Source organism: Arthrobacter sp. 'calajunan' (genome assembly GCF_046940185.1).
Taxonomy (GTDB): Bacteria; Actinomycetota; Actinomycetes; order Actinomycetales; family Micrococcaceae; genus Glutamicibacter; species Glutamicibacter soli.
Genome location: NZ_JBKZDY010000001.1, coordinates 400,177 through 457,847, shown reverse-complemented (window position 1 = coordinate 457,847; position 57,671 = coordinate 400,177). Strand labels below are relative to the sequence as shown.

Annotated in this window: 41 protein-coding genes and 3 pseudogenes (2 of these 44 only partly in view); 13 read left to right on the top strand and 31 right to left on the bottom strand. The window is 56.7% G+C overall.

Going from position 1 to position 57,671, the window contains the following annotated elements; all coding sequences use genetic code 11:
• Nucleotides 1–736, bottom strand: the 5' portion of a protein-coding gene (locus RF641_RS01995; RefSeq protein ID WP_424572361.1) for a VOC family protein. The gene continues 134 nt to the left of window position 1, outside the view; only the first 736 of its 870 coding nucleotides appear in the window; the start codon lies at nucleotides 734–736; its stop codon lies off the left edge, out of view.
• Nucleotides 737–966: 230 nt separating this feature from the next.
• On the opposite strand from RF641_RS01995, the gene RF641_RS01990 reads away from it, so the two are divergent.
• The 3 genes and pseudogenes from RF641_RS01990 to RF641_RS01980 all read left to right on the top strand — a co-directional run.
• Entirely contained in the window at nucleotides 967–2,676 is a 1,710-nt protein-coding gene (locus tag RF641_RS01990) for an AMP-binding protein (protein WP_424572360.1), read from the top strand.
• 180 nt (nucleotides 2,677–2,856) lie between these two features.
• Nucleotides 2,857–4,569 carry an AMP-binding protein gene (locus RF641_RS01985; RefSeq protein WP_424572359.1) on the top strand — a complete coding sequence of 571 codons (1,713 nt, stop codon included), beginning with the start codon at nucleotides 2,857–2,859 and terminating at the stop codon, nucleotides 4,567–4,569.
• A 761-nt stretch (nucleotides 4,570–5,330) separates the two neighbouring features.
• Nucleotides 5,331–5,492, top strand: a pseudogene (locus RF641_RS01980) (IS256 family transposase); the annotation flags it as partial.
• Between the two features lie 189 nt (nucleotides 5,493–5,681).
• Here RF641_RS01980 and RF641_RS01975 read toward each other — a convergent pair.
• The 9 genes from RF641_RS01975 to RF641_RS01935 form a co-directional block, all read right to left on the bottom strand.
• Nucleotides 5,682–8,741, bottom strand: a complete 3,060-nt coding sequence (locus RF641_RS01975; protein WP_424572358.1) for a DEAD/DEAH box helicase — start codon at nucleotides 8,739–8,741, stop codon at nucleotides 5,682–5,684.
• Nucleotides 8,731–9,549 (bottom strand): Hachiman antiphage defense system protein HamA, encoded by an 819-nt coding sequence (locus RF641_RS01970; RefSeq protein WP_424572357.1) that lies wholly within the window; start codon nucleotides 9,547–9,549, stop codon nucleotides 8,731–8,733. Before RF641_RS01970 ends, RF641_RS01975 begins: the two co-directional genes overlap by 11 nt.
• A gap of 392 nt (nucleotides 9,550–9,941) precedes the next feature.
• Nucleotides 9,942–11,132: a hypothetical protein gene (locus tag RF641_RS01965; RefSeq protein WP_424572356.1), complete on the bottom strand. Its 1,191-nt coding sequence runs from the start codon at nucleotides 11,130–11,132 to the stop codon at nucleotides 9,942–9,944.
• A gap of 97 nt (nucleotides 11,133–11,229) precedes the next feature.
• Complete coding sequence (locus tag RF641_RS01960; RefSeq protein WP_424572355.1) at nucleotides 11,230–12,456, bottom strand: hypothetical protein; 1,227 nt, start codon at nucleotides 12,454–12,456, stop codon at nucleotides 11,230–11,232.
• Complete coding sequence (ffh, locus tag RF641_RS01955) at nucleotides 12,443–14,005, bottom strand: signal recognition particle protein (protein WP_424572354.1); 1,563 nt, start codon at nucleotides 14,003–14,005, stop codon at nucleotides 12,443–12,445. Before ffh ends, RF641_RS01960 begins: the two co-directional genes overlap by 14 nt.
• A 167-nt stretch (nucleotides 14,006–14,172) precedes the next feature.
• A complete protein-coding gene (locus RF641_RS01950) occupies nucleotides 14,173–15,684 on the bottom strand; it encodes a peptidoglycan DD-metalloendopeptidase family protein (protein WP_424572353.1) in 1,512 nt (503 codons plus the stop codon).
• A 242-nt stretch (nucleotides 15,685–15,926) separates the two neighbouring features.
• Nucleotides 15,927–17,147, bottom strand: coding sequence for an ammonium transporter (locus tag RF641_RS01945; RefSeq protein WP_424572352.1), 1,221 nt, complete (start codon nucleotides 17,145–17,147; stop codon nucleotides 15,927–15,929).
• Between the two features lie 267 nt (nucleotides 17,148–17,414).
• Nucleotides 17,415–17,729 carry a hypothetical protein gene (locus tag RF641_RS01940; RefSeq protein WP_424572351.1) on the bottom strand — a complete coding sequence of 105 codons (315 nt, stop codon included), beginning with the start codon at nucleotides 17,727–17,729 and terminating at the stop codon, nucleotides 17,415–17,417.
• Between the two features lie 72 nt (nucleotides 17,730–17,801).
• Nucleotides 17,802–18,011, bottom strand: coding sequence for a hypothetical protein (locus RF641_RS01935; RefSeq protein WP_424572350.1), 210 nt, complete (start codon nucleotides 18,009–18,011; stop codon nucleotides 17,802–17,804).
• 108 nt (nucleotides 18,012–18,119) lie between these two features.
• Here RF641_RS01935 and RF641_RS01930 point away from each other — a divergent pair, with 108 nt between their 5' ends.
• A complete protein-coding gene (locus RF641_RS01930) occupies nucleotides 18,120–18,770 on the top strand; it encodes a DNA-3-methyladenine glycosylase (RefSeq protein ID WP_424572349.1) in 651 nt (216 codons plus the stop codon).
• 27 nt (nucleotides 18,771–18,797) lie between these two features.
• Here RF641_RS01930 and RF641_RS01925 read toward each other — a convergent pair whose 3' ends face one another.
• Both RF641_RS01925 and ftsY read right to left on the bottom strand, forming a co-directional pair.
• Nucleotides 18,798–20,930, bottom strand: a complete 2,133-nt coding sequence (locus RF641_RS01925) for an acyltransferase family protein (RefSeq protein WP_424572348.1) — start codon at nucleotides 20,928–20,930, stop codon at nucleotides 18,798–18,800.
• Nucleotides 20,931–21,062: 132 nt separating this feature from the next.
• A complete protein-coding gene (gene ftsY, locus RF641_RS01920; RefSeq protein WP_424572347.1) occupies nucleotides 21,063–22,253 on the bottom strand; it encodes a signal recognition particle-docking protein FtsY in 1,191 nt (396 codons plus the stop codon).
• Nucleotides 22,254–22,421: 168 nt separating this feature from the next.
• On the opposite strand from ftsY, the gene RF641_RS01915 reads away from it, so the two are divergent.
• Nucleotides 22,422–23,666, top strand: a complete 1,245-nt coding sequence (locus RF641_RS01915; RefSeq protein ID WP_424572346.1) for an MFS transporter — start codon at nucleotides 22,422–22,424, stop codon at nucleotides 23,664–23,666.
• A gap of 98 nt (nucleotides 23,667–23,764) precedes the next feature.
• On the opposite strand, the gene smc is transcribed toward RF641_RS01915, so the two are convergent.
• The gene (smc, locus tag RF641_RS01910) at nucleotides 23,765–27,340 is read right to left on the bottom strand and encodes a chromosome segregation protein SMC (protein ID WP_424572345.1); all 3,576 of its coding nucleotides are present in this window, start codon (nucleotides 27,338–27,340) and stop codon (nucleotides 23,765–23,767) included.
• Between the two features lie 44 nt (nucleotides 27,341–27,384).
• Here smc and RF641_RS01905 point away from each other — a divergent pair, with 44 nt between their 5' ends.
• The 4 genes and pseudogenes from RF641_RS01905 to RF641_RS01890 form a co-directional block, all read left to right on the top strand.
• Entirely contained in the window at nucleotides 27,385–28,323 is a 939-nt protein-coding gene (locus RF641_RS01905) for a serine hydrolase domain-containing protein (protein WP_424572344.1), read from the top strand.
• Nucleotides 28,324–28,515: 192 nt separating this feature from the next.
• Nucleotides 28,516–29,256, top strand: coding sequence for a DUF6270 domain-containing protein (locus RF641_RS01900; RefSeq protein ID WP_424572343.1), 741 nt, complete (start codon nucleotides 28,516–28,518; stop codon nucleotides 29,254–29,256).
• Nucleotides 29,256–31,865: a heparinase II/III domain-containing protein gene (locus RF641_RS01895; RefSeq protein WP_424572342.1), complete on the top strand. Its 2,610-nt coding sequence runs from the start codon at nucleotides 29,256–29,258 to the stop codon at nucleotides 31,863–31,865. Before RF641_RS01900 ends, RF641_RS01895 begins: the two co-directional genes overlap by 1 nt.
• A gap of 713 nt (nucleotides 31,866–32,578) precedes the next feature.
• Nucleotides 32,579–32,767, top strand: a pseudogene (locus RF641_RS01890) (IS481-like element ISAar27 family transposase); the annotation flags it as partial.
• Nucleotides 32,768–32,979: 212 nt separating this feature from the next.
• Here the strand turns inward: RF641_RS01890 and RF641_RS01885 are convergent.
• On the bottom strand, nucleotides 32,980–34,425 hold the full coding sequence (locus RF641_RS01885) for an integrase core domain-containing protein (protein WP_424572341.1): 1,446 nt from the start codon (nucleotides 34,423–34,425) through the stop codon (nucleotides 32,980–32,982).
• 225 nt (nucleotides 34,426–34,650) lie between these two features.
• Between RF641_RS01885 and istA (RF641_RS01880) the strand changes: the two genes are divergently transcribed.
• From istA (RF641_RS01880) to RF641_RS01870, 3 genes and pseudogenes are all read left to right on the top strand, one after another.
• Nucleotides 34,651–36,318: an IS21 family transposase gene (gene istA, locus RF641_RS01880; protein WP_424572340.1), complete on the top strand. Its 1,668-nt coding sequence runs from the start codon at nucleotides 34,651–34,653 to the stop codon at nucleotides 36,316–36,318.
• Nucleotides 36,311–38,167 (top strand): annotated as a pseudogene (gene istA / locus RF641_RS01875) (IS21 family transposase). Before istA (RF641_RS01880) ends, istA (RF641_RS01875) begins: the two are co-directional and overlap by 8 nt.
• Nucleotides 38,164–38,910, top strand: coding sequence for an ATP-binding protein (locus RF641_RS01870; protein ID WP_424572339.1), 747 nt, complete (start codon nucleotides 38,164–38,166; stop codon nucleotides 38,908–38,910). The pseudogene istA (RF641_RS01875) and the gene RF641_RS01870 overlap by 4 nt, the downstream one beginning before the upstream one ends.
• A gap of 413 nt (nucleotides 38,911–39,323) precedes the next feature.
• Here RF641_RS01870 and mutM read toward each other — a convergent pair whose 3' ends face one another.
• From mutM to coaD, 17 genes are all read right to left on the bottom strand, one after another.
• Nucleotides 39,324–40,244: a bifunctional DNA-formamidopyrimidine glycosylase/DNA-(apurinic or apyrimidinic site) lyase gene (gene mutM, locus RF641_RS01865; RefSeq protein WP_424572338.1), complete on the bottom strand. Its 921-nt coding sequence runs from the start codon at nucleotides 40,242–40,244 to the stop codon at nucleotides 39,324–39,326.
• An 11-nt stretch (nucleotides 40,245–40,255) separates the two neighbouring features.
• Nucleotides 40,256–40,954, bottom strand: coding sequence for a ribonuclease III (rnc, locus tag RF641_RS01860; RefSeq protein WP_047118939.1), 699 nt, complete (start codon nucleotides 40,952–40,954; stop codon nucleotides 40,256–40,258).
• A gap of 3 nt (nucleotides 40,955–40,957) precedes the next feature.
• Nucleotides 40,958–41,161 carry a 50S ribosomal protein L32 gene (gene rpmF, locus RF641_RS01855; RefSeq protein ID WP_013348816.1) on the bottom strand — a complete coding sequence of 68 codons (204 nt, stop codon included), beginning with the start codon at nucleotides 41,159–41,161 and terminating at the stop codon, nucleotides 40,958–40,960.
• A 2-nt stretch (nucleotides 41,162–41,163) separates the two neighbouring features.
• A complete protein-coding gene (locus tag RF641_RS01850; protein WP_424572337.1) occupies nucleotides 41,164–41,685 on the bottom strand; it encodes a YceD family protein in 522 nt (173 codons plus the stop codon).
• A gap of 134 nt (nucleotides 41,686–41,819) precedes the next feature.
• Entirely contained in the window at nucleotides 41,820–43,481 is a 1,662-nt protein-coding gene (locus RF641_RS01845) for a methyltransferase domain-containing protein (RefSeq protein ID WP_424572336.1), read from the bottom strand.
• A gap of 61 nt (nucleotides 43,482–43,542) precedes the next feature.
• Nucleotides 43,543–45,216 (bottom strand): stealth conserved region 3 domain-containing protein, encoded by a 1,674-nt coding sequence (locus RF641_RS01840; RefSeq protein WP_424572335.1) that lies wholly within the window; start codon nucleotides 45,214–45,216, stop codon nucleotides 43,543–43,545.
• Nucleotides 45,213–47,915, bottom strand: a complete 2,703-nt coding sequence (locus tag RF641_RS01835) for a CDP-glycerol:glycerophosphate glycerophosphotransferase (protein ID WP_424572334.1) — start codon at nucleotides 47,913–47,915, stop codon at nucleotides 45,213–45,215. The genes RF641_RS01840 and RF641_RS01835 overlap by 4 nt, the downstream gene beginning before the upstream one ends.
• 201 nt (nucleotides 47,916–48,116) lie before the next feature.
• On the bottom strand, nucleotides 48,117–49,481 hold the full coding sequence (locus tag RF641_RS01830) for a stealth family protein (RefSeq protein WP_424572333.1): 1,365 nt from the start codon (nucleotides 49,479–49,481) through the stop codon (nucleotides 48,117–48,119).
• A 51-nt stretch (nucleotides 49,482–49,532) separates the two neighbouring features.
• Nucleotides 49,533–49,994 (bottom strand): adenylyltransferase/cytidyltransferase family protein, encoded by a 462-nt coding sequence (locus RF641_RS01825; protein ID WP_320965184.1) that lies wholly within the window; start codon nucleotides 49,992–49,994, stop codon nucleotides 49,533–49,535.
• 63 nt (nucleotides 49,995–50,057) lie between these two features.
• On the bottom strand, nucleotides 50,058–50,987 hold the full coding sequence (locus RF641_RS01820) for a glycosyltransferase family 2 protein (protein ID WP_424572332.1): 930 nt from the start codon (nucleotides 50,985–50,987) through the stop codon (nucleotides 50,058–50,060).
• 2 nt (nucleotides 50,988–50,989) lie between these two features.
• Nucleotides 50,990–51,811 carry a CDP-alcohol phosphatidyltransferase family protein gene (locus RF641_RS01815; protein WP_424572331.1) on the bottom strand — a complete coding sequence of 274 codons (822 nt, stop codon included), beginning with the start codon at nucleotides 51,809–51,811 and terminating at the stop codon, nucleotides 50,990–50,992.
• Nucleotides 51,808–52,845: a glycosyltransferase family 2 protein gene (locus tag RF641_RS01810; RefSeq protein ID WP_424572330.1), complete on the bottom strand. Its 1,038-nt coding sequence runs from the start codon at nucleotides 52,843–52,845 to the stop codon at nucleotides 51,808–51,810. The genes RF641_RS01815 and RF641_RS01810 overlap by 4 nt, the downstream gene beginning before the upstream one ends.
• A gap of 6 nt (nucleotides 52,846–52,851) precedes the next feature.
• Entirely contained in the window at nucleotides 52,852–53,739 is an 888-nt protein-coding gene (locus RF641_RS01805) for an ABC transporter ATP-binding protein (protein WP_424572329.1), read from the bottom strand.
• Nucleotides 53,729–54,577, bottom strand: a complete 849-nt coding sequence (locus RF641_RS01800; protein ID WP_424572328.1) for an ABC transporter permease — start codon at nucleotides 54,575–54,577, stop codon at nucleotides 53,729–53,731. The genes RF641_RS01805 and RF641_RS01800 overlap by 11 nt, the downstream gene beginning before the upstream one ends.
• A 131-nt stretch (nucleotides 54,578–54,708) precedes the next feature.
• Nucleotides 54,709–55,776, bottom strand: a complete 1,068-nt coding sequence (locus tag RF641_RS01795; protein ID WP_424572327.1) for an LCP family protein — start codon at nucleotides 55,774–55,776, stop codon at nucleotides 54,709–54,711.
• Nucleotides 55,777–55,889: 113 nt separating this feature from the next.
• On the bottom strand, nucleotides 55,890–56,792 hold the full coding sequence (gene galU, locus RF641_RS01790) for a UTP--glucose-1-phosphate uridylyltransferase GalU (protein WP_424572326.1): 903 nt from the start codon (nucleotides 56,790–56,792) through the stop codon (nucleotides 55,890–55,892).
• A gap of 72 nt (nucleotides 56,793–56,864) precedes the next feature.
• Nucleotides 56,865–57,335 carry a pantetheine-phosphate adenylyltransferase gene (coaD, locus tag RF641_RS01785; RefSeq protein WP_424572325.1) on the bottom strand — a complete coding sequence of 157 codons (471 nt, stop codon included), beginning with the start codon at nucleotides 57,333–57,335 and terminating at the stop codon, nucleotides 56,865–56,867.
• Between the two features lie 112 nt (nucleotides 57,336–57,447).
• Between coaD and RF641_RS01780 the strand changes: the two genes are divergently transcribed.
• Nucleotides 57,448–57,671: the beginning of an aminotransferase class I/II-fold pyridoxal phosphate-dependent enzyme gene (locus RF641_RS01780; RefSeq protein WP_424572324.1), read on the top strand. 985 nt of this gene lie beyond the right edge of the window; the window shows 224 of its 1,209 coding nt (coding positions 1–224); the start codon lies at nucleotides 57,448–57,450; its stop codon lies off the right edge, out of view.

Here is a 57,671-nt window from a genome sequence, read left to right as displayed (position 1 = left end):
TGATCAGCACCTCGCCCAGGCCCAGGGTGTCCTTGCGGGGTCCTGCGCCGCGGGAATTCCAGACGTTCATGGCCATGTGGTGGTGGTAGCCGCCGGCGGAGACGAACAGCGCCTGGTTGCCCAGAGCCGCGGTCTGGTCGAACCCCAGGGTCTGGACGTAGAACTGGTGGGCCGTCGCGACGTCGCCGACCTGCAGGTGGACGTGGCCTACCTCGGCGCCAGCCCGCTTCTGCCCGGCGACAGCTTCCTCGGTCAGGTGGGTGTTCAGGAAGTTGTTCGGGTCCAGGTAGATGGTGTCCATGGAGACCTGGTCTCCGGTCCAGGTCCAGGTGTCCCGCGGGCGGTCGAAGTAGAGCTCGATGCCGTTGCCTTCCGGATCGGTGAAGTAGAAGGCTTCGGAGACCAGATGGTCCGAGCTGCCCACGAAGCTGCTCTGGTTGTACTGCGCGGCGGACAGCACGGTGGCGGCCAAATCAGCTTGGGTCTTGAAGAGCAGGGCGGTGTGGAACAGGCCCGCTTCGCCGCGAGCCGGCAGCTGCAGCCCGGGGGCGGGCGTAAGCTGGACCAGGGTTTCGGCGCCGCGTCCAAGGCTGGTGCCGGCGGCGCTTTCCTTGAGCACGTCCAGACCCAGGGCCTGCTGGTAGTAGGTGCTCATGGTGTCCAGGTCGCCGACCTTGAGCTGCACGGCATTCATCGACAGCTGCGCGGAGAGCTTGTCTTCCTTCAGGGGTGCCATGGTCGGCGTCCTTTCTGCGGGCGGGTTGTCTTGCTTGATTCCAGAGTACGCCTCTTTAGTTGAAGCTTCAATCTTTTAATGCAAATGTGCCCCACATCCCAATTTCACGGCCGCGGCACGACACCCCGGGAGCGGAAACCCTTCCCCTTTGATAGGACGTCAAAGTATATTGGCCAGTGACCGTCATCACAAAGGAAATGGGCGGCGAATCTGCGAGCTGGAGGATGCAAATGGGTGTGACTGAAGAATTCCGCACGGTACGGGATCAGCTGATCGCGTGGCGCGAGAACTACCAGCACGCCTGCGAGCATTTCTCCTGGCCGCGTTTCACCCATTTCAATTTCGGCTTCGACTGGTTCGACCAGGTTGCCGCCGACCCGCAGCGCGTCGACACCCCGGCACTGGTGATCACCGAGCTGGACGGCTCCTCGACCCGGCGCACCTGGCGCGAGCTGTCCGAGCGCTCGACCCAGCTGGCCCGCTGGCTCAGCGATTCCGGGGTGCGCCGTTCGGATTCCATCGCGGTGATGCTGGGCAACCAGGTCGAGCTGTGGGAAACCATGCTGGCAGGCATCAAGCTCGGCGCCATCCTGGTCCCCTGCACCACGCAGCTGACCCCCGCGGACCTCAGCGACCGCATCCAGCGCGGACACGTCACCTGGGTCATCACCAACGAAGCCGAGACCCCTAAGTTCGCCTCGCTGGAGGAGGACTTCACGCTGGTGCAGATCGGCGGCACCCCGGCCGAGGGAATCCTGTCCTACGCGGATTCATTCACCGCGCCAACGGAGTTCACCCTGGAATCCCCGACCCGCGCCGAAGAACCGCTGCTGCGCTACTTCACCTCGGGCACCACCTCGCGGGCGAAGCTCGTGGAGCACACCCACGTGTCCTACCCGGTGGGGCACCTGAGCACCATGTTCTGGATCGGCCTGGAGCCAGGCGACGTGCACCTGAACGTCGCCTCCCCCGGCTGGGCCAAACACGCGTGGTCCAACCTGTTCACCCCGTGGATCGCCGAGGCGACGGTCTTCGTCTACAACTACGAGCGCTTCGACGCCGGAGCGTTGATGGAGCAGATGGCCCGCGAGAAGGTCACCAGCTTCTGCGCCCCGCCCACCGTCTGGCGGCTGCTGATCCAGGCGGACCTGACCCAGCTGGCAACTCCCCCGGCCAAGCTCGTCTCGGCCGGCGAACCGCTGAACGCCGAGGTCATCGACCAGGTGCAGCGCGCCTGGGGCCAGGTCATCCGCGACGGTTTCGGGCAGACCGAAACCACCGTGCAAATCGCCAACCCGCCCGGAGAGCGGATCGTCATCGGCGCCATGGGCCGCCCGATGCCCGGCTACCAGGTGGTGCTGCGCGACCCGCTGACCGGGCAGGAATCGGACACCGGGGAGATCTGCCTGGTGACCGATCCGCGGCCGCTGGGGCTGATGAACGGCTACTTCGAGGACGAGGAGAAAACCGCGCAGGCTTTTCACGGCGGGGTCTACCACACCGGGGACATCGCCGAGCGGGACGAGCACGGGGTGCTCACCTATGTGGGGCGGGCGGATGACGTATTCAAGTCCAGCGACTACAAGCTCAGCCCCTTCGAGCTGGAGTCGGTGCTGATCGAGCATCCGGGGGTCGGCGAGGCGGCGGTGGTTCCCGCGCCGGACGACCTGCGGCTGTCCGTGCCCAAGGCCTATGTGGTGCCGGCCGCCGGCTACACCGCCGGGGCTCAGCTGGCAGAGAGCATCCTTGCCTACTGCCGCGAGCACCTGGCCGCCTACAAGCGGATCCGCCGCCTGGAATTCGCGGAGCTGCCCAAAACCATCTCGGGCAAGATCCGCCGGGTGGAGCTGCGCCGGGCGGAGGAGGAACGCCACCGCGGCGGCACCGCTCCGGGCACCGAATACCGGGACACCGACTTCCCGGGATTGTCCTCCAGCTAGCCCGCAGCGCCGGAGCGGCACACCCGCCGCAACCGTGTTTTGATCAATATTGCCGGTGTTGTGCAAGTCGACCGCACAACCTGACGCAACAATTCGTCCACAGTGAGCACCAGAGTATATTGAGCACAGAAACGTTCACCCTGTTCACCGTGCAGTCCAGCTGCCGCCGAAAGGACTCTGATGAGTAACACCGAGAAGTTCCGTGCGGCGCGCGACCTCCTCCTGGCCCACCGCGACGACTACGCCGGTGCGCGCAAGGCCTTCAGCTGGCCGCAGTTCGAGGACTTCAACTTCGCCTACGACTGGTTCGACGCGGTGGCCAAGGATCCGGCCCGCGCGGACGCCCCGGCGCTGATCCTCACCGAGCCGGACGGCAGCAGCGCCCGCTACAGCTGGGCCGAACTCTCACGGCGCTCCACCCAGGTGGCGCGCTGGCTTTCGGATAACGGGTTCAAGCGCCAGGACACCATGATCGTGATGCTCGGCAACGAGGTGGCGCTGTGGGAGATCATGCTCGCGGGCATGAAGCTGGGCGCCGTGATCATCCCCTCCACCACGCAGCTGACCAGCGTGGACCTGGCCGACCGCATCGAACGCGGCAAGGCCAATTGGATCGTCACCAGCTACGACCAGCTGCCCAAGCTTGAGCAGGTACCCGGGGACTACACCACCGTCCAGGTGCGCGGCGAGGCCGCCGCGGGCACCCTGCACTTCGATGACTCGCACCAGGCTCCGGCGCAGTTCGCCCTGGACACGCCCACGCGCGCGGATGAGACCCTGCTGCTCTACTTCACCTCCGGCACCACCTCGCTGGCCAAGCTTGTGCAGCACACCCACGTGTCCTACCCCGTGGGGCACCTGGCGACCATGTTCTGGATCGGGCTGGAACCGGGCGACGTGCACCTGAACGTCGCCTCCCCCGGCTGGGGCAAGCATGCGTGGTCCAACTTCTTCGGCCCGTGGATCGCCGAGGCGACGGTGTTCGTCTACAACTACGAGCGCTTCGATCCCAAGGCGCTGATGCACCAGATGGATGTCGAGAACGTCACCAGCTTCTGCGCCCCGCCCACCGTGTGGCGCTACCTGATCCAGGCCGACCTCTCGGTGCTGAGCACTCCCCCGCGCAAGCTGGTCTCCGCCGGCGAGCCGCTGAACCGCGAGGTCATCGAGCAGGTGCGCAACGCCTGGGGCCAGGTGATCCGCGACGGCTACGGGCAGACCGAAACCACCGTGCAGATCGCCAACCCCCCGGGAGAATCCGTCAAGGTGGGCGCCATGGGCCGCCCGATGCCAGGCTACGAGATCGAGCTGCGCAACCCGACCACCGGCCAGCTGGCGGAGGTGGGAGAGATCTGCCTGCGGCTGGATCCGCGGCCGGTGGGCCTGATGAAGGGCTACTTCGAGGACCAGGCGAGAACCGACACCGCGACCCGCAACGGGGTCTACCACACCGGGGACATCGCCGAACGCGATGCCGAGGGGGTGCTGACCTATGTGGGCCGCGCGGATGACGTGTTCAAGTCCAGCGACTACAAGCTCAGCCCCTTCGAGCTGGAATCGGTGGTGCTGGAGCACCCGGCCGTCGCCGAGGCCGCCGTGGTCCCCTCGCCGGATCCGATGAAGCTGTCGGTGCCGAAGGTGTTTGTGGTGCTGGCGCCCGGCCATGAACCGTCCGCCGAAACCGCCGAAAGCATCCTGGGCTACTGCCGTGTGAACCTGGCCCCGTTCAAGCGCATCCGCCGGCTGGAATTCTCCGAGCTGCCCAAAACCATCTCGGGCAAGATCCGCCGGGTGGAGCTGCGCCTGGCCGAAAGCGACCAGCACGCCCAGGGCAAGGTGCCGCCGAAGGAATACCGGGACACCGATTTCCCGTCGCTGAAGTCCCTGGGCTGATCCCGGGGACGGCGCAAGATCATTGAGGATTCGGACGGACTATCCGTAACAGCAATGGTCAAGAACCAAACACACCTAGGTCGGTTTGCCTTCTGAACTTTTGATATCTCCCATGAATCGATATCAAATTAAGGATAATGGAATATTTAGCCCAGAAACTAAAAAGAGCACACTACTCATAGTAGGTCAGAATATAGTTTCACCAACAATCAATTCACGATGCAGGATAAAGATTGATGGTACTTCAATTTTGACGATCCGATAGCACATTTCTGATCTCATAGAATGAAAATGAACCCACGGCTCCATATCTGACTTTCACCCGGTTGTAATCCTAATTAGGACGCGGGATACAGCCTGTTTCACCTTAAATATTACGTGAAAACAAGCATCATTCTCTAATTGTCTCAAGAAACCGCGGATAACTTATTTCACTACGATAAAAGTATCGCATTGATTTTCGTTAAAGGAACTACCTAAGCGCAACGTTGAGACCCCTCAAAAAAGGCACTGTTGTGCCAACCTGATATCGAATCCAACTATCCCAATAACGAAAACGAGATTCATCTCATCTTCGAAACAGTACCAAGTCGACTTTGTACAACAGACGCTTTTGGAAGCACCTGTGCGCGAATCGAATAGCACTGCTGTAAAGATCGGATGTGAAATCTCGGGACTTCGTAGACACTGAATCTCATGGCTTCATGGACAACCGATCTCATCACACCGGGTCGCCAGAATCCTGCTACCGAGAGACGCTATTTGGCAGGGAGCGGTTCAAAGACGCGCAGAAGAAGGGCCGCACACCACGGGCCGGCGCCGGGTCGCATTTGGTTGAAGGAGCCGGGACGAATGGCTGGAAGCAGGCATTGCAGCAGCTGGCCATGGCCTACCCGGAGCGTATCGAGCCGTATTTGAAGTGAGTGTTACGAAGCCCCGAATAACGGACGTGACTAGGGTCTTACACAAGCAATCTGACAGGCTCCTGCGCCACGCTTAAGCTTTAAGAGCCAGTTTAGGTTCATCGATCAAGAGATTTAGACCACCAATCGCTAAGAGCATGGCATGGAAAAAGCAGCCATAAAAAATGAATCATGCGATATCAACCACGGTCAAAAAAAATCCATATTGTCAAATGTACGTGAAAAATAGGTTGGCATATTTTCCAAGTAACTCGCCACTACGTTGATATACTCATCCGTCAACGTGAACAAGTCACTGCCCTCGAACCCGGAAATCCTCAACAGTTCCGCGATGTGCGCCGCAATTGCTCTATCTTCCAAACCGGCTTCGTAAAATGCCACCGACAATGGTTCCCGAAGACCGTACTTGAATGAACTTGCCAGTTCAGCAATTACGTTCCAACCTGGTTCGCCTAATAATTGGTCAATGGCAGAAACAAGCAAAGACAAATCATACGCAACAGTCTTGTGCAGGAAGTTGAGAATGTCGTTTTCAGAAACCTTTCTCCAACCTTGCCCATGCCGTTTCTTAATATCCAGATTAAGAGCGATCTGAAAAATATCTTCGTAAGACTCACCACGATACCATGCTGAGGCAAGAGACTTGGCATCTTCCAAAGTGCCAATAAGTGCCTTTTGATTATTTATTTCAACTTGAGTCAACACCGGCCAAACCAGTTCAAACAACTCTTCGATCGAAGATACACCCAATAGGTCATCTCGAGTCTCCTGAACCCAAGCATTCAAATATCGCGAATTTGACGCCCCTAGTAATGTCGACGAGAACACCTTCTGATCCTTCGAATCTGGAACAAGATTCCAAACATTCACAGCAACACGCGTAAATAAATAACGAAGACTGGTTTTCTCATCTTCGGTTGCAACAAAAAATGCGAAAGTTTGTTCAACCAATGACTCTGCATCCGAAATCAAGTCATCTGCACTTTCAGTGCTGTGATTAGCCATAAGATAGCTTTCTATCACACTGAGTAGGCTGCGAACTTCGGCCAGGCGATTCGCAACTTCCGGTTGCAAGTCATTGAGATCGTCAGATGATACTTCGTTGAGAAAAACCCGATCGAGGAGTGGCCAGAGTGGAATTTCTTGATCGCGAATCAATAAAAGCAAAGAGCTTGTCAACGGTTCAGAATTCTCCGGATCAAGTAATCGTTGCGCTCGATCAAATCTAAGGGGATTAGGGCCCCTCGTATCGTAGATACGCGGATCAGTGAAGATAACTAACCCCTCAGTATGCATCCCTGCCCTTCCAGCTCGTCCAAGTAAATTCTGGAAATCACGAACACGAATTTCTCGACGCCCTTGATAAATACTCGGAACCAACAAATATCGGATTGGAAGGTTTACACCCTGCGCTAGAGTCGAGGTACAAATTACCAAACGGAGTAAATTCTGTTGCATCGCATACTCTATCGCAAGCCTCAATCCACCTGGAGTATTACCGTGATGTGCGAAAATACCAAGTCGTCCAGCCTTCGCCTCTATGCTATTTTCACCAAAGTGAAGACTGATCAATCGAACTATCTTCGCAATTTCCCTTTCATCGGAATGATATGCAGGTACATCTTGCCCTATACCACGTTCGAACACTTCGACTGCGCGTTTCAACAGCTTGGACGCAGTCGCTTTAGTCCCTGCGAATATTGCGCACGCTCCACTTGAAACTAGCCTGATCGAAAGGTAGAGCGCGATATCTGTAGCTACGAAAGAATCTCGATTGTCAGGAAAACTTCTGACCGCTCGCTCTCTCCCCTGACGATCGAGAATCTCGGAATTAATTGTCCTCGGAACGAAGTAGTCTGGATTTTCCAGATTTCCATTCTCAAAAAACTGAAGTTGTCCTCTTTGCTCCTGCCACGTCGCAAATGCAGTAGCTCTCGATGTAGGATTCAGGCCACTTCCATCAACTACGATTCCGCGGCCACCCAACAGCCACTGACGTAACACCTCGGAATTCTTGACTACTGCAGAGATGGCAATTATTTGGGTACTTTCTCGTACCGAGGAGCCCAACTCAGCTAGCAGCAATTCATAAAGAACACCCCGTTGGCCAGTATCAAACTGATGTGCCTCATCATAAACTAGAATATCAATCCGCTCCATGATTACTGGATGTTGGCGCACAACATATTGTATTTTCTCAGGTGTCAGAATCAGAATATTATATTTCGTGGTATTTTCAAGGAAATTGGTAAACAACTCTTCAAAAAGAAGTATTACGTCGTCTTTGATCACGTCCGATAGAATATTTACCGTTACATCTTGATTACTTTCAAAAGCACGGCGCAACGAGTCGGTTATTTCTTTGCATAGGGCGCGAAATGGAGCAACAACTACTGCTAATTTTGCGCGTCCGCTCAAAAATCCAGCGTTAAAAATCATCTCAAGCGACCGAGTCTTTCCCGCGCTTGTTGGCATCTGTATTACTGCCGAAATTCCACGGAATACATTTTGTTCACCAATAGAATATTGTGACGGCCAAAGCTCTAATGGGAATCCGTTAGTTGAGAATACTCCTCGCCAAGATTCCACGCTTAAGTCACTCATTGCCGGAAGATTGTTCCAAGTCGAAAAACGAACTTTCCGCAGCACGACTGCCAGCACAACGTCGGCATGCAAGATATCCCTAGGCGAGCGAGCCTTGTACGACGCGTCACGCAGATTCCTCGCGCTTTGCACGGCAAGTTGAGAATCAATGCCTTCTCTATAATGCCTATATAGGAGATCAGCAAGCCTATTAACGTTTTCGGAGTGCAAGCCTTCAACGCGCATTAGAGGCCTACTTACGTCAGAAAGCACCCACTGAAGAAATTTCGCGAGTGGTGATGTCAGTAATTCTGGCGCAACTTCGTTTGCTACGACTAAACTACTACCAGGACGACCAGCCAGATAGTAGGCAGCGGCTGCCATAATTGAAACGTCTACCGATATATCTTCGGCGACTCGGGAGTTCAAGAGCGCATCGAAGTACGTCGCAGAAAATCCGATGTCATAATCGGACAAATCCGCGTTGGGATCGTCTGCCGCCGCAGAAACATCTCCGAGTATAGCTATAGCAATTAGTAAAAGTGACGTGGGATCATCAGACGACGGAATCGAGAGATGCTCGGATTCCGGAACGCCGAATTCGAACATTTTTGCTTTTGCTCTCGTTATGGCCAACAACCGAAGACTGGGATTTTCAGGCTTCATCAGCAGCTTTCTGATAGAGCGAATGAACCAAAGTCATCAGATCCTCTCCTCGAATGACAAAAAGTCGGAGTTTGTTTTTATCACTGTGAGAATCTGTTGTACTACAAGCGATTGCATCAGCGTCGAAACTTTCGTTGCTTAACACTGCTACAGCTCCGTAAATAATCGAAAAGGGGTTATCGACTATGCTCTGATAGCGTTCAATTCGTTTCATTGCATCAGCATCACCGCGATTTCGATGGAGCTGTTTCATGCTATTCAGAGTATATCCTGCACGGATCATATCATTTGATGAACCATCAATTGCCTTTTGAAGTTGGTCCCGATAAGCATTTCCACTAAGTCCTGCTTTGACTTCAATCATCAGCATTTGGTCCGTTGACTTTGGCGCGCCTATTCCGCTTTCTCGAAACCCCATTACATCGACGCCTTTGGCCGATTCGTTAGGTGAAGATTTATTCGCATATTTCAATCTAGAAACCCAGAAACCGAACTTATACTGGACCCAATCTGAAACTAAAAGTTCAGCAAAATCTCCAGATCGAATGCCCGGACCTGGGCTTATTGAATTAGAAGGAAAACAAAGTTCTAAAAGATATTGAGAACGAGTAAACCCAGTACCTCGTCGCAACTCGTCGATTTCATTGTCTCGACAATAGTTTTGACGAAATTTTCGAGCCCAGTCAGTCAAGATTGCTTCTTCGAACGGCACTTCTAGATGCCAAACTTCGATATTTTCGCCGTGCTCGCATGTTAGTGTTTCCGCGGCTTTAGTTAGTCCAGAAACATAATCTGGTTCATCATCCATTCCGTTTACATGCGTCAATTTGCACCCTAACTTACTAGATATCCAGCCTTTCCGGATCCCAAGTGAGATTAAAATAGTACCGCTTCTCGTCAACATCAATCTAACTGATCTGACTTAGATGAAGTTTTCCAGTCGGAGAAGCGGAAAACGAAAGAACAAGCTTAGAATTGAGATTATTTGGCTATCTACTCGTACGATCGCGAAACACGCTGCGGGTACGATCGCCCAATAGTCGATTGTTACGCTTTATTCTCCTGATTTGGTGACGATTTGAGTATAAAAAATCTGTTGTCGCCTGATGAATGGCTAGTAAATTTTGGCACTCTAGACAACGGCCGGACAGCCACGCTGTCCGGGCCCCTCGGGCGTTCCGCGCGATATTCGGTGTGCGGCTACTTGCCGCGCGCCTTCGCCGCTCCGAGCAGTCCCTTGCCCAGGTAGTACAGCCCGTCCGCGTACCAGGCGATCATCAGCAGGTTGCGCAGCGGCTTGGGAACCGAGGACAGCTTGGGGCACTTGGCCAGCGCCAGGTGGGTCAGCGTCCCGGAGCCAAGCACCGCCAGGCTGGAGGTGATCAGCGCCTTCGGGCCCCAGCTGCCGCGGTAGAGCAGCTTGGCCAGGCCGCTGGCTTCCCGTTCGTGCTCGGCCAGGGCGGCCTTGATGGTCTTGACCGGGCCGCCGGTGGCGACCACCCGGATGTTCTCCGGCAGCGGCTTGCCCGTCAGGTAGTCCACGCTGCGCACATCGAAGCCCAGCAGGGCCACGAAGCGCTTGAGGTTCTTCAGGCTGCCCGGCGCCTTGACCAGCGCGAGCGCCTCCTGGAGCTTGGACTGGTCGCTGATGAATTCGCCCAGGGTTTGGTCGTCTTCCGCCTCCCAGCCCAGCAGCGAGGCATCCAGCTCGGCCAACCGGTCCGCGGCCGGGCTGCCGGCCTCCGGCTCGATGATCACGGTGCGTTCCAGGTCCACGAAGTAGCGCACCGACTTCGGGAAGTAGCTGCGCCGGGAGCCGACGCCGGTGACCAGCGCGCTGAGCGTGTTGCCGTGGCGGGTCAGCGAGAGGAAGGGGCGGTTGGAGCGCGCGATGGTCGCGGTGAACACCGGTTCGGCGGACATGGCCATCAGCCCGGTGCCGTGGTTCCACAGGGTGAGCACGTTCTCCTCCAGCCCGGCGGCGGCCACCAGCTCGGAGCCCTTGAGCCTGCGGCCGTGCACCAGTTCGGTGGTGGACCCGTAATCGCCCAGCACGTCCTCATCCGGGGTCGGGCCGTCGATTTCCTCGCCGTCCAGCAGCACGTAGTCCGCTTGCGTGGAGTTCTTCAGCTCATGCACCAGCTTGGTGACCCGGGAGCCTTCGCGCAGCTTGCCCCTGGCGTCCACGCGGTAGAGCACCGCGTCGCGGGCGGGGCTGACCGTGGCGATCTGCGCCGCAACCTCGGTGGCGTGCTCGCGTTCCACGGTGCCGCCGACGAAACCCAGCAGGCGCCGGTCCGCCAGGGCGGTGCGCACCACCTCGGCCGCCTCGGGCTTGTCGCCCAGGAAAATGAACTCGATGTCGAGGTAGCTGAACTCGCTGGAATCCACGAAGGTAAACCCCTTTGGGATGGGTGGGACGGGTGCTTGTTTTAATCATAGGCGCGCGGCGGGCGCCCGCCGCGGATTAACCCGCGCACTGCCTTGGCTAGCGCCGGCGCCGGCCCCGGATCCAGCGCACCGCGCCGAACACCAGGTTCCCGGCGGCGTCCACGTAGCCGACCGCCAGGATGAGGACCACCAGCCAGGCCGGAGCCCAGGGGCGGTCCCATTCGGTGCCGGCGAGCATCAGCGAGAAGACCAGCGCCTCGATCACGCCCCAGGCCAGCTGCAGGCCGGGTTTCCAGGACATCGCATTGAACCAGCGCGGGGCGGCGCTGCTCTTGCGCGCTTCCATCGCCATGGCCCGGCCCATGGCCTTGCCCAGGCCCATCGGTTCAATCGGCGTCGAGCCGGCCGGCACGCCGGCCTCCTGCAGGTACCGCGCGGACTCGGGGTCGTGGCCGAAGGCCGCGAGCACCTGCTGCGCGGCCTGCGGGCCGCCGGTGCCGGTGAGCACGCGTCTCAGGATCTCGATGTCCTGCGCCGAGACCTTCATGGTGCTCAGCTCGTCCAGTTCCTCGGGGTCGGGGGCCAAGTAGTGGGTTTCAAGCACCTGCAGCTGCTCCCGGGCGTCGGTGCCGGCCGCGTGCTGCACCGCAGGGCTGGCGGCTACCGGCCAGATGTGCACCCAGGCAGGTTCCCCGCCCAGCTTGGAGCTCTGTTTCGGGAACCAGAAGCTGGCGGTGTAGCGCGGGCCGGTGCGGCTGAGCATGATGGCAGGATACTGGTCGCCGTCGAGATAGCCGCCGATCAGGAAGCCGTCGTGCACCGCGACGGCGGTGCGCTGCGGATCCTCGGGAAGCAGCAGGTGCCACGCGGTTTTGGAGGCGGCGGCCAGCAGCTGCAGGTCCGGCTCGGTCAGCGCCCCGGCCAGCAGCGTGCGCCCTGCGGGCATCTCTTCGAGGCGGGCATCCTGGATCGGTTCCCCGCTTTGGGCCTCGACGTCGTCCTGGTCCGCGTACAGGGCGCCGGTGCCGAACTTCAGCGCCAGCGCGAAGTCCTCCACCTGCTGCCCCAGCCGGATGCTCCCGTCGGCGGCGGCCAGCAGGATCAGCCCCTCCAGGTTGACCGCGATGCCAACCTCGATGAGCACCAGCCCGTTCCACGGCGCCGGCTCGGAGACCAGCGCCAGGACCTCGCGCTCCGCCAGGACGCGGCGCACCGCGCCTTCGGCATCCAGGCCTTCGGTGTCCTCGAAGATAAGAGTCAGGGCGGCGACCAGCGTTTCGGACTGGACGCCGCCCTGTGGCGACTCGTGGCTACTTCTTGCCAAGGTACTTCTCGAAGCCTGCCGGCAGGTTCAGGCTCGACGGGTCGAAGTCCTGGGCACCCTGGCCGAAGGCGGCGCCGGACGGCGCGGAGGCCTTCTTCTGCTGGGATTCCAGCTGGGCCTGCGCGGCCTTGGCAGGGTTGCCGTACTTGACCTGCTTCTTGCCCTTGCCCTTGGCCTTCGCCTTGCGGGCGGCGCCCTTGCCGGCACCCGGCATGCCCGGGATGCCGCCGCCGGCGGCCATCTTCTTCATCATCTTCTGGGCTTCGGCGAAGCGCTCAAGCATCTGGTTGACCTCGGAGACGGCGACACCCGAACCCTTGGCGATGCGTGCGCGGCGCGAGCCGTTGATGATCTTCGGGGCCACACGCTCGTGCGGGGTCATCGAGCGGACGATGGCCTCCACGCGGTCGATCTGGCGTTCGTCGAACTGCTCCAGCTGCTGGCGGGAGATCTGCGCGCCGGGCATCATGCCCAGCAGCTTCTTCATGGAGCCCATCTTCTTGATCTGGGCCATCTGGGCGAGGAAGTCGTCCAGGGTGAAGTCTTCCTGGTCGGCGAACTTCTTCGCCATCCGCTCGGCTTCGCCCTTGTCCCAGTTCTTCTCGGCCTGCTCGATCAGGGTGAGCACGTCGCCCATGTCCAGGATGCGGCTGGCCATGCGGTCCGGGTGGAAGACCTCGAAGTCGTCCAGGTTCTCGCCGGTGGAGGCGAACATGACCGGCTTGCCGGTCACCGAGGCCACCGACAAGGCGGCGCCGCCGCGGGCGTCGCCGTCCAGCTTGGAGAGCACCACGCCGGTGAAGTCCACGCCCTCGTGGAAGGCCTGGGCGGTGTTGACCGCGTCCTGGCCGATCATGGCGTCGATGACGAAGAGCACTTCATCCGGGTCGATGGCGGCGCGGATGTTCGCGGCCTGGGCCATCATCTCGGTGTCCACGCCCAGGCGGCCGGCGGTATCGACAATGACGATGTCGTGCAGCTTGGCCTTGGCCTCGGCCACGCCGTCGCGGGCCACCGCCACCGGATCGCCGGTCGGGGTGTCGAATTCTGAGGAGACGCCCGGGTGCGGTGCATAGACCGGCACGCCGGCGCGTTCGCCGTTGATCTGCAGCTGCTTGACCGCGTTCGGGCGCTGCAGGTCGCAGGCCACCAGCATCGGGGTGTGGCCCTCGGACTTCAGGTGCTTGGCCAGCTTGCCGGCCAGGGTGGTCTTGCCGGCGCCCTGCAGGCCGGCGAGCATGATGACCGTCGGAGGGTTCTTGGCCAGGTTCAGCCGGCGGGTTTCGCCGCCCAGGATCGCCACGAGCTCCTCGTTGACGATCTTGACGACCTGCTGGCCCGGGTTCAGCGACTCGGAAACCTCGATGCCGAGCGCGCGTTCCTTCACCTGGGCCACGAAGGCGCGGACCACCGGGACGGCAACGTCAGCGTCCAGCAGGGCGCGACGGATTTCGCGGACGGTACCGTCGATGTCTGCCTCGGACAGGCGGCCCTTGCCGCGCAGGTTCTTGAAGGTTGCTGTCAGGCGATCGGAAAGTGAATTAAACACGTGCCGGGCACTTCTTTCGATAGGTCTTGTGGTGCGCAAACAAAATCGCACAGGACTCGACTACCAAGAATATCAACAATCCGCCCCATGGCTAACCGGCGGCGCACCCAACATCGTGTGATCTCGGATTTCCGGCGCTCCGAACCGCCGTAGCCCGCGGGCCGGGCTTATTCCCCGTCCACGCGGCCGGCAGTGGCCGCGTCTAATTTCGGTTGCACCGCGGCGACGGGCTCCATGACCTTGGCCGTCGTGGCGGCGGGAGGTTCAGCCGCGGCGCTGCTGCCCGCGGCCTCGCTCGGCTCGCGGGCCGGCTTGGAGTCCGGCACCGGGGCCTTCGGCGTCCTCGGCGCCTTGGTGGAGCGCGTCGGGGTGCCCTCCTGCCCGGCCGGAGGCGTAGCAGGGACGGTCGGCGCAGCCGATTCGGTGGGCTTCACGCTGCCCGGCGGCGTGGCCGGCTGCGTCGGCTTCCCCGTCGCATCGGGTGTCGCCGTTTCGGTGGGCTTCGCCGGCTTGGTCGGCTTGGCCGGTTTGCTCGGCTTGGCGGACCTGGTGGGCTTCGGCGTGGGGCTGGCCGAAGGCTTGTCGCTGGCCTTCGGCGTGTCCTTGGACGGTTTGTCCGTGGAAGGTTTGTCCGTGGACGGGGCCTTGTGGGTCGACGAGGGGCTCGGCTTGGGAACCATCGGGGTGTCGTCCTCGGGCACCACGACATCCGGGTTGTCGTTGACGTCCTTGGCCGGGCGCTGTTCCTTCGCGGGCGCCGAGGGCTTGCTGTCCTTGGGTGCGCTGTTGGCGCTGACCGTCAGCCGGCGGGAGTCGACCATGGCCTGGGCCTGTCCGGGGTTCAGCGGCAGGTAGTTGCGCGGATCGTGCCAGCGGCCGTTGATAATGACCTCGAAGTGCACGTGGCAGCCGGTGGAGTTGCCGGTGGTGCCGGCGCGGGCAATCAGCTCCCCGCGCTTGACCCGCTGCCCCACCGCGGCGATGAGCACCGAATTGTGGCTGTAGCCGGTCTGCACGTTGTGCCCGTGGTCGATGGTGATGCGCTTGCCCGAGTGCCCGGCCCAGGAGGACACCGTGACGATGCCGTCCTCGCTGGCGTACACCGGGGATCCGCAGGCAATGGGATAGTCCTGGCCGATGTGGATCTGGTTGCCCGGGCCGGTGGGATTTGCGCGCCAGCCGTAGGGGCTGGAGATCCGCCGGGTCTTGACCGGTGGCATGAGTTCCAGCCCGCCGGGAAGCTGGCCGATCTGCCCTACCTCTCCGACCAGCAAGGTGGAGGCGTTTTCTGCGCTGATCCGCGCCGCGGAGCCTTGGGTGCCGCCGACCAGCTGTTCCTGCTGCCCGGCGATAGCGCCGGGACGCTGCGCGTTCTTCATCATGGAGGACGGGCGCCCGCCGATGTCCAGGAGCTGGCCGGCGCCGCCGAATACCGCCAGCGGGGCATACGGGTCGACGTAGACTGCATCGGAGCTGATGTCCCAATCCATCAGCGCCCCGGACGAGGCTTCCATGCCCACGGCACGCGAATGATCCGGGCCCGCAATCAGCGGTGTGGCAAGCGTGCTGGAGATTCCCAGTGCCAGCACTAGGCTGGCCGCCCCGTACAGGGCGCGCTTTCTCTCGCGCGGTCTGCCCGGAATGGCCGGCTCGTGGTTTACCTGATGACGCCTTTTCATAATTTGCCAGTCCCCAAACTGCAAATCCAAAGTGGCTCCCAGCGTATCGAGTCTGGGCCCGCATAGCCAGAGTTTTCCGGGCCTGATTGCCCCAACGACGCGGCGGGGCCTGATCTCCAGGGTTTTTCCAACAAACTGAACCGCCGGTGGCTGCTTGGCCCACCGGCGGTTCCGTCCGGGTTCCGGTGTCCCGGAGCCCTGCCCCTGTGCAGTTGTGCCGGTGAATCACCAGCCCACCGCGGCTACTTGGTCATCAGCTGGTACCCGCTTTCGTTGTGCTCGGTGGCGTCGATGCCGGCAATTTCAATCTCTGCCGGGACGCGCCATGGGCTGATCTTCTCGATGACCGTGGCGATCACCCAGGTCATGGCCGCGGAGAACACGATCACCACCAGCAGCGCCATGAACTGCGCAACCAGCTGGCCGGTTCCGCCGCCGTAGAACAGGCCGCCAGCGCTTTCGGCGGTCGGCATGGCGAAGAATCCGAGGAACAGGGTGCCGATGATGCCGGAAACCAGGTGCACACCCACCACGTCGAGTGAGTCGTCGTAGCCCAGCTTCCACTTGAGGTTCACGGCCCAGGCCGAGCCTGCGCCGGCCAGGACGCCGAGCAGCATTGCGGCCCACGGTGCGATGTCCGCGCAGGACGGGGTGATGGCCACCAGGCCGGAGACCAGGCCGGAAGCGACGCCCAGCGAGCTCGGGCGAGCTCCGCGCAGCTTCTCCACCATGATCCAGCCCAGCACCGCGGCACCCGGAGCGGCCAGGGTGTTGACCCAGATCAGTCCGGCCTGCTCGATGGTGGTGGCGGCGCCGGCGTTGAATCCGAACCAGCCGAACCACAGCAGTCCTGCCCCGAGCATGACCAGCGGAGTGTTGTGCGGCTGCGGGCGGTCGTGGAAGTTGTGGCGCTGGCCGAGCCTGAGGGCCAGGACCAGCGCTGCCACGCCGGCATTGGTGTGGACCACGGCGCCGCCGGCGAAGTCGATGGCTTCGCCGAAGATCTTGCCCAGGAACCCGTCGGCGGAGAGCATGCCGCCGCCCCAGACCCAGAAGGCGACCGGCGCGTACACCAAGGTGACCCACAGGGGCACGAACATCAGCCACGGGGCGAAGCGCGAACGGTCGGCGATGGCTCCGGAGATGATGGCCACGGAAATCATCGCGAAGGTTCCGGCGAAGCCCGCCGCCAGCAGGCCCGACTCGGGGGTGGCGTGCAGGGCGAAGTCGCTGATCGGGTTGCCGATGATTCCGGCGATGGCCGGTTCGCCGGCGGAAACTGAGTACCCCCACAGCACCCAGACGATTGCGGTGATGGCCGCTGCGGAGAAGCTCATGAGCATCATGTTGACGACGCCGGTGGCACGGGTCATTCCCCCGTAGAACAGCCCCAGGGCCGGGGTCATCAGTAGAACGAGTGCTGCGGCGATCAAGATCCAAAGACTGGCGACATCCAGCTCCATCTAGTCCACATCCCCTCACGGTATTTGGTGTATCGGTGAATAATTCTGTGACTTAACCGGATTACTCGGCGTTCGTCTCGATACATAATTCTTGGCCAGCGATGTTTCGCCTGCCTCCACCGCTGGTTTCGAATGTGTGACAAACCGGGCCCGTGCGTAACGGTCTCTTTCCCGCCGTGTTACCGGAGTATTTCGAAAAACGCACCAAAGCAAAAACCGCGGCAGCCGGTGGACGGCTGCCGCGGTGGTGCGGTGAATTGCTGTGCGCTACAGGCGGGTGATCTTCACGACCTGCATTTCGGGCACGGTGGTCGACCCGCCGACCTGGGTATCGTAGGTCAGCGAGCCCGTCACCGTTGCGGTGACCATGACGATGTCCTCGGCCACGACGTCGTCCAAGATGTCGCAGTTGGTCAGGCCGTCGCCGGCGTTGAAAATCGTGTTGTGCTCGTAGTCGTACTTGCCGACCTGTGCATGGCTGACGTTGGCGCGGAAGGTGCACGGACCGGTCGCCGAGTCGAACTGCGTGACGCGGGCGTAGATGATTACGTTCATGTCCAGGTAGGAGTCCGGCTTCTTCACGATCTGCGCCAGCTCACGGCCGGTAATCTTCTTGGCCTTGTTGGCCTTCGTCTTGGCTTCCTTTTCGTCTCCTTAGCGTTCGTTATTTGCGCTGCTCAGATCATCGGCCTGGGCCTGGGTCACCGTCAGCGTGGCTATGCTGTCGGGCAGGTGGGTCTCTAGCTCCGGCTTCTCAATGGTCACCGCAGCAGCCGAAACCTGCACGGCCTCATGAACTTCGGCGGACGCGCCGAAGCTGGCCGAAACTGCTGCGGCAGCAGAAAACGCGATTTTCTTCACCATGATCCCCAATCGTTCAAGTGCGTGTACCCCGAAACTTCCTGTCGTCAGGCCCTACTCGTTTAGGCAGAAATTGCCGAAAAAATCGGTTCGCACTGCAATACTGGAAGCATGGATCGTCAGTTCTTCGCCGCGGATGCGGTCGAGGTTGCGCCCCGGCTCCTTGGTGCGGTGCTCGGCCTAGACAGCCCCGAAGGTACAGTTCGCCTGCGCCTCACCGAAGTCGAAGCCTATATGGGTTTGGGAAGCAGCGGGCGTTATGACCCGGGAAGCCACTCCAAGGACCGCAAGACGCCGCGCAACGCCTCCATGTTCCTGGATCCGGGGCATGCCTACGTCTATTTCAGTTACGGAATGCACTTCGCGCTGAATCTGGTGTGCTCGCCTGCCGGCATTGCCTCCGGTGTTCTGGTTCGCTCCGGGGAGATCATCGAGGGGCTTCAGCTCGCCAGGGAACGCAGACTGCACAAGCGGCCTGAAGGAACCAACCCTGCGACACTCGTGGAGCGCGACCTGGCGCGAGGCCCGGGAAACCTGGCCACGGCGTTGGGCATCACCCGTCCGCAGCACGACGGCCTGGATCTTCTCGCGGCGCCGTTCATCGTGGAGGAACCCATCGGGGTTCCGGATGCCATCGCCTGTGGACCGCGCGTGGGCGTCGCGGGCATCGCCGGCGGCCCGGAATTCCCGTGGAGATTCTGGATTCCGGGGAACAAGACCGTGTCAGCATTCAAGCCCGGGCGCAATGCGCCACGGGCTTGAATCTAGTTGCCACGAGCGAGGCGTACTCTAATCGGACACGAAAAGGTCAGGATTGGATAGTTTACTTTGTAGCTTTTGCTCCAGCATCGGGCTCAGTGCATGCGCGTAGGTATTGCTCAAGTGCGAGTGGTCCCAGAATGCAATCATTCCACCGATGATTCCATAGCAAGTTTCTTCACTACATAGGTAGTCGTTCATGTCTACCAGCTTGACGCGATCATCAGCGCTCGACTTCGCAGCGTCAGCGAGTGGATCGGAGGGTAACCAGTCTTTTATGCTTCCACTACATTTGGACAGTTGCTCGATATTGTCCGCTGCACAGTCCGGAACGTTGTCCAGGGTCGCCCCTGGAAAGGGGGTGTCGGCGATTACGACGACTTCCGCTCCAGTTCGTGTCCACGAATCTAACGTTGCGCTGAATGCTCTACGGGAAGCATCCATTCCGGTTTCAGAACTGTACCCTTCTGAGGGCAATGACTGACGGCTTGATGCGATGATGAGGTCATAGCCTTGTGCGCTCAGCTGATCCAAAACCCACGGTTCGTAGTCTGCGCACCCCTCAGTCTTCCCCTCATTTTCGAACATTTGGCGTGTGCCATTAACGGCGCATCGGCTGATGAGATATGTGTCCAACGACCATCCGTGGCGCTCGGCCATTGATTCGACAGCCGGGAACCACTGAACGGCGTGGGAATTTCCCACCAAGGCGACTTTCAGGTCCCCCTCCCCATACCGACAAATCGGTCTATCCGCGAAGTTTTCCCCTTCACTAGCTAAACAATCATCGGCGTAAACTTTAGGCCTATCGTATTTTGCTGCCATGGGGGCGGGTGCCAAAGACTCGAATTGCTCGCCGACTCCTCCGCCATTGGGACATTTTTCAGTGAGCGCATTGGGACCTACACAATCTCGACCAAGCGATTCTTCTACGCGCTGAATCGAAGCGCTGATATCCATGGAATCCTTCATGACCTGACCGCTGGTCGTGTAGAGCCCTCCGGCAATGATCGACAGAACAGCAGAGCCAAGGACCAGGAATCTGGGTGCTGACATGCTCTTTGATATATCAAGGAAAGTGCGGAACTTAGTTTCCACAAACATCTGGGTCCATACCGCCAGTGTCACAGTCACAGTCAAAGTCAGTAGCTTAACCATGGTTCCAAAATCGTTCACCGTATACGGCAAGAGAATTAGAAGGGGCCAATGCCACAGATAAATCGCATACGAATTATCACCCACGAGGCGCAAGACTTTGTTGCCGAGCAGTGACTTAGGCGATGCAGAATGTTTGGCATGCGCAAGTATGAGCAGTGCTGTACCAGCGACTGGAAGAAGTGCGAGAGCACCTGGGAACGGCATTTCGCCTGTGAAGGTCAGCGCACTAATTACAATCGCACCCAGTCCAACCCAGGCGGCAACTGCGCTCAATACGTCTGATTTCGGAGCATGGGCACGTGAACCGAAGGCAGCTATCAAAGCGCCGGCAGCGAATTCCCATCCACGGGTGAAGGTAGAGAAATAGGCGACGCCTGAATCCGTAGCGGTAGCGTACACCGAATATCCCAGCGACGTCGCAAAAATGAAGGCAATGCCGGTAAGAGTAACCGGCTGGGTTTTCTTTCCCCAGCGGATGGCCAGCAGCACGAGCAAACCAATGAGGATCGGCCACACGAGGTAGAACTGTTCCTCGGTAGACAGCGACCAGAAGTGCTGGAAGGGACTCGGCGCGTCCGCTTCGGCTAGATAGTTAACCTTTGAGGTTGCGAGGAACCAGTTCTGGAAGTAGAACGTGGAGGCTATGGCTTGGAGACCCCAGTCTTGCCAGAGTGTTTCAGGCGCGAGAAGCCACACGCCAAGCAGGCTGACGAGAATCACCAGAAATGACGCAGGGAGAAGCCGCTTGACGCGGCGCATCCAGAATTGGCCGACATCCCGTATCCTTCGTGGTGGCTTGGTCAACAGGTGCGATGTGATGAGAAAACCGGAAATCACGAAGAAAACGTCAACGCCAATAAAACCCCCGGGAAGGACCTTGGGCCAGAAGTGGTAGATGACCACGACTCCCACTGCCAGAGCTCGCAAGCCCTGTATATCGGCACGGAATACCGACTTTTTTCGACCTGGTGCTGACAATCCGGCAATAGGTTGCACGCTGCTCACTGGTGGAACATTCTCCCCTGATTATCTACGGTAGTTCAAACTTCTTCGGGCTTCCGCCACCGGCATGTTGCTGGACATGCCACTGGCCAGCTGCTCCTGGAACATCCAGGAGCAACTGGCCAGAAACCGCGACTAGCCCTCAAGCAAAGCGTCGACGAACGCCTCGGGATCGAATGGAGCCAGATCATCCGGGCCTTCGCCCAGTCCGACCAGCTTGACCGGAACGCCGAGCTGGCGCTGGATCGCTACCACGATGCCGCCCTTGGCAGTGCCGTCCAGCTTGGTCAACACGATGCCGGAGACATCCACGACTTCGGAGAACACCTTGGCCTGCGAAAGACCGTTCTGGCCAGTCGTCGCGTCGAGGACCAGCAGGACTTCGTCAACAGTTGCCTTCTTTTCGACAACCCGCTTGATCTTGCCCAGCTCGTCCATCAGGCCAATCTTGTTCTGCAGGCGGCCGGCAGTATCGATCATGACGATGTCGACTTGTTGGTCGATTCCAGCCGACACGGCTTCGAAAGCAACCGAAGCTGGGTCTGCACCGTCAATTTCCGAGCGAACGGTCGGCACGCCAACGCGGTCGCCCCAGGTTGCAAGCTGCTCCGCCGCCGCCGCGCGGAAGGTATCCGCCGCGCCGAGGAGCACGTCCTTGTCCTCCGCGACCAGCACGCGTGCCATCTTGCCGATGGTCGTCGTCTTGCCGACGCCGTTCACGCCCACCACCATGATGATGCTCGGACGGTCCGGATGAGGCTCCGGGAGGTACGTGCGGTCCAGGCTCGGATCAACGAGCTTGAGGAGTTCTTCGCGAAGCATTGCCTTGACCCGTTGCGGGTCTCGACTGCCCTCGACCTTGACCCGTTCGCGCAGTGCGTCGACGAGTTCCAGGGTTGGTTCGGTACCGAGGTCCGCCAGCAGCAGGGTTTCTTCGATCTCGTCCCAGACGTCCTCATCGATGGAGTCCTGGCTAAGCAGGGCCAGAAGGCCCTTGGAGAACATGTTGTTGGACTTGGTCAGTCGTGCGCGCAGACGGGCTAGACGACCTTGGACAGGTTCAGGTACGTCTAGGGCTGGGGCAACGGGAGCCTCAGGCTCGACGACGCCAACCGGCGCATCTGTGCCATCCGTGGTGGCGACTGAGCCTTCAAGGGTGTCAGTTTCGCCTCCAGCAACGGTGGCGCTGGGAACGTCGTCAGCGTCGCGCTCAGTTGTGTATGGAGTCCTAGGCTTGCGGCCCTTGGCTACGAAGGCGGTGGCAACAATGCCCACCACTACAACGACCGCGACAATGATGATGGTAAGTAATAGCGAATCGGTCACGCTCTAAATCGTCTCATATCTTCGGCGTTTTGCCGTTTTCAGAGGCAAATTCGTCCATCCGGCAGGCTCGGGTGGAAGGGCATAGAATGGCTTGTGGTCCCCGGACCCCTAATTCTTGACAGAAAGGCTGACCGCCTCAGGCAGGGCCCTGACATCGCGGCAATGACTATGGCATTTACACAGAAGGCACCGGCTCGTCCGCCCATTCCTGCCGAAATTCGAGTGCTGCTGGTTGCGGCATTCATCATTGCTTTGGGATTCGGCTTGATCGCACCGATCCTCCCCCAGTACGCGGTGAGTTTCGATGTGGGAGCTGCGGCGGCAACTGTCATTGTCAGCATCTTCGCGTTCACCCGGTTGATCTTTGCACCGGTAGCTGGCGTACTTGTGGGGAAACTGGGTGAACCTCGCATCTATGTCACTGGCGTACTGCTGGTCGCGGTCTCCACATTGCTCTGTGCCGCGGTACAGGATTACACGCAGCTTCTGCTGGCCCGAGGCTTGGGTGGCTTCGGATCTACGATGTTCACCATTTCAGCGATGGCACTGATTGCCAGGCTTTCTCCCGACGAGTCGAGGGGAAGAATTTCTGGCCTGTACGCCGGATCATTCCTGCTTGGCAATGTGGCGGGGCCTGTCCTTGGAACAGTCTTGGCCCCGCTCGGCATGCGCTTGCCATTCGTGATTTACGGCGTGGCTTTGGTGATTGCCGCGGCAGTCGTCTACATGGCGTTGGGCCGCCGCCGCGACCTTGACGAGCAAGCCAACAATCCTGCTGCAGATGGACAGTCGATCGAAGTCGTCACCATGCGCCAGGCCATGGGATCCACAACCTACCGGGCAGCCCTGTTTTCAGGCTTCAGTTACGGATGGCTGGCCTTCGGCGTTCGAAACAGCATGATCCCGCTGTTCGCCCTTGCAGTTTTCGGCCAAGTACAAGGCCAGTCCGTCGCCGGGATCTCTCTTGCCATCTTTGCAGTGGGCAACGGCTGCGCTCTGTTGTTCGCCGGCAGGCTCACCGACCGCATCGGCAGGAAGGTTCCTGTGCTGCTGGGCATGAGCGTGCTCATTGTCAGCATCGGCGCGATGGGGATCTTTACCTCTTTTGCTGGCTTCATTATCTGTTCGGCGATCGCCGGATTCGGTGCGGGAACGCTGGGCCCGGCCCAGCAAGCCTCGGTTGCGGATGTCATTGGTTCAGGTCGCAACGGAGGCAAAGCACTTGCTGGTTTTCAAATGTGCACCGACTTGGGTTCTATTATCGGGCCGCTGATTGCCGGTGCCATGGCTGACTTCTGGAGCTATCAGTTGGCCTTTGGCATTTCTGCTGTAGTAGGCGTGATAGGCCTCATCGCATGGTTCTTGGTGCCGAGAGCGAGCAATCCAGTACGAACCGATAATCAACAACTCTGAGCCGCAATCCGCCACGGGCAGGCTGTGCGTGATGCAGAGCGTTGGCAGTGTTATGGGACCTACTGACGAAACTTTCCAGCAACTTAGGCAGCTGCTGCTTACCCACTCGAAATAGAACGGTCCATTTTCTGGCTGATCACCGTGGAGACGCCATCCCCGCGCATTGTCACTCCGTACAAGGCATCAGCGACTTCCATCGTCTTCTTCTGGTGCGTGATCACGATCAGCTGCGAAGATTCACGAAGCTCCTCGAAGATCGTGATGAGCCGTCCCAGATTCACATCATCGAGCGCGGCTTCGACCTCGTCCATGACGTAGAACGGCGAAGGACGGGCTTTGAAGATCGCCACCAGAAGCGCCACTGCGGTCAGCGAGCGTTCGCCACCTGATAGCAGAGACAGCCGCTTGATCTTCTTGCCTGCCGGACGGGCTTCAACCTCGATACCGGTCGTGAGCATGTTCTCGGGATCTGTCAGGACCAGCTGCCCTTCGCCCCCGGGGAACAGCCTGTCGAAGATCCTCTTGAACTGCACCGCGGTGTCGTTGTACGCCTCGGTGAAGACTCGCTCCACATGTGAATCCACGTCCTTGATGATCTGTTGCAGGTCGCCTCGCGACTTCTTCAGATCTTCAAGCTGTCCGGCAAGAAATTTGTGCCGTTCCTCCAAGGCCGCGAATTCCTCCAGCGCCAGCGGGTTGACCTTGCCCAGTGCGGCAAGATCACGTTCAGCTTTCTTGAGCCGTTTTTCCTGTTCGGCGCGGTCGAAGGGTTTCGTGCCGACCGCATTGCCGTCTTCGTCCACATTAACTCGAAGCTCGGCCCACTTGTCATCGGGGTCTGACGTCTCGGGAATCAATTGATCAGGACCGAAATTCGCGATCAGGTGGTCGGGGGTGTACCCGAGTTCCTCCCGGGATTTCGTTTCCAGATTCTCGATCTTGATACGCAACTCGGCGCGGAGTATTTCGTCACGATGCACCGCATCGGCCAGCCGGGAAAGTTCGGCTGCGAGCTGCTCAGCCTCGGTCCGATTGCTCGCCAGCAGTTCTTCAAGTTCGGATTTCCTGACCGAAAGCTCGTCCCGTTGCTGGCCGGCCATCGTCAATGACAATTCAATGAATCGAAGCACGCGTTCGGAAGCCTGTTCCACACGCTGGGCCTTCGCAGCTTGCGCCTTGCGCTCGGCGGCGCGATTCAGCGCCACTTCCCGATGGGTGCGTTCGGCGGCAGCGGTGCGGCGCAGGCCCTCGACCCGGGAGCGCAACGCGGTCACCCGCTCTTCGCTGCTTCGCAGCGCAAGCCTGGCCTCAAGTTCTTGCTGCCGTGCAGCTGCCGCGGCGTCCGCCAATGCGGCCCGTGTCGCCTCGTCGACGGGCTCATCCTCGGAATCGGTCGACGCCATGTCCATGCGCTCGCTGATTTCCTCGTAGGATTCTTGTTCAATTTCAAGTTTTTCAATGGCAGCGTCAAGCCTGGATTGCAAGGATTTCTTCTCGGATTGCGCCGAACGAAGCTTGTGGCCCAGACGGGCCAGGTAGTTGGACAATTCCTCGATTGCCGCATCGGATTCGGCCAGCTGCCTCAAGGCTTCATCCCTGGCATGCTCTGCATCGGACAGCACCGGTGCACGCCGCGCCAGTTCGATTTCCAGTTGCGCTAGTTCCTCCTGGGCCTGGCCCAACTCCGCTGACGTCTGCTCGACCAACGCTTGCTGGGCGATCAGCGAGGCTCCGGCTGAATCTCCAATGGAACTGCAAAGCCTGGAAAAAGTCACGCCTTCAAAGGTCGTGAGTTTGGCTTCCGGGTGCGCTTCGAAAATCTGCTGAGCGGCATCGAAGTCAGTGACGACGTAGTGGTGGGCGAAGATATTGTCCAGGAGACTCGAGAACTCGTCGGCAGAACTCACGATGTCCCGTGCCGCAATGGCCAGCTCGCCAAGGTCGGGGGTGGACGCCATCGGGACATCTGCATGGACAAAGGATGCGTTGGCGGACTGGTCATCCGCCAGTTGCCTGACCAATGCGATCGCGTCGGCGGAGCGCCCCGCCACCAGGTGTTCCGCGCAGTCGCGCAGGATTGCGGCGACGGCCTGCTCATAACCCTCGGTGACCGTCAGCAGCTCCCCCAGCCGCCCGGCGAGCACGTCCGGAGATCGTTCGAGCAACTGAGCGGAACGGTCATCCGGCTTCGAATTCAGCTTCAGGGCGTCCAGTCGCGCGCGGAGGCCGGAAATCCGGACCGACAGTTCCTGCTGGCGCCGGCTATCCCGGTTCTGCTCTTCGGCTAAGCGGGTGAAGGAAGCTTCTGCTTTTTCAAACAGGTTGTTGAGCTGGTGCTCGCCGGCGAGCTGTTCGTCGAGTTCGGTGCTGACCGATTCGTGCGAGCGCGCGTCTGCCGCAAGATCCGCATCAAAGGACTGGACGTTGTCCCGCAGTCTGGAGATCTCCGCGCGCGTCACATCTACGCGGCTGCGTGCCGATGCCACCTGCGAGGCAAGCCGTGACATTCCCTCGCGACGGTCAGCGGCCGCGCGCAGCATGGCGGCCATGCGCTGCTGTTCTGCACGCGATTGTTCTTCGGCCTGCTCTTTGGCTTCGATGGCTTCGGCCAGGATTTCGTGGCGGTCTTCGACTGCCTCGACAAGCTCCTCGAGTTCCTCGCTCAATCGCTCCGCTTGGGCTTCAAGCCGTTCCGGATCACGGCTCGAATCGAAATGCGTTTGATTGCTTTCAAGCAGTTTTCCCCGTTCGCGCGCCAACGCGGTCAGCGAGCGAAAACGCTCGGCCTGCGTGGTGAGCGCAACCCAGGTCTCCTGCATCAGGGCGAGCCGGGGCGTGAGAATCTCGCTCCGCTCGGAAAGTTCGGAGACCTGGCGGCGGACGCGCTCAAGCCGCGAGGTGACGTCCTGCTGCTGTGCCTGGATCTTGGATTCGTCGCTGATGTCCTGGGCAAGCTTGTTGTTCAGCGACACCAGGTCATCGGCCAGCAGGCGAGCCCTGGCATCACGCACGTCCGACTGGACGGTCTGCGCTCGGCGGGCAATCTTCGCCTGGCGGCCCAGGGGCGCCAGTTGCCGGCGGACCTCGGAGTTCAGGTCTTCCAACCGGTCCATGTTGCCCTGCATGGCCTGCAACTTGCGCAGGGTCTTTTCCTTGCGCCGCCGGTGCTTGAGCACCCCGGCGGCTTCCTCGATGAAGCCCCGGCGGTCTTCGGCTGTGGCATGGAGGATTCTGTCCAGCTGGCCTTGGCCGACGATGACATGCATTTCACGGCCCAGCCCCGAGTCGGACAGGAGTTCTTGGATGTCCAGCAACCTGCACGAACTTCCGTTGATTGCGTATTCGGAGCCGCCTGCACGGAACAGGGTTCGCGAAATGGTCACTTCGGTGTAGTCAATGGGAAGCTGTCCATCGGTGTTGTCGATGGTGAGTGAGACATGGGCACGTCCCAGCGGCGGACGCCCTGACGTTCCGGCGAAGATGACATCTTCCATCTTGCCGCCGCGCAGCGTTTTGGCCCCCTGCTCCCCCATGACCCATGACAGGGCATCAACGACGTTGGACTTGCCCGAACCGTTGGGTCCGACAACAGCCGTAACGCCAGGTTCGAACTCAAAAGTGGTCGCCGATGCAAAAGACTTGAATCCGCGAACGGTAAGAGTCTTCAGATGCACAGCGTGAAATTCCTAAGTTCGGCCCGATATCGATAGTGTTAGGCATGGACGCGCAGACCATGTTCTCCGAGATGATTCTATCGAAACGACTCAGTGAATACCGGTTTCTGCTCGCCCTTGAGCTCAGCAAAAAACGAGGGGTAGATCATTTCGTGGACGTCTTATCAGAGATCGAAAACTGGCCGGTGGACAACGCAGTGTCTGTTGTCATCGATGGGCTGGGTTCAATTGCTGGCCAGCATGGCGACCTTGACAAGGTCTATGCCTTGGCTTCGGTCACCAAGTTGCTGAGCTCGTATGCATTTCTGATTGCCTTGGAAGAAGGAGCGATCAACCTGGAAGATCCTGCCGGGCCTGAAGGATCTACCGTCCACCACTTGCTGGCTCATACCGCCGGGTACGACTTCGATTCAGATGTCATCCGTTTCGCGGTGGGCGCCAAACGCGGGTACTCCAACTACGGTTTCGAAAAATTGGCCGAACACCTGCAGCAGGAAACAGAAATCAACTTTGCCGACTACGCGCAGGAGGCGGTTTTCGCTCCGCTCGGCATGAATTCCACCAAAATCGCGGGAAGCTGCGCAAAGGATGGTCGGTCCAGCGCGGCGGATCTTGCTAAGTTCGCGGCCGAGCTCCTGAACCCGACACTCGTTTCTCCAGAGACCCTGTCCGATGCAACCCGGGTCCATTTCGAGGGCTTGGCTGGCATCCTGCCCGGATATGGACGGCAGAACCCGAATGACTGGGGTTTGGGATTCGAGCTTCGTTCTTCGAAGAATCCGCACTGGACAGGCCCCAGTCAAGATGCGAAGACCTTTGGGCATTTCGGTCAATCAGGGACATTCCTCTGGATCGACCCGAATCTCAAGGTGGCTTGCGCGACACTTACCGACAGAGTATTCGGGAAATGGGCAGTAAAAGCTTGGCCTAATTTCAACGAGTCTATATTTGAATATTTTAGTACTCCACAATTCAAAAAATAGATACATTTATTTAATTGAATATTCAAGTTCTTACTCATTTAGTCAAGACTTTCAAGGATCGAGAAAGTGTCAATCCATCAAAATACATTGAAATCATATAATAACGCTTCAGCGAGTAGCAAATAGTCGAATAATTTTAAACTCAAGACCTCAAATACATTAATATCACCCAAAGAGAGACTTTGTAGTTAAATGTCGAGAATTTTTATATATGGAAGCTGTGTATCAAGAGATGCATTCAAGTCTCTCAGCGAAAAACACACATTGGTCAAATACATTGCAAGACAAAGTTTAGTAAGCGCCTTCACGAATCCGGTAAAGGCCTCCATAAACATTAAATTAGACTCATCTTTCCAACGTCGAATGGTTGCTGGTGACTTAAAATCAAATTTACGTAGCGAGATTATAAATAATCACAAAGAAATTGACATACTGGTCGTAGACCTGACTGACGAAAGACTGGGAGTCGACAAACTAACTTCGACGATGTACGCAACACACTCGGTAGAACTTGTCGCGTCTGGATGGTTAAAAAATCTCAAAACGCTCCCAACACTAATTGAGATTGGATCAGACAAGCACTGGAAGCTATGGTCCGAAAGCGCTAGAACTTTTGTAGCTTTCTTGGAAGAATACAACATACTAGAACGAACCCTAGTAGTCTATACACCGTGGGCCGAAGAAGCCGAGAGTGGGGAAAATGTTCCACTTTTCAGAGGCATTCGAACATCGCTTATGTCCAGATATATAATTAGGTGTGCAGGGTTTCTCGAAGGCCTTGGTCTAAAAGTAGTGTATATGCCAGAATCATTAAGTTTGACGACTAAGCATCACCAATGGGGAATTGCTCCCTACCACTACACCGATTCGGCATACCGTTGGATTGCGGATGCTATTGAAAATAGCCTTACTTCATTTGAAAGCATTAACTGATGAAATCTCCAATTCCACGAAAGCGCGATACAAGAAAATACTCTTCATATAAATCGCATAGATATGAAACCTTTAAAGAATTAATTAGTTCTTCGATGGACTCAGGGCTTCACACCTTGCATTTAAATAATAGATATTTTGATTTTATTTTTGAGAAAAAAGGAAGTAAAACTTTATTCATTTCTTTCTCAGCCGCTGCTGGCGCAGACAAAACATCGTACCCAATATTCTCCGCAAAGAAACTGGGGCAATCCGACTCGGTAGACTGGTTGGCATTTGCAGATGCAGCACAAGCGGCACCAGAAGGGCTAAAAACTTCATGGCACCTTGGGACGCAGCGGATGCCGACCAGCAAAATGATTGTCTCGCTCATAAAAACTCTAAAAATGAAGTTTGGCTACGAAAATCTGATACTTTTCGGATCTTCAGCCGGCGGCTATGCAGCCCTAAACATCGGCCGACAAATTCCGGAAGCTACCATCGTCGTAATAAATCCTAGAACGGAACTCGAGACGCAACCAACTACATTTGCAGAATTTCTTGCGATAGGACGGGGAGGCAAGAATGAATTCTCTGATATCGACAAATCAATGCCCCTGGCGTACTCATATCCGAACGGAAGTAGAATAGTATACATTCAAAACAAACAAGATAAATACTATTACACTTCTCACTATAAGCCATTTGTGGAAAATAATGTTAATGAACTTGTAACAATTACTGGCGACTGGGGCGTTGGACATGTCGTTCCCCCCGAGTGGGTTTATTCCTCCGTATTGCACACACTCTTTCGCGGCCGAAGTTCAGTTGACGAGTACTTTAGTGTAGAGACTCAGCGAGTTCCCTATCAAACTCGCACTTCAAATAATTCTAACTTGGCTAGTCACCTTATAGGATCAACGACAGCTCCAAGAAACGATGACTTGTTGGTTGCAAACCGTCTGCTGCAAGGCAAAATAGTCATTGCCAGCAGACCAGATGTGGGTGTTTCGAATTCAATTGACTGGTCGATGGACCCTTATAAAGATAACAACTGGAGATTTGTATTTCACTCGCTAAGTTGGATCGATCCACTTCGTCGAGCTTTTTTGAAGACTGGAAAAGTTGAGTATCTCGAGAAGTTTCGACAAATCATACTGTCTTGGCATCGATTCCACATTTTGTCAGGACGACATACACCATATTCTTGGTATGACATGGCGACTGGTATTCGAGTTAAGATTATCGCGGCCGCAATTCATACAATAGGCACTGAAGAATGGCTCGAACTACTTTTCTATAAACATGCTCTATACCTGAGCGACGATAAGTTCCAGGATCGTAAGGGCAATCATACACTTCACGCAATGATAGGCCTCCTCATTTCCGCCGGATATTTTTCCCGTGATGACTGGATATCGCGCGCCGTTTCAAAGATCACAAGTTTGTTCGATGAATGTGTCGACGACGAGGGCGTTGATTACGAGGGAGCTTTGCAATACCAAATAAATAATTTCCGATGGTATTCTGAAGCAAGTAATCACATAACGTTAGTGACGGGTGATTTACCCCCATTTCGTCAAAAGCTGCAAATGATGCCTGAGTTCTTAGCCCATGCAACTAATACTTCCGGTTTCTACGTTCAGTACGGTGAGAGCGACAGAATGCCCGCGAGCAACTCGCTAAACAGTCCGCAACTTGAATGGGCAGGGTCAAGAGGTGTAACTGGTGACAGTCCAGATGACGTGTATAGGTCATATGGAGCTGGGTATACCTTTGGGCGTAGCGGCTGGAGCCCTCAAGATTTTGCTGATGGAATCCATTACTCATTACGGCATGGCGCGTCCTACTCAGAAACGCCTCATGGACAACGAGATTCTGGTGCAATCACGCTAAGCCGAGGCAACGCGGAGTATTTATTCGAAAGTGGACGCTATCGCTACGATAACTCCGCAGAATCCTTGTATTTGAATTCCCCCGCGGCGCACTCAACTATTATTGAGGGTAACACGGAAGAATGTGATACAACAAATACAAATCTAATTAACTCACATACTCAAGAACAAATGGACTGGACTGTGATTTCTAAAGTTCTTCCAACTTCTTCTATTTGGGTTCGATCTGTTCTTCATTTAAGAAACGAAAAGTCTCTGCTAATTATTGACGATTTGACCGGTCTAAATAACGAACTCTTTACTCAGCACTGGCAATTAGCAAATGACTCAGTAGTTTCAAGCGATGGCGAACGGCTATCAATTGCTTCCCCGTCTCGCGAGCATGTGCTTAACTTCGACATTCTCTCTTCTGGAGCATGTAAAATTTCGACCGCTTTCGGCGAATCGGATCCCTTGATGGGTTGGCGAAGCACGAAGCACGGAGAGATTTTTCCAGCACATCTACTCAAGGTCGAGCACTTTGGTCGGTCAACGAGGGTCGCCACATTGGTGAGTTTCAACGATGTTAAAAAAATTGCATTATCGGATACCAATAGTAACGTTGCGTTACCATTGAGCCCTCGGTGCAAGAGTAATTTTGTCCTTACCACTGATTCCACATCCATTTTTGTGGAAGTTCCTTCTGCTGATGACTTTTCAACAAAAATTCCAAATATTAGAATCGAAAGGCTCTAACTGTGAAAATGTAGATTATCATTATCGTATTTAGCTGTTTGAATGAACGCTCGATACGAATAGACTCTTACGTGTTTTTCAGGTCCCGTCATGAGCCTTCTGACCTGTGACCGCATTGCTTGGCCCAGAGGTTTCATGACGAATTTCTGTCATTAGCAAGAAAAGGTGACCAGGGCTATAGGCCAAAAGGTGTGTCTGCAATCCTGATCCTGCCCGGCAGCCCGGGGCAGGATCAGCAATCGCATGGGTATTTGCTAAATAGCGTCACTGGGTAGTGTCGTTCCGACGACCTGGTGTGAATGCCAAATACGTTTAGTCGGTACCACGAGTCCGGCTAGTTGGTATGTCCTCTCTCCGCACATCGTTTACACCATGACTCACAACATCGCTTACACGATGAATCAACACATAGCTGACAGGTAGCAAGAAGACCGGCAGGCCCATTCCAGTCGACGACCAATTTGATAATTAAACGTGACAAATTCATTATCGGTGCCAAATAGGGCCTCTTGGTAGTGATGTTCCGGCGACCTGGTGTGTAATCTCGCAACATCGTGGACACTGAATCTCATGACTTCGTGGACAACCGATCTCATGACTTTGTATGCCCTGTCTCAGCACTTTGTGGACACACGATCTCATGAGATCGTGCACACGATGTCTCACCACTTCGTGGACAGATCCGAACCAAACTTTCTGGCACCGTCATGTCTATGCCCAGCGTTCTCTCACCACGCGTACGCGCGATGATCATCAATTTCGACCCCACACAGCCAGATGCCCTCACCGTCAGCGAATTCTGTAAAACCCAGAAAATCTTCCGCAGCATTTTCTACCGTCTGCGTCGACGGGCAGCCCGAGAATCGGCGGCAGCACTGCACCCAGAGTCCAGAGCCCCCAAATGACCAGCGAGAAAATACGGGCCAGCAGTCATCAACGAGCTCGTGAAAATCCGCTGTTTAGCAGAGGTATTTGGTAGCACCTGTGCGCGTATCGGATGTGTAATCTCGCAACATCGTGGACACTGAATCTCATGGCTTCGTGGACAACCGATCTCATGACTTTGTACACAGCTACCGGCGGTGCCCATTCGGGAGCCGCCGGCAACGGCTGACTACCGGTAATCAAAGACCTCTGGCATGTCTTCTTCCCGCGCTTCGTACTGGGCCTGGTATTCGGCGGCCTTCCGGCTCCACTGCTTGGTTGGGTGCGCCAGGTGAATTCCTCTGATCGAGTACGAGGCCACAAACCGCTGATGAACACGCAATGCCACCAGAGGCAACGGGAAGCTCAACACGACTTCTGCGGTATCGGGGTCCGACAAGATGAATTCGTTGGCGGTGATGGTTCTCAGGAACTGTCGGTCGGCATAGGTCTGAGGCAGTGAGATCTGCTTGCCCCGATAATACGCTTGGCAGTTGTCTCTATCGACCCGAACCAGTAACTGATGGCTTTCCCGATCCATGGCAGGCTCGGGCTGCTCCGTGAGCTTCTCCAAGATGTCCCCGGTTTTCGAAACGACAAGGTCAGCGCGATTCACCGCCGAGCTGCCGACGCGGCGCTTCATCAGGTACTCAGCTGCCTTGGCTTCCAGCACCACCATCGGTATGGGCTCGGTGGCCGGTGTGTGCTCCAGCAGCTCCCAAGCTTTCTGCGGGGTTGTCTGATTCAAGGACTGATGTGGGCGGCGCTGGTTGTAATGCTCGCGGTAACGGCGGAGCAGTCTCTGCACGTCAGCAAGATTGTGGGGTTTGTTGGCTTTGAGGAACCGTTGAAGGGTCTGGTGCGAGCGTTCATTCTTGCCCTGAGTCGTCGGCCTGCCCGGTAGTCCTGTGATCGGCATGCTTCCTTGAGAAGCTAGATAGGCTTCCACGATGCCGATGGTTCCACCGCGAAGCTGGTTGAACGCCTTGGAATTATCGCTGAGGACTTCCTTGGGAGGGCCGTATTCATTGATGGCGTGGGTGAGCACCTGTTGCGCATCGCCGCTGTTCTCGTGCCGTGCGTACGCGCTGGAACCCACATCGAATCGCGTCGCATCATCGATGAGCTGGTAGACGGTCACCACCTGATCGGAGAGCGTTTTGAACTCGAATGCGTCGAGTTGCCATAGGGCCATAGCGGTGGAGCGTACGAAGGGGACGTAGGAGGATTTAGGGCGCTTGCGCGGGCTGCGTTCAACATGACCGACACTGGCCAGCAACCTGGCAATGGTCGCTACGGATGGGATTTGTCCGCCAGGAAAATCATCCTGGATAGTTGCTTCGTAGTGGATGGTTTTCGGTCCGTAGTCCCAACCGTCTTTTTTGAGTTCTTTACGGATCCTGACCAGTTCGTTGATCACTGCGGGACCATAGCGTCTGGAAGGTTGCCTTGGGGCTCTGGAACGCGGGTGGAGCGCGCCGGCTGATTCTTGGGTGGCTCGTTCGCGGATGCGGTAGAAGATGCTGCGCGAGATTTTCTGGGTCTTGCAGAATTCGCTGATGGTCAGGGCCTCGGGCTGTGTCGGATCGTAGCTGATGATCATCGCGCGCAGGCGTGGAGAAAGTGCGTTAGGCATGCAATTGAGCGTGCCAGAAAGTCACGTTGTAAATGTCCACGAAGAGGTGAGACATCATGTCCACGAAGTTATGAGATCGTGTGTCCACAAAGTGATGAGACAGGACAGTGCGCGTATCGGATAGCACTGTTGTAACGATCGGATAGCGCTTAGGCGGATTCGACGGCAAGATGATCCTGACACCCACGACACCGATGTCGTGGCCGTCGAAAGGAATCATCCGTCATGGCTGATTACCGCAAAATCATGCTCCTGCTCTTGCAGGGGCGTTCCTACCGGCAGGTTCAAACACTGCTGAATTGTTCACCGCGAACGATCTCTAAAGCCCGTCAAGTCATCGACGAGCAAGAATTCAGCACGCCGGAACAGCTCAAGGACCTGAGCGACGAAGTACTCGAGCAATGCTTCACCGATGGGCGCAAAGCTGTCTCCACCAGTTATGTTCCGATTGATATCGACGCAGTGATCAAAGCCCGAATCGGGAGGAAGAAACCCCCGCTAAAAGTGCTCTGGGCCCGCTACCTGCGCACCGAAGCCACCGGCACGCAGCGGCACTATCAATACGAACGGTTCTGCCAACTCGTCGCGGAACAAGTCCAGCAAAGAAACCTGACCAGTCCGATCGCTCACGAGCCAGGACACACCATGCAGGTGGACTGGGCCGGCACCAAAATGCAGATCGTCGACCCGATCACCGGCCGGGCCACGAAAGTCTCGATCTTCGTGGCCACCTTGCCCTACTCGGGTCTGCTCTTCGCCTACGGGTATCTGGATGAGAAGCTCGGCTCGTGGTGCGATGCGCACCGCAGGGCTTTTGAACATGCGCAACGCGTTGCCCAAGTGATCATCCCAGACAACGCCTCGACAGCCTCCAACACGGTCAGCCGTTACGAGAACGTACGGGAGGTAAATCAATCCTACTCAGTTTTCCTTGAGCACTACCGGACGGCGGAGGTCCCGACGGAACCGTACCGGCCGCAGCACAAAGGCAACGTGGAATCCGGGGTGCAGGTGGTGACGAACTGGATCATCCACTACCTCGATGACCAACGGTTCGCGTCCATGGACGACCTGAACGACGCCGTCGCCGAACGCGTTGAATGGCTCAATGAGCGCACCCCGTTCCGTGGCGAGCCACGCTCCCGCAGGCAGTGGTTTGAGGAAGATGAACGCCATGAGCTGATGGACCTGCCCGAGCAGCGGTGGCAGCAGGTTGACTGGCGCAAGGCCAAGGTCTCTCGCGATTGGCATTTGATGGTCGACACCATCAAGTATTCGGTGCCCAGCAGCTATGCCGGGCAGGGTGTTGACGTGCGAATCATCGGTGAACAAGTTGCCGTGATGGCCGGCGGGCTGGTCATCGCCGAACATGCCCGCGGGACCCGCCGGTACTCCTACGTGACGAATCCCGAGCATGCTCCGGCTGGCTATCAAGACACCTCCCTGCTTTGGACCAGGGCGTATTTTCTGCGGCAAGCCAGCAAGGTCGGCCCCGGGACCGTTGAAGCGATCACCCGGTTACTGGACCGCAAGAAGATCGAAGCGCAGGGCTTTCGTTCCTGCATGAATATCCTGGCCTTGGGCAAGGGTATGAACCGCAGCTTGTTGGAGCGGGCCTGCCAAGATCTCTGCGCTGATCCGCGCACCAGCATCAGCTATACCGCGCTCAAGCACCGCCTCACGGTGCTGCGCGCGGAAGCCAACGCCCGGCCCACCGTGGTCGACAGCGCGGTAGACCACCCCACGAGAGAAGAGGCCGAAACGCGAAGCACCGCCAGTCGCCGGGATACGAGCAAAGCCTATCTGGCCGGAGCCAGCGCGTTCAGCCTGGCAGCACTGGCCGGAAGCAACCCAGAGTCCACCTCGATGCAGCAGGGAGCAGACAATGAATGAGCAGCACCTGACCGAGCAGGACATGGACTTGTTCACTGCCTTGCGAATGACCGCTTTCGGTAAAGCGGTCATCAGCGTGGCTAATGATCCTAGTTTCGATGAATGGACGTTCTCCGCGAAGATCCGTTACGCCTTGGAACAGGAGAACGCGGCCCGCAACGAACGTCGGACGCAGAAGCTGCTCAAGGCTTCGGGCACCCCGAACCTGGGGGCGTGTGTTGAGGATATCCGCTACCTGCCTGATCGTTCCTTGACGCGTGATGTGGTGGGACCGTTGGCTTCGTGCCAATGGGTGGTGAATACGACGAACGTGGTGATCCAGCTTCGCGCCGAGGGTTTCTCAGGACGCGCCATCGCGTCCGCCCAAGGCATCTCCCGCAATAGCGTCGCCGACGTCCTCAACGCCGCCGACGCCGCCTCACGCCGTTGGGACGAACTCAAAGACCTCACCGAAGAGAAGGTCTACCAACTCCTCTTCCCCGGCCGCAGCGAACACGAGAGCTTGTTCACCCAGCCGGACTGGTCCACGGTGCATAAGGAGCTGGCAAAGGTCGGCACCACCCTGAAACTCTTGCACGGCGAATACGCCGACCAGGCCAAGACCACCGGTGGAGCATTCATGGGCTACGACCGGTTCTGCAAGACCTACCAACGCTACGTGCTCGAACACGGAGCCACCTCACGAGTCGAGCATTAAGCCGGCATCAGCGTCGAAGTGGACTGGTCAGGACCCACCATGACCCTGCACCACCCTGTCACCGGCCAACAATCCAAGGTGTATTTGTTCGTCGCCTGCCTGCCCTTCAGCCGGTACGCCTTCGTGGAACCCTGCCTTGATATGAAACAGGATTCCTGGCTGCTATGCCACGCCGCCATGTTCACGCAGTTCGGCGGCAGCGTCCCGAGAATCGTGTGCGACAACCTGAAAACCGGGGTCATCAAACACCCCGCCGACGGTGAAATCGTGCTCAACGATGCCTACCGCCACCTCGCCGAGCACTACGCAGCGGCAATCCTTCCAGGCCGTGTGCGCAAGCCCAAAGACAAAGCCAGCGTGGAAAACACCGTAGGCCATATCGCCACCTGGGTCATCGCCTCGCTGCGCCATGAAAAGTTCACCAGCCTCGACGCCCTGCGCGCCGCGGTCTATCGACAGATGGCGGCCTATAACGCCCAGCCCTTCCAGAAACGAGCAGGATCCCGCCAGAGCGTCTTCCATGAGGAAGAACAACCGCTGCTGCGGCCTTTGCCTGTCGTTCCCTACGAGATCAGCAACTGGATCCACGGCCGAAAAGTCGCGAAGAACAGCTACGTGACGTGGAAGAAGAACTTCTACTCCGTCCCGCTCAAACACGTCGGCGCCACCGTGGACCTGAGGATCACTGCTATGACCGTGGAAATCTATCTGGCTTCAGAACGGCTGTGTAGCCACCGGCTGTTCGACGCCGCGACGGTGAACCAATACCGGACCAATGACGCTGATATCCCGCCCGAACGCCAATACCGGTCCTGGGACGATCAACGCCTGCGCGGATGGGCCCGTCGCATCGGTCCCAGCACCGTGCAGGTGATCGATAAGATCTTCATTTCAGTGCCGGTCGCCGAGCAAGGAATCAACCCCGCCCTGGCCGTGCTGCGCTTGTCTTCGAAGTATGGGGCCTCACGGCTGGAGAACGCCTGTTTCGTCGCCTTGCAGTCGCGGATCCGCTCCCCACGGTACGGACACCTGCGCCCGATCCTGCGCAATCGGCAAGACGAGCACTGGAAACAAGCCACCCTTCCGCCGGCATCCGAGGCCAGTACCGGATACGTGCGCGGCAGTGACTACTACGCAAGGAAGACCCGATGAACCTGAACACCGAAACCAAACGCAAACTCCGCGAGATGGCCGCCGGCGACTTGCTGACCGCGTTCGAAGCCCAAGACGACGTGGTGAGCATGTCCTTGAGCGTCGTAGCGCGGATCGAACTGGCCGTGGACCAGGCCCACGGACTGTTCATGAACACGAAGACCCACGGGCTGGTCCGCCGGGCCAAGCTGCGGTATCCGAACGCTGATCTGCGCACCGTGGATCGTGTCGAAGAACGCGGCCTGAACCAGGCACTGCTGGCGCAGCTGGCGACCTGCCATTTCATCGAGCTGAACAGGAACCTGATCTTCCAGGGCTTCACCGGATCCGGCAAGTCGTATCTGGCGTGCGCGGTGGCGAAGCAGGCCTGCACGCATCGGTATCGGACCGGTTATGTTCGGATGCCGGATTTCGAAGAAGAATGGCAGCAAGCCGACAATAAGCCGTTGGGCGTGCAGAAGCTGCTACGCAAATACGCCAACTACAGTGTTCTGGTGCTCGACGAGTGGCTTTTGGATCCTCCCACCGGGGAATTCACGCGGTTCATCTTCGAGCTCATGGAGCGTAGGTACGATGCCGCGTCGACTATTTTCTGCACGCAGTACAAGCAATCGGACTGGCACGCCCGGCTGGGAGCCGACGTGATGGCAGATGCGATCATGGACCGCATCGTCCACAACACGATCTGGGTTGAGACCGGTGAGTTCAACATGCGCGAGGCGTACTCGCGTGCCCAACACTAGAAACGGGTTGCTTTCGCAGTGAGATTCCTTGTTCAGGGCCGCCGGTCACCAGACGAACTCGGACGGTGGCTCTGAACAAGAATATTGGTGGCTCTGAACCGCAATATCCGGTGGCTCTGAACCGTGATGTTGGTGGCTCTAAAAGCTTCGAATAATCACATCGCGCGCAGGCGTGGAGAAAGTACGTTAGGCATGCAATCGAGCGTGCCAGAAACTCACGTTGTAAATATCCACGAAGAGGTGAGACATCATGTCCACGATGTCATGAGATCGTGTGTCCACAAAGTGATGAGACAGGACACATCGACAAGCAAAACCGACGTACCGGCGGCAGCTTGACAGGCATAGAAGATTCAACGGGTCCCAGACCGGCCAAGGACTATTAGAGATGTCCTGAGAGAAAACATTTCGCTTTAACCGCGAGGTTTTCGTTGGCATACAGGACAGCTATAGGAAGAACGCCCCATGAAGGGGTCGCGGCGGATTAAGGACTGGCGTCCCTGGTCTAGGCATCGAAGGCATGGTTCGCCTTCTCGCCCATAGGCATTCAGGGATCGGGAGAAGTAGCCGCTGGCGCCGTTGACGTTGACGTAGAGCGAGTCGAAGCTCGTCCCGCCCGCTTCCAGCGCACGGGTCATCACGTCAATCAGCGCTTCATTCAAAAGCGTTACCTCGAAGCGGCGGATGGTGGCAGTGTTTCGCAGGCCCGATAACCCGGCGGCCCAGAGCGCCTCGTCCGCATAAATGTTTCCGACGCCCGAGATGACTTCTTGGTCAAGGATTGCGCGTTTGAGTTGAGTCGTCTTTTTGCGCAGGGAGGTATAGAGATCCTCCGCGCTTCGCACCGGATCCAGTACGTCTCGCGCAATATGGGCGGCGGCCTGTGGGATGAATTTGCTCATGCTGCCCGCACCGCCAGGGCCGCCATCAGAGGTTGCCGTCAGCGCAGAAAGGAACATGCCGCCGAATATCCTCTGGTCGACGAATCGCAGCTCGGCGGGCGCGTCAGGCATGTCACTGAGGGTCAGTCTAACCTTGAGGTGCTTTTCATCGGGAGCGGCAGGCTCTTCGACAAGAAGCTGCCCGCTCATCCCGAGATGGGCCATCAATGCGGCTGGTTCCGGGAGTCCGTCAAGCTCCATCCACAGGAATTTTCCACGTCGGGCGACGGTACTTACTGTGCAACCAGTCAGGGAATGTTCGAAATCGAGTGGGCCGTCGTGGTGCCGGCGGACCGAACGTGGGTCCAGGACCTGCACCGATTCAATTCGGCGGCCCCGAACCCACTTGTCCAGTCCGACACGGACTACTTCAACTTCAGGTAATTCCGGCAATGAAACCGACCTTAGCTTCGGGGAATCTGTTCGCCAGGGTGCAGTTGCAGCCAGGAGTTGCGAGCAGCTTCCTGCTCCGCTTCCTTCTTCGACGGGCCGTGACCGCTGCCGTAAGGCTCGTCAGAGATTACAAGCGTTGCTTCATAGGTGCGTGCATGGTCAGGACCGGATCCGGTCACTTGATAGCGCATGTCACCAAGTTTCTTGGCTGCGACTTCTTCCTGGATGACAGTTTTCCAGTCAGTCGCGGCGCCAAGAAGGCGAACGTCTTCCAGCAAGGGCGTCACGAACCGAAGGACCAACGCACGAGCTGCATCCATTCCCTGATCCAGATACGTGGCGCCGATCAAGGCTTCCATGGTGTCTGCAAGGATTGAAGCCTTGTTGGCACCGTTGGATTGAGCTTCACCGCGTCCGAGGAAGATGTGCTCCCCTACTCCGAGGTCCCGGGCAATGATGGCCAAGGCACGGGTGCTGACGATTGCGGCACGGCGCTTGGCCAGGTCGCCTTCGGGAAGGTCCGGATACTTCTTGTAGAGGTATTCGGCAACCGAAAAACCGAGGATGGAGTCGCCAAGAAATTCGACGCGTTCGTTGGTTGGTATTCCACCGTTCTCGTACGAATACGAACGATGGGTCAGGGCAAGACGAAGCGTCTCGGAATCGATGTCGATTCCGAGACGCTTCATCAGTTCTTCTTTTGAAGACATGTCTTAGACGTCTGCGACCTTGCGACCCTTGTACTCAAGGAACAGCTCAGTACCGGCCGAGTCGGTGACAACCTTTGCCTGGTGAGGCAGGCTGTAAGTTACGCGACCGTTTTCAACGGTCTTCACCAGGTTAGGCGCGGTAGCCTTCCACTGAGAACGGCGTGCACGAGTATTCGCACGGGACATCTTCCGCTTTGGAACAGCCACGACTACTTCTCTTCTCTCTTGTCTGACGTATTATCGGGTGCCACATCTTCTGCGGCAATGTCGGCCAGCTGCGCAAGCGCTGCCCAACGCGGGTCCAGTACCTCATGGTGATGTTCGGGTTCATCATTGAGATTCACTCCGCATTCACTGCAGAGACCCAAACAATCCTCCCGGCAAACCGGCTGGAATGGCAGTGCGGTCCCAATTGCGCTACGCACTACCGGGTCGATGTCAATCAAGTCACCAACGACCCAGTACTGATCCACTTCATCATCGTCTTCGAATTCTTCGCTGCCTTCATAGTAGAAGAGCTCTTGAATATCAGCCGCGAAATCGTACTCGATGGGCTCCAGGCAACGTCCACATTCCCCCGCAATCTGTGCGGTAGCGGTACCCGATACCAGAATCCCCTCATGTACGGCTTCAAGGCGAAGATCTAAGTCGAGCTCAGATCCTCCACGAATACCGATGAGTGCATTTCCCACATCCGTGGGCGCCGGAACCTGCTCGCTAAGAATTTTCATCGAGCCAGGCGAACGGCCGAGCTCCTTGGCTGATACAACCAAAGGCGAGTTGCGATCGATTTCGCCATGTGACGATCGATCAGAACGCTTATCGCTAATGATGACTCCTATAGAACATAGTCCGACATCTCATCTTAACCTACCGCGACGCCTCCGACCAAACCAGTGACCGACGACGGAGCTTCTTCCGGTACGTATGCGACGATTCTCACTACATGGGGATCCTCGCGCTCGAAAGGCGCAAGCCCAGTATCTTCTTCGCGATGGGACATTTCAAGGCCGAGGTCGTTCAAGCGCTCGATGAAATCCTGAGTATTAATAAACCGGCGGAAGGAACGGAAGCGCGCTTTCTTCAGCTGCTCATCCTCGGTCGTGCGGTGCTCGAAAGCCAGCAGGTCCCCGGGGCGCAGGACCGCTCTCAGGGACGTGAGCAAAGTTTCCTGTTCGGATTGGGTCAGGCCGTTGAGCAAGAAACGGGCGTAGAACAGACGGGGTGCGCCAGCTGCACCTTCAGCAGCGAGCCTGGCCAGTAACCCGTCGTCCAGCAAGTCATCATGCCATACGGTAATGGCTGGGTTACCGGAGGCAAGCTCGCGTGCGGCCGTCACGGCGTAAGTACTGCGCTCAATGCCGGTCACCCGGTTGGCGAGGGTGGACAGCGTGTCCAGGTCGCGTCCATTGCCGCAGCCCAAATCATATGCAACGGCCAGTTGGGGCAGCATCGCAGAGCTGGCTAGCCAGCTAACGAATGAAGAAGGCTCGGTAGTTTCAGGCCGTGAATACAGGTCGTCCATCGCGATGCGAGTGCGTTGGGAGTAGTTAAGCAGCGGCTGCGGGTCGCGGCTGCGGCGGCGCTCGCTCCACTTGAACCCCGGATCAGGGATCCGCCAGTCCTGCCCGTAGATGTGCTCAACTACGAGCTCGGGCCGGGCTGGAACTCCTACTGGGTACCCGCTTAGTTGTCCCGCACCTACGGGCAAGAACTCGCTGACGGGCACATCCTCAGTGCCCACGCGCCCGAAGGGGAAACCGACGTTGCCATCCGACTTGATGAACAAGTGCGCGATATCCACCATGACCTTCGAGCCGGTCAGCCTCCGCACCGAGATGCAAGAAGCCTTGGGCGTGACCGAGTATCCCGCCGCAATCAGCGCTTCCCCGAGTGCAGCAAACTCTGCCGCCACATCCGCTGCGGTGTCCTTTGTACTCAAATAGGCGCAGTCCATGTCCTTGTCATGCGGAATGAATCCGTTGTCGCGCACGTAACCCAGCAGAGTGCCGCTGAAAACGAATGAGGACGAGCCGGTCACTTCTCGGATCACCTTAGCCACTTCCGCATACAGGGTCATTACCCCGTCTTGCCACGCTCGATCCTGGTCCTTGGTCATCTTCCCGGCGATGATCCGTCCGCGTTTGTCGAAATGCTGACCGGAAGCGAAACGTTGGCGCAGTTGCTCAAGATCCTCCTTGCCATTGCTCCGAGGATGGAAAAACAAGCTGCCATCGGGAAGAGGCAGGATCTCATCACCGTAGCGAACGGAGATCTTGTCCGCCTTGCTGGCGAAACGCCAGACATCGTACATCCCGATGCTGAAGCCGAGAGGGCCGTCACCCGGAATAGAAATCGGCCTTTCTACCACTGGCATGTCGTTGATGAACAGCGTCGCTGTCCCAGGCTTTTCTGGATCGACCGGAGCAAGGATTGTGCCGCGTACGGATTCCTTATCCCATGCGTCAATCCTGCCGATGCGCGATTGCTTGGCTTTACCCGAAAACCAATTGAAAATGTTGCCCATTAGTTTGCCCTTGCAGCTCTGTAGGCACTAAGCCTCATCGTTCGTTTCCAATCCATCCACTCTACTTCTCGAAATCCGACTTCACGGGGAAATAGGACTCGAGGAATTGGGTGACGAATTCGTCGTCAATAGGTGTTGCTCCGGCCACCGGCGCATCGTTGATACAGAAAGTGTCGCGATCGCGCAGCCTGAGCGTGTTCTCCATGGTCAGACGGTACTTGTCATCAAGGATATTAATGTAGTGGTACCTCAGACGAGTAGGAATTGCCCGCCCGGTGATCTGTGCATAGTAGTGGTGCAACTGATCAGCCACGATGTCCCGATGGTCGCGGAAAGGGCTGGCCCAGGTCTGCTCATACTCGTTCTCGAACTCCGATTCCATTTCGAAATGCACCGATTTTAACTGCGGATGCGGGGTGTGCTTAATAGCGCGCGATACCGTCACACCGAAGCGTTCTTTCAGCAGCCGCCGGATGTTACGAGTCAGGTTGAAGTGCGGTTCGTCCAGCAAAGTCGCCTCGCCGAAGGGTCGGCGGTTGGTCGATGGCGATACCTTGGCTATGCCCGTAGGGGTGAAGAACCGGTCCGGGCCTAGATCGCGTCCGAAGAAAACATCATCGTTGATGTAAACATAGTGCTCGCTTAGTCCAGGGATATGATGCAGGCGCGAAATGATTGAATTGCTATTAAACGTGGGGAGGTAATCACCGTCGGGGTAGATGTCCTTGTGATCGACGATCTCGATCCGAGGATCGCTGGTGTCCAGCCAAGCGGGTACCTGTCCAGCCGTCACGATAAAGATCTTTCGGAACCACGGTGCAAACATCTGGAGGGAACGCAACGAGTACTTCAGTTCGTCTCGGGAGCGGAACCGTGCCTCGTGGTTGGCTTCCTCGTGGTACTTGGTTCCTGACAATTCGGCCTCGCGTCGGCGTTTGGAATTGATCCAACTTGGATCATCCCCATCAACCCAGGTGTAGACCGCGTCAATTGAGAAGGTAATGTCGTCCACCATACGTTCGGTCAGCACTACGGGAGTTGGCACCAGACCGAATGCGGTCTCGACCTGCACAAGCTCGACATCTGCCACCGAGAGCAGACGCGCAGCGCGATTCTCCCTTGGTGCGATGACCTGCCCGGTTTCCTCGCCCTGCCCGAATTTCCAGAATTCAATCCGGCACCCGCGCTCTGCACCGTAAGCCAAAGTCGAGTTCCTGAAACGTTGTGGGGTGAAAATACTGAACACGTCTTCTGCGGCCCAAAGTCTTTCGCCGCTCAGCGAGCTGGCAGGTAGAACTGTTCCATGGGTCCCTGAGCGCGCATATAGTGGTTCACCAGAATCAATCTGGGACAGAACCCTTCGTACCTTGGCGCGATCTGTAGCGCTCACGGCGATGAACGCGGCTTGGTAGTTGCTGGTGCCCACATACCACCAGGAGATTCCTGCCGCTTCTAGGGTTTCTGTCACCAGCTGGAAATTGCTCCTCGCTCGGTCAGCCGGCATTTCCTGCCCACCGAGTTTCCAGGTCAGGCCGTTGGCCTGCACGACATCGCAAGAGAATTCAGCGCTGCGATCTCGTTTGAGTTCCAGTAGCGCGCGCTGGCGTACCAGTGCCAGCTTCTTTTGCGCACGCAACCCAGTGGTTCGGACTGTGCGGTATGCAGATGCTGGCATGAGGCGCTTTAGCGTGTCCTTGGCCATGACCGCCGCTGAACTTGATACTCCGTTGTTCACTTCTTCTCCTGGCTTCCGAGGATTTTTCCGGCCGCTGTCTTCTTCAGGATCGCACTAATCGCCCGATAGACCCGGGCCGAGTTCCCCGCGTCGCGGTGCGGGAAAGTCTCCGCACTGCGCTGTTGGTAATCAACACTGCTGGCATTGGCTTTGAGTCCTTTGATCGCATGCAACAGCTCCTCTTCGTCAGCAACCACCGGGCCGAAGCCATCCTCGAGGAAGGAGAAATAGCCTGAATCGTAAATGTGCAGACCGCTAGCCATCTCCGCCTGATCGAACTGGAAGTAGACTACCGGCACTCCGGCGTATCCAGCCTCGAAAGCAGTGGAGGAATAATCGGTCACCCAGACGTCGGCCTGCTGCAGGATATCCGTGAAAACCTTGCCCTGCCAGGAAAGGATCTCAACCCGGGGATCGATATCCAGCTCCGATGTGGCGACAGTCATTGAAGGATGAGGCAAATAGGCAATCCGGTATCCCTGCTCTCCCAGCTTATCAATATACGACGAGGACCCGAGGATCGAGGATAGCGCCCTAGCATAGGTGCTATCCCTAAAGCCAGGAAGCAACTCACGGTTATTTCGCTCATCTGCCGCGGACAGCAATCCGGCGCGCCAGGTCGGAGAGACGACGATGGTCTTCTGCTGGCCGCCAGCTGTACGCGATGCATAGGGACGAAGGGCGTCGTGGCGCGGGAAACCGGTAAGCACTACTTCCTTGGCAGTGAACTTGTAAGAATTGCCGTCTGCGACGATCGATTGGTATTCGTCGCGTGTGGCGGTAATCAGTAGGTCGATTTTCTTGCCATTGAACCAAGCAGACTGATCGTGCAGCGTGACTCCATGCTGCAGGAAGACGAACTTCCAGCGCGGAGTTATCTTCAGACCCCTGGGGAATGGACTCGTGACGAAACGATCCAGGTGGGAGGAAGCGTATACCACTGCGTGCCCAAGCGCTGCGTAATGGCTGTTGCTACCGTATTCGAGCAGCTTGAATCCCTCCTCGGCCAGGCGCTGCCAGTCTGGGGAACTCTTCTCCAGTACGAACCACGCGTTGACCTTGGGGCGGGACTTTCGAAGATACCGGTAGAAGTGCTCCGCATTGTCGTTCGCAGCGGCGGGCCGGTCCATGAGAACCCAGGCCTCGTTGTAGCGGAAGGTTGCGCTGGCCGAACCGATGAACCCCTGCAAGCGCTGCATCTCGTTCTTGCGCTTCGGCAGGCTTTTACGCAGTCGCGAAAGGCGGTCATGGAGAACATACTCCGCCATGCCAATGCTGCGCTTGAGCTTATTGCCGCTATTCTGACCGCGAGCTGTGATCGCTTTCGTGGAGGTGCCCTTACTGAAGTGCCGTTGCACCTGGATCGGACGGATGGTGTAGACAGGTCGCGGAGTTCGTCCAAATGCGAGGGGTGTCATGACTCCATCCAACTGCAGGCTGAACGTGCCGCTGGAAGGAATCCAGATATGGCGCCGGTAGAACAGATCGCGACCCATCAGCCGCACCGCCTGGCTCTTGGCCATCAGCGGGGTCACGTCACGACCTCGATAGGTGATCTGCTCGTTCGGCAGCGTTCCGCTGTACAAATATTCCAGACGGGTCATCTCGCGCTGCGGATCATGTTCGACGATATTGATCTGGGAGGGCCTGTGGTTCGGATGCCGATAGCCGAGAAGCAGCGCATTGCGCAGGTCACCATCCGTGGGCATGATTTCGAAGTCATTGATGGACTCGTCGTCGATTTCGGCGAGGATCTCTGCCATATGCCGATGGAAAGTGGCTAGGTGTTCTTCAGCCAGCTGCTTGGAGGGCGCACCGACCCGGCGATCGCCCCTGTAGTACCAGAGCGTGTCATAGAGCATCATGAATTGCAGCCATTTGGGCACCCCATGCCCGGCGGCGCGGCATTGCGCTATGAGGTCAAGATGGCCGTACTCGAGCACCTCCGTATACTTCTCCGGCTTGGTTGCACCGATCTGAACAGAGGAGTTGCGAGCTGCGCGAATGCGGTAGTTGTAGATCGCGCTGTCGATGTAGCCGATGGTCGGCACCGGTTGGCCCAGCAGGTAGGACGCTACATAGTGCGCGTCTTCGAAGCTGAAACGCAGAGCTTCGGCGAAGTGCAATGACATGCGTTCAGCAGCCATTCGGTTGACGATGGCAGTGGGACCGTGCATGTGGAAGAAGTCCGGCGAACGGTCCAGGTTGACCACACGCGTGCCATCGCGGAACCGGCGCTTGAGCGGATGATTATGAGAATAGGTGTCGGTGGCTTCCAGATAGCTGACCAGCCTCGTGACAAACATTGCCGGCGGGTTTTCAGCGTTCAGCTCCATGTTGGCAAACACTTCAGTCAGATACGCCGGATCGAGGAAATCGTCTGGGTCGCAGAAGGTCACCCAGGTACCGCGCGCCACTGCCAACCCTTGGTTACGCGCTGAGGCCTGGCCCCCATTCTCCTTGGTCAACAAGCGCGCTTGCACTGGAGAAATGCTCATCCAGTCCCTGATGAGCTTTTCGGACTCATCGGGCGAGCCGTCGCTGACGAGGATTACTTCGAACTTAGCCGGGTCTACGTCCTGCGCGTCGAGGGATGCAAGATACGTTGGAAGGTACTCGGCGACGTTATACACTGCGGAAATTATAGAGATGACTGGTTCGGCCGATTCGATGGGGGCCGTCGAGTTGCTTGCCTGCATTATTCTCTTTCGTCGCATTCTTAGCTGGTGCGCTTACCGCCTAAAGGATCCAATTCATGTCATCAGTTTCATAGGCCGTTCGTCCATAAAATGGGCACCCGGTTAGATTCTAATAGCTGGTCGCCTGGAATCGATCGATTGAAAATGCCAGATCGTCGTGAGACTACTCATGGCAGCAAGCACGCTCCATCCTTCCGGGTACTAGTCTTTTTCAAAGGAGGACGGCAGAGGAAAGCGGGCCTCCAGGAAATCGTGCACGATAGCAGAGCGGTCCGGCTGGTTTTTGTGGGCCAACACTTCGTTGATGCAGAACATGTCTACGTTTTTGTTTCGCGCAAGACGAAGGAAATCCAGTGGCGCCGTCCGAGAGCCGATATCAATGTAGCTGTAGCTGACCGAGGACGGAAAGCCCAAGCCCAAACGTGCCGCGTACTGGTGAGCAAGAGAGGACGGAATCGACAGGTCGTCTGCAGAACGGAAGCGGTGTCCTGCGATCTGGGCAATCCGGATGGGCATCTCACGATGAAGTTGCCTATGAACCTCCAGCCGCTGAGGGTGAGCAACGTGCTGGAACTTGCGAGAGGTGGTACGCCCAAAACGCTCTACGACTACCTCCCGGTTATTAGCGGCAGCTTGATTAATCGGAAGCTCGGGGTCCTCGGCCTCAGCGAAGTGGGCAACCGTCATACAGTACTTCGCCTGACCCGCCGGACCGAAGAATATGTTCGGGTGCAAATAGCGGCCGAAAAACACGTCGTCGTTAACGTATATGAAGTGTTCGGACAAATCAGGAATGTGCGCAAGCTGGGACTCGATCGCATGGGAGTTGAACGTCGGCAACATGGAATCGGGATCGGTGAAAATTTCGCGGTGATCGATCAACACCAGTTTCGGGTGATCTTCCTTTAGCCAATCTGGTCGTTGCCCGGCAGTCACCAGATAGATCTTGTTAATCCAAGGTAAGTTGAGTTCAAGCGATCGTAGCGAATATCGCAATTCGTCGCGAGATTTGAACCTCGCAAGATTGACACGACTGTCCGACGTGTCGTGACCTGAGGCCGCTAGCGCACGCTGATAGCTACTCGCCCACTGTGGATCGTTAGCATCAACCCAAGTATAGACCGCATCAATGTTTCCCTCGAAGTCCTGGGCGTCTATGGGCTTGTCGATGCGACCGGGATAAACCTGCCAGATAGCGCCGGCACCGCGCAGGTCAGCGATACCCTCAGACTGCGTGTCACGAAGGCTCACGCTCCATGCAGACGATGCTGCGTACGAGTGCTGCAGATGCATAGAGCTAACCACCAGCCCAGCATCGGAGAATGCTTGGACCAGGGTCGGCCAGTTCGCTGCCTCCACGCACAACGGATGGCTACTTGAAGCGCGGGTGAAATCAATATTCAACTGACCAGCAAGCAGCATCGAGCGCTGCTCAGCAGACTCGCGTAATGACACGGCGGTGAACGGATCCCAGCTCCCGGTGTTCTTAGTTAGCCGGTCAAGCGCTTTGCACACCAACGGTTCGGGCACTACACGGGCAATTCGCCCTCGCCATCCTGAGAACATGCGCTTCCCCTTCACTTATTCTGATCGATTCGTTTGGAGCAAAAGGCGTTGCTAGCTCAGCTCCCTAACGATTTGGCTGAGCGTATCAAGCGTGTTCTTCAAAGATTCAACATGCCGTTCATCGAACTCGCTGAGCACTCGCTTCATCTCGGTAGTCGAGATTCCAGCAGTACGCGGAAGGTAAACTACTTCAACTTCGTCACCAAGATCGTCGAACTTGCCCTTCCAGTCTTCGCCGATACCGAAAACCTTCACATCATATTTTTTGATATCAAGTCGTTTCTGCTCCCAGTTTTCCTCTGGGATAGCAAGGTCGACATACTTGATTGACTCAACGATTTCACGTCGCTGTTCGAATGGAACAACCGGCTTCTTGCCCTTGATCGCGTTGAATTCGTCCGTTGAGACGCCAACGATCAGTCGGTCGCCTTTTTCCTTGAGACGCTTGAGGATATTCAGGTGGCCAATGTGAAAAAGATCGAAAGTTCCATAGGTTAGAACGGTTTTCGTCATACTTGCCTCCACGTCATGATAAAAGTGCATAGTGATCAACTGAACGGTAAGGACCGCGCCCGACTAAAGAACAGGCGGGCGCCCGGCCAGTGTCATTCGAAGGATGGTTCGCCAAGACAATTTCGGGCGAGGTTCCATATACCACGGACTGCTTTTCCAGCCAGCTTTCCAGCCGGAGAGGTATTGTTTCACGCCGTTTTTGTTTTTCCGCAATCTAAGGCATTCGACGAGCATCCATGCAACAGGATAAATCCATGTAAACGGAATCGGAAGATTCCTCCGAGCCAGCCACACGCGGTTGCGTGCGTTGAGCCGGTAGAACTCGTCATGCCTCCGCGGGTCCACTACCGGATGCCCGATCCTCATATCGCCGGCATACCAAACGTATGTGCCAGTGTCCCAAACGCGCCAGGCAAGCTCGATCCCTTCATGCGCATACCAAAATCCGCCGGCCCAGCCACCAGTTTGGTCAAACAAATTTCGTTTGGTCACCAAGCAGGTCTCGCCAACGTGAAAGACTTTACTTGGCTCTCTAGCCGTTCGTTTATTGAGGCGAGGAATCCATCTTGTCGGGTTCTTGTCCTCATGCTCGGGGTCCGTGATCCGGGGCTGCAACATTCCCATCTTCGGGTATTTTTCGAATTTGTGAACGGCGCTAATGAGAAAGTCAGTGTCCAAAAACCACGAATCGTCGTCCAGAAAACACAGATATTCCCCCGACACCTGAGCGACGCCGGCGTTTCGTCCGGCGGGGATACCCAAGTTTTGGGGCAAATGGTGTGTTTTGATGGGATGTGGAATTCCTGTCGGATCCCAACCATTTCCTACCACGACGGCGTCAATTGAGACGCGTTCTTGGGCAAGGAGCGACTTCAATGCACGGCGCAGTTCATCGGGACGATTGCCCATGGTGAGAACCACGACACCGATAGAGGGACGGTAGGCAGATGCCAACACGGAATCGTGTCCAGGTGCGTTGTTTGATGATTCCATATTTATGCCTTAAGCCTCGAAGAAGCCATATTGGAAAGAAAATGACCTGCATTGACCAGCACGCAGGCCGGCAACAAAATCCAGATCAACCACTTCTCCGCGACACCTAGGACGCCAAGCATTGCCGAGATGATAGAGCAAAAGAGAATAATCAGGCTGAGCTCAACTGCGTGCAAAAGTTTGTGGAATGGAAGGAACCGCGCGAGGGAGCGTAGCCGACCAATCAGGGTAGTTGTTGGGACGGCACGAGCAGCGGCGGTATCTGGTAGTTTTCCCAGGCCAGCCATCCCTCGTGCTGCGTGTACCATCAAGGACTGCGAACGGTTAAGTAGCAAAAGAACTGACAGACACGCAGCCATGAACAGGGTTGGCCATGCTTGACCTGCGCTGGTGGGATCGTCTGCGAGTTCATTGAACACGCGATACCCCAGGGCGATGGGAATCAGTGCTTCGGTAGTGTGATGCCCTACCATATCGATGAAGATACCTCGCGGAGACTGGGACGATCTCCATCGTGCTACCTCACCGTCCGAGCAATCGAAGTATAGCTGCACTTGAGACAACACCACGGCAAGGAGCGGTCCCCAGACACCGGGAATCAGCAGCGCCATAGACATGCACCACCCGGACAAGATCATCAAACCGGTCACGCCATTGGCACTGATCGGAGTTCTCACAAGCAAGGCTGTCAGATAGATGGAAATATGTCGTAGGTAAAGCTCTGCTGTCCAGTGCTCGGCGTTTTTCCTTGATCGAACTTCGGGCGGTTGGCAAACCTCGCGCAACTGATCCAGGGTTGGGTTTTCCGGACGCTTCTCATTCATTTGACTCGACCCTTGTCCAAGGTACCGGAGGCACCCACTACACGGCCTTTGATGTAGCCGGCTGCCCATGGCAGGTGAATCATTGGAAATGCCAGAGCCGTCAACAGTTTTTCCTTGAAGCTGCTAGCTTTGCTCGTCAAGCCGGCCGCCAAACAAACACCAGAATAGACAACGGGGGCAGCTTGGCACAGTGACATGGCTATCGTCGTCCACTTGGAATGTGATTTCTTCATGAACGGTTTAGCTGCAGTGCAGGCGACCCCCATTGTGACGCCTACAAGCAATATCGGTGGTAAATCGTGCCGGAGAGATTTTCCCTCGGGGAATCGACGCGCAATTTCTCCCCGCCATGTCCCCGAAGCAAATGACTGGCTGACAAGCGGACGGAAATTGTCTCGCGGATAGTACCCGACTTTAAGCTCTGGATCGAACCAGACCTTGTGACCCGCTTGGCGGATGCGCATGCAAAGCTCCCAATCTTGGGCGCGCCACATTTCCTCGTTAAAATAGCCAACTTCATCGAAAACTTCACGCCGGAAGATTCCTAGGTAGGCCGATTCGGCCGGTCCCTCTGGTGCACCCGAATGGTACGCGGGACCTCCAAAACCGAACTTGGAATGATAGGCTGCGGCGATTCCTCGTTGAATCGGAGTGCGGCCTTTCGCGTCCATGAGACCGCCTACATCATGTGCTCCGACTCGGAGCAATGTCTCAATGCCGCGTTGGGTGTACCTGCTGGGAATTTCGCTGTGAGCATCAACGCGGATAATAATGGGATGTGATGACGCACGGATAGCCAAATTTAGTGCTATGGGAGTTCGACCCAACGGATTTTCAACGAGCTTAATACGACTATCTGATTTTGCGAGTCGTTCTGCAACCCGGTTGGTGTCATCGGTGCTGGGACCCAGAGCTAGAACGAGTTCCTTGTCGCCTTGATACTCTTGAGCGAGGATCGAGGTCACTGCGTCTTCAAGGTATCCTGCTTCATTGAGTACTGGCATTACATACGAGACACCTGGATTTTCCGTCATGTACACCTATTTCTTGGCTTTCTGAAACTTCTGGTATTCCTTGGTAACTGAATCGGTGTCGCCATCCATCATTTGGACACCCTTTTCAATCCAAATGCACCGGTCGCAGGTTTCCTTAATGGACTTCATGGAATGGGAGACGTTGAAAATCGTGCCGGCACCGTCTCGAATGTCCCGGATTTTCGCTTCACTTCGTTTTCGGAACTTTGCATCGCCTACGGCCAAGGCTTCGTCGATGATCAAAATATCGTGTTTCTTCGAAGCAGCAATAGCAAATTTAAGGCGTGCTGCCATTCCTGAAGAGTACGTACGCATGGGTAAATCGATAAACTCTTCAAGCTCGGCGAACTTGACGATTTCCTCGCGCATGGCTTCAACTTGTTGCCGGTCGTAACCCAACGCAAGTCCGCCCAATGTGATGTTCTTGTCTCCTGAAAGATCAGGTATCAACGCGGCGCCTACACCCAATAGGCTTGGACGCGAACGTGCGTAGACTGCGCCATCACTCGGCGGCGTCAACCCGGTGATTGCACGAAGCAGCGTTGATTTGCCCGATCCATTAGAACCAATCACGCCAATTGATTCGTTTTCGTACGCAACAAACGTGATGCCCTTCAACGCATGGACAGTGCGTACACCTTTCATTTTCGGCTGTAACAAACGTCTGGCGCCTGCATTGCCGACAGCTTTGCCACTTGAGTAAACCTCGTACTTTACATGAAGATTGTCCACGATAACGACTGGCTGGCGAGCTTCATCTATTAGGATGTTTGATGGACGCGTAGCCGCAGGGTCGACAATCTCGATGAACGAGGTGTCGTCGGAAAATATCGGGGCAGGTTCATAATCCGGATGAAGTCCAGGATTAATCAGATCGTCGAAACTAATTGGCACGACCGTAGCGCTCCTCTGCCTTCCAGAAGTAGATGAGGCCGAAAACTAATGTCACGACTGCCCATCCCGAGATCACGTACCAAGCCCACCAATCGTATTCCGCATGATTCATGATCAAGCCACGAGCGAGTTGGAGGGTCTGGTAGATCGGGTGAACATCAAAGATAGCAATCATCCACGGCCAGTGAGAAAGTAGGCGTTCAGCACTAAACAGCACGCCAGAGGTGTAAAAAAGCACTCGACCGATCAACGGAAGAATCTGCGTGAAGTCGCGTACGTGAACCGTAATCCTGGCACAAATTAGTGCAACGCCCATGTTGAATACAGTGAAGATCAGAATAATTGGAATAATCCCGAACCAGGTCCATTTTGGAGTCGTACCGAGAATCATTGAATAGATAAACATGACAACAACCATTGGCATAAGGGTCAGAAGGTTCTGGGTAACCTGCGCGACCGGCAATGCTAATCGCGGGAAAGGAAGCGACTGCACGAGCGCAGTGTTGCCAGTGATGGATTTTGCACCACCGTTCATCGAGGTAGTGAAGAACTCGAAAAGAAATACGCCGATCACCACGAATACAGGGAAGTCAACGCCTCGCGCGCCTCCCTGCAAGATCCCGAAAATGAAACCATACATGAGTGCATTGAAGGTGGGCTTGAGTACGATCCACACCATACCAAGACGATTGCGTTGGTTCTGTGACTGGACACGGGCCTTGGCAAGTTCATAGATGAACTCCCGCCGCTGCCATGTCTGCTTCAGATAATTGGCCAATGATGGGCGCGCACCAACTCGGTGCAAGCCATATTTCTCGGCCTCCTCTGCAACTGTCATGCTTTTCCCTCTTGTCTCATCCGTTTTGATGCTCTTACGTACAAGCACAGATGTTCAAATTCTAGTTGATTTCGACCGGCCCTACAGGCTCATTCGATCGCGCCCGGTGTAGTTCATGACACACCGGACAATCATTCTTCTGGCGGGTGTTCATTGAAGTATTGATCCATTGAGTCAGTCTTCAATGCATGACTTATCTGTTCGATTGCGCGTTCACTGGGAAGTTCCACTGATTGTCCATCAGCGCTAATGGAGCTGCCCGCAGTCGGCATGGTAAACATGGCCAGATTTCTTGTGTCAACCTTTTTCAGTTGAAGACCCAATCCGACCATAGTCGCAGCGTCGAAACCACTGTCAAAGCTCAAATACGGCGAGACCTTATCGACAATCTCGTATAGCTTTCCAGGATTGGCCAGTGTATCGGATGAAAGCATCTGGCCAGCGGCTGCTGAAATGAATTTCCGTTGATTCGCGACCCTTTGGTAGTCGCCATTGGCAAACGACTTACGTTCTCGGACGAACCGCAAAGCCCGGTCGCCTTCGAGCACGATTTCTCCTGCAGGGTAGAAATAGTCTGTGTTGTGCGCGGTAAATGGAATGTCATTGTCGACCTTTACACCCCCCAGAGCAGTAGATAACTCTTTGAAGCCATCAAAATCAATCATCGCCACATGATCAACTTTGGTGTCAAGCATGCCCTCCAAGGTCTGAATCAGCAACGGCACCCCTCCGAAAGACACAGCGGCATTAAGTTTGTTCTTGCCGTGCCCCGGAATCTCGACATACATGTCGCGAACCGTAGACATGATGTAAATTTGCGAACGGTCTTCAGGAATATGAACCAACATCATGGAATCGCTACGTTGGCTCACCGGCCCATCTAACGCCGCAGATTGTCCGGAGTCATCGTCAGCGTGGTCGACTCCTATGAGCAAAATGTTCATCGAACCGTCGTCGGGATCCTTTACAGGGCGAGCCTGTTCCTGTTCGGGAGTAAAATTCAGTGCAACTGTGTTCGACTTAGAATTAAAGGCATGCTGAAGGTTGAACAGGTAGTAGCCGGCCGCTAAGACGGCAACTACAACTACACTTATAACAGCGAGCAAAATCGCACGCACTCTTTTTTTCTTTCGACGTGCTGCCCCAAACTGTGCACTACGTGATTCAAAAACAGCTTGACTTGGTTCCTTTGAATTCATTCCTACCCCACCGGGAGACAACTAATGAAGCCAACGGACGCCCTAGTGACTTCGTGCAATCAGAAAGACTACCCAAGATAAATGTGTTTATCCTGAGTAGCCTTCAGATTAGGTTAGTCGTCAAGATCTGCGACGAAGTCCTTCAGCCATGATTTAAGTCCCGGTCCGAGATCCTCATGATCCACGGCCAAAGTGATATTCGCCTGAAGATAGCTAAGCTTGTCACCCGTGTCGTAGCGTCGGCCACGGAAGACCACTGCGTGCACACCAGCTCCATCGCCTTCAGCTGCTGCAAGCTCCTGAAGCGCATCGGTCAGCTGAATTTCGTTTCCACGACCTGGTGCAGTGTGTTCCAACACCTCGAAAACCCGAGGATGAAGTAGGTATCGTCCGATGACAGCAAGATTGCTAGGAGCGTCTTCAACGGCGGGCTTTTCTACGAGTCCCAGAACCTTAACAAAGTCGCCTCCTTCGACGGCGACAACATTGGCGCAACCGTATGCGCTGATCTGCTCCGGTTCAACTTCCATCAATGCGATCACGGAACCGCCGGTTTTTAGCTGGACAGCCGCCATAACAGAGAGCAGCTCGTCACGCTCATCGATGAGATCATCGCCGAGCAAGACGGCGAACGGTTCATGACCAACATGTTTCTTGGCGCAGAGGACCGCATGCCCCAATCCTCTAGGATCTCCTTGGCGCACATAGTGTATATCCCCAAGGCGGGTAGCTTCGCGAATTGCCTCTAGCTTTTCGTCGTCACCCTTAGCTTCAAGCGAGCCTTCAAGCGAGGGCACTCGGTCAAAGTGGTCCTCAAGTGCCCTCTTGTTACGGCCTGTGATCATCAAGAGATCAGTAAATCCGGCCTTCACCGCTTCTGCGACAACATATTGTATTGCCGGTTTGTCAACCACCGGCAGCATTTCTTTAGGCATTGCCTTCGTGGCTGGTAGGAACCGTGTGCCCAGACCCGCCGCAGGAATTACAGCCTTCGTGATTGAAGAAGCGTTAGTCATTTGTTCCTTATACCCATCCATTAGAATCTAAGACAATGTAATCATGTCATCCACCATCGAAGCGTGATTGACTTACTTCTTTTGCAGACGCTTCATCACAGCTCTAGGAAAATACTCAGCGACATCTCCACCCAGGGTCTGTACTTCCTTCAGAAGCGACGACGACAAATGGGTGAATCGCGTATCGGCCTGGAGGAATACAGTTTCAACACCGGTCAAGTGGCGGTTCATGGTTGCCATCGGAATTTCGTATGCGTAGTCAACAGTGCTTCGCAGGCCCTTGACGATGGCTTCCGCACCCTGTTCCTTGCAGAAATCAGCCAACAAGCCCTGACCCATGGGAAGAGCCGAGACACCGCGGAGACCGCCGACCGTCTCCTCGACGATGGCGACTCGCTCATCTTCGCTGAATCGGTAATTTTTTGAATAGTTCGTCGATACCGCGACGATCACTTCATCAAACAGGCTGGCGGCTCGAGCAATAATTTCGACATGACCATTGTGAATCGGGTCAAAGGATCCTGGGCAAACGGCTCTACGCATACGTTGAATGTATCAAGAAGTGCCGGCCAAAACGTGAATTGCGGATAAACCCAAGTAACGAAGTGACGTTTCGAATGCTCGACCGCACATGTCCCCCGTCCATAATGGGTTTATGAGCAATGATTTCACCCCTTGGCAACGAACAGCGCACGGCGCGAACCTCTTGGATCCGGCTGGCACGCCACGGGTGACGATCTTTGAAGAAATCACAGGTCTTGCCAACAAGCACAATGCATTGAATCTGGGACAGGGTTTTCCCGATACAGAAGGACCCGAAGAAATTCGCCAAATCGCACTAAAATCGATTGCTGAAGGTGCAAATCAGTACGCACCCGG

Coding starts and splice junctions, on each gene's coding strand:
- RF641_RS01990 (WP_424572360.1), top strand. CDS start 967: ATGGGTGTGACTGAAGAATTCCGCACGGTACGGGATCAGCTGATCGCG.
- RF641_RS01985 (WP_424572359.1), top strand. CDS start 2,857: ATGAGTAACACCGAGAAGTTCCGTGCGGCGCGCGACCTCCTCCTGGCC.
- RF641_RS01975 (WP_424572358.1), bottom strand. CDS start 8,741: ATGAAGCCTGAAAATCCCAGTCTTCGGTTGTTGGCCATAACGAGAGCA.
- RF641_RS01970 (WP_424572357.1), bottom strand. CDS start 9,549: ATGGATGATGAACCAGATTATGTTTCTGGACTAACTAAAGCCGCGGAA.
- RF641_RS01950 (WP_424572353.1), bottom strand. CDS start 15,684: ATGAAAAGGCGTCATCAGGTAAACCACGAGCCGGCCATTCCGGGCAGA.
- RF641_RS01945 (WP_424572352.1), bottom strand. CDS start 17,147: ATGGAGCTGGATGTCGCCAGTCTTTGGATCTTGATCGCCGCAGCACTC.
- RF641_RS01935 (WP_424572350.1), bottom strand. CDS start 18,011: ATGGTGAAGAAAATCGCGTTTTCTGCTGCCGCAGCAGTTTCGGCCAGC.
- RF641_RS01930 (WP_424572349.1), top strand. CDS start 18,120: ATGGATCGTCAGTTCTTCGCCGCGGATGCGGTCGAGGTTGCGCCCCGG.
- RF641_RS01915 (WP_424572346.1), top strand. CDS start 22,422: ATGGCATTTACACAGAAGGCACCGGCTCGTCCGCCCATTCCTGCCGAA.
- RF641_RS01905 (WP_424572344.1), top strand. CDS start 27,385: ATGGACGCGCAGACCATGTTCTCCGAGATGATTCTATCGAAACGACTC.
- RF641_RS01900 (WP_424572343.1), top strand. CDS start 28,516: ATGTCGAGAATTTTTATATATGGAAGCTGTGTATCAAGAGATGCATTC.
- RF641_RS01895 (WP_424572342.1), top strand. CDS start 29,256: ATGAAATCTCCAATTCCACGAAAGCGCGATACAAGAAAATACTCTTCA.
- RF641_RS01885 (WP_424572341.1), bottom strand. CDS start 34,425: ATGCCTAACGCACTTTCTCCACGCCTGCGCGCGATGATCATCAGCTAC.
- istA (WP_424572340.1), top strand. CDS start 34,651: ATGGCTGATTACCGCAAAATCATGCTCCTGCTCTTGCAGGGGCGTTCC.
- RF641_RS01870 (WP_424572339.1), top strand. CDS start 38,164: ATGAACCTGAACACCGAAACCAAACGCAAACTCCGCGAGATGGCCGCC.
- rnc (WP_047118939.1), bottom strand. CDS start 40,954: ATGTCTTCAAAAGAAGAACTGATGAAGCGTCTCGGAATCGACATCGAT.
- RF641_RS01850 (WP_424572337.1), bottom strand. CDS start 41,685: ATGAAAATTCTTAGCGAGCAGGTTCCGGCGCCCACGGATGTGGGAAAT.
- RF641_RS01845 (WP_424572336.1), bottom strand. CDS start 43,481: ATGGGCAACATTTTCAATTGGTTTTCGGGTAAAGCCAAGCAATCGCGC.
- RF641_RS01835 (WP_424572334.1), bottom strand. CDS start 47,915: ATGCAGGCAAGCAACTCGACGGCCCCCATCGAATCGGCCGAACCAGTC.
- RF641_RS01830 (WP_424572333.1), bottom strand. CDS start 49,481: ATGTTCTCAGGATGGCGAGGGCGAATTGCCCGTGTAGTGCCCGAACCG.
- RF641_RS01825 (WP_320965184.1), bottom strand. CDS start 49,994: ATGACGAAAACCGTTCTAACCTATGGAACTTTCGATCTTTTTCACATT.
- RF641_RS01820 (WP_424572332.1), bottom strand. CDS start 50,987: ATGGAATCATCAAACAACGCACCTGGACACGATTCCGTGTTGGCATCT.
- RF641_RS01815 (WP_424572331.1), bottom strand. CDS start 51,811: ATGAATGAGAAGCGTCCGGAAAACCCAACCCTGGATCAGTTGCGCGAG.
- RF641_RS01810 (WP_424572330.1), bottom strand. CDS start 52,845: ATGACGGAAAATCCAGGTGTCTCGTATGTAATGCCAGTACTCAATGAA.
- RF641_RS01800 (WP_424572328.1), bottom strand. CDS start 54,577: ATGACAGTTGCAGAGGAGGCCGAGAAATATGGCTTGCACCGAGTTGGT.
- RF641_RS01795 (WP_424572327.1), bottom strand. CDS start 55,776: ATGAATTCAAAGGAACCAAGTCAAGCTGTTTTTGAATCACGTAGTGCA.
- galU (WP_424572326.1), bottom strand. CDS start 56,792: ATGACTAACGCTTCTTCAATCACGAAGGCTGTAATTCCTGCGGCGGGT.
- coaD (WP_424572325.1), bottom strand. CDS start 57,335: ATGCGTAGAGCCGTTTGCCCAGGATCCTTTGACCCGATTCACAATGGT.